66 protein-coding genes (1 of these 66 running past the window's edge) are annotated in these 57,671 nt (G+C 36.7%); 62 read left to right on the top strand and 4 right to left on the bottom strand.

Annotated features, from left to right (window positions below; genetic code table 11):
* From FFR60_RS19695 to FFR60_RS19420, 55 genes are all read left to right on the top strand, one after another.
* Positions 1 to 922 carry the 3' portion of a hypothetical protein gene (locus FFR60_RS19695; RefSeq protein WP_137665482.1) on the top strand. Its footprint begins 176 nt before the window's first position, so the window shows 922 of its 1,098 coding nt (coding positions 177–1,098); its start codon lies beyond the left edge, outside the window; it ends in the stop codon at positions 920 to 922.
* Complete coding sequence (locus tag FFR60_RS19690) at positions 919 to 2,445, top strand: immunoglobulin-like domain-containing protein (protein WP_137665481.1); 1,527 nt, start codon at positions 919 to 921, stop codon at positions 2,443 to 2,445. Before FFR60_RS19695 ends, FFR60_RS19690 begins: the two co-directional genes overlap by 4 nt.
* 89 nt (positions 2,446 to 2,534) lie before the next feature.
* Positions 2,535 to 2,744: a hypothetical protein gene (locus FFR60_RS19685; protein WP_137665480.1), complete on the top strand. Its 210-nt coding sequence runs from the start codon at positions 2,535 to 2,537 to the stop codon at positions 2,742 to 2,744.
* Positions 2,745 to 3,018: 274 nt separating this feature from the next.
* Positions 3,019 to 4,062: a JAB domain-containing protein gene (locus tag FFR60_RS19680; protein ID WP_137665479.1), complete on the top strand. Its 1,044-nt coding sequence runs from the start codon at positions 3,019 to 3,021 to the stop codon at positions 4,060 to 4,062.
* Positions 4,063 to 4,158: 96 nt separating this feature from the next.
* The gene (locus tag FFR60_RS19675; RefSeq protein WP_137665478.1) at positions 4,159 to 4,581 is read left to right on the top strand and encodes a hypothetical protein; all 423 of its coding nucleotides are present in this window, start codon (positions 4,159 to 4,161) and stop codon (positions 4,579 to 4,581) included.
* A 61-nt stretch (positions 4,582 to 4,642) separates the two neighbouring features.
* Positions 4,643 to 5,065: a hypothetical protein gene (locus tag FFR60_RS23015; RefSeq protein WP_249355046.1), complete on the top strand. Its 423-nt coding sequence runs from the start codon at positions 4,643 to 4,645 to the stop codon at positions 5,063 to 5,065.
* A gap of 93 nt (positions 5,066 to 5,158) precedes the next feature.
* On the top strand, positions 5,159 to 5,323 hold the full coding sequence (locus FFR60_RS19665) for a hypothetical protein (RefSeq protein WP_171004985.1): 165 nt from the start codon (positions 5,159 to 5,161) through the stop codon (positions 5,321 to 5,323).
* On the top strand, positions 5,310 to 5,576 hold the full coding sequence (locus tag FFR60_RS19660) for a hypothetical protein (RefSeq protein WP_137665477.1): 267 nt from the start codon (positions 5,310 to 5,312) through the stop codon (positions 5,574 to 5,576). The genes FFR60_RS19665 and FFR60_RS19660 overlap by 14 nt, the downstream gene beginning before the upstream one ends.
* 33 nt (positions 5,577 to 5,609) lie before the next feature.
* On the top strand, positions 5,610 to 5,963 hold the full coding sequence (locus tag FFR60_RS19655) for a hypothetical protein (RefSeq protein ID WP_137665476.1): 354 nt from the start codon (positions 5,610 to 5,612) through the stop codon (positions 5,961 to 5,963).
* Positions 5,964 to 6,048: 85 nt separating this feature from the next.
* Positions 6,049 to 6,540, top strand: coding sequence for a hypothetical protein (locus FFR60_RS19650; RefSeq protein ID WP_137665475.1), 492 nt, complete (start codon positions 6,049 to 6,051; stop codon positions 6,538 to 6,540).
* A 37-nt stretch (positions 6,541 to 6,577) separates the two neighbouring features.
* Complete coding sequence (locus FFR60_RS19645; RefSeq protein WP_137665474.1) at positions 6,578 to 6,973, top strand: hypothetical protein; 396 nt, start codon at positions 6,578 to 6,580, stop codon at positions 6,971 to 6,973.
* Positions 6,974 to 7,004: 31 nt separating this feature from the next.
* On the top strand, positions 7,005 to 7,466 hold the full coding sequence (locus FFR60_RS19640) for a hypothetical protein (protein ID WP_137665473.1): 462 nt from the start codon (positions 7,005 to 7,007) through the stop codon (positions 7,464 to 7,466).
* A gap of 65 nt (positions 7,467 to 7,531) precedes the next feature.
* The gene (locus FFR60_RS19635) at positions 7,532 to 7,720 is read left to right on the top strand and encodes a hypothetical protein (RefSeq protein ID WP_137665472.1); all 189 of its coding nucleotides are present in this window, start codon (positions 7,532 to 7,534) and stop codon (positions 7,718 to 7,720) included.
* A 73-nt stretch (positions 7,721 to 7,793) separates the two neighbouring features.
* Complete coding sequence (locus FFR60_RS19630) at positions 7,794 to 8,759, top strand: hypothetical protein (RefSeq protein WP_137665471.1); 966 nt, start codon at positions 7,794 to 7,796, stop codon at positions 8,757 to 8,759.
* A 49-nt stretch (positions 8,760 to 8,808) separates the two neighbouring features.
* On the top strand, positions 8,809 to 9,003 hold the full coding sequence (locus tag FFR60_RS19625) for a hypothetical protein (protein ID WP_137665470.1): 195 nt from the start codon (positions 8,809 to 8,811) through the stop codon (positions 9,001 to 9,003).
* Positions 9,004 to 9,040: 37 nt separating this feature from the next.
* Positions 9,041 to 9,484, top strand: coding sequence for a hypothetical protein (locus FFR60_RS19620; RefSeq protein WP_137665469.1), 444 nt, complete (start codon positions 9,041 to 9,043; stop codon positions 9,482 to 9,484).
* Positions 9,465 to 12,029 (top strand): type IV secretory system conjugative DNA transfer family protein, encoded by a 2,565-nt coding sequence (locus FFR60_RS19615; protein ID WP_137665468.1) that lies wholly within the window; start codon positions 9,465 to 9,467, stop codon positions 12,027 to 12,029. The genes FFR60_RS19620 and FFR60_RS19615 overlap by 20 nt, the downstream gene beginning before the upstream one ends.
* Positions 12,026 to 14,113 carry a pLS20_p028 family conjugation system transmembrane protein gene (locus tag FFR60_RS19610; RefSeq protein WP_137665467.1) on the top strand — a complete coding sequence of 696 codons (2,088 nt, stop codon included), beginning with the start codon at positions 12,026 to 12,028 and terminating at the stop codon, positions 14,111 to 14,113. Before FFR60_RS19615 ends, FFR60_RS19610 begins: the two co-directional genes overlap by 4 nt.
* A gap of 10 nt (positions 14,114 to 14,123) precedes the next feature.
* Positions 14,124 to 14,444: a DUF5592 family protein gene (locus FFR60_RS19605; protein ID WP_137665466.1), complete on the top strand. Its 321-nt coding sequence runs from the start codon at positions 14,124 to 14,126 to the stop codon at positions 14,442 to 14,444.
* A 19-nt stretch (positions 14,445 to 14,463) separates the two neighbouring features.
* Positions 14,464 to 16,962 carry a putative type IV secretion/conjugal transfer ATPase gene (locus FFR60_RS19600; protein ID WP_137665465.1) on the top strand — a complete coding sequence of 833 codons (2,499 nt, stop codon included), beginning with the start codon at positions 14,464 to 14,466 and terminating at the stop codon, positions 16,960 to 16,962.
* 30 nt (positions 16,963 to 16,992) lie between these two features.
* Positions 16,993 to 17,853 (top strand): hypothetical protein, encoded by an 861-nt coding sequence (locus FFR60_RS19595; RefSeq protein ID WP_137665464.1) that lies wholly within the window; start codon positions 16,993 to 16,995, stop codon positions 17,851 to 17,853.
* Between the two features lie 102 nt (positions 17,854 to 17,955).
* Entirely contained in the window at positions 17,956 to 18,786 is an 831-nt protein-coding gene (locus tag FFR60_RS19590; protein ID WP_137665463.1) for a hypothetical protein, read from the top strand.
* 233 nt (positions 18,787 to 19,019) lie between these two features.
* Complete coding sequence (locus FFR60_RS19585; RefSeq protein ID WP_171004984.1) at positions 19,020 to 19,193, top strand: hypothetical protein; 174 nt, start codon at positions 19,020 to 19,022, stop codon at positions 19,191 to 19,193.
* Between the two features lie 46 nt (positions 19,194 to 19,239).
* Positions 19,240 to 19,470: a hypothetical protein gene (locus tag FFR60_RS19580; RefSeq protein WP_137665462.1), complete on the top strand. Its 231-nt coding sequence runs from the start codon at positions 19,240 to 19,242 to the stop codon at positions 19,468 to 19,470.
* The gene (locus FFR60_RS19575) at positions 19,442 to 19,819 is read left to right on the top strand and encodes a hypothetical protein (protein ID WP_137665461.1); all 378 of its coding nucleotides are present in this window, start codon (positions 19,442 to 19,444) and stop codon (positions 19,817 to 19,819) included. Before FFR60_RS19580 ends, FFR60_RS19575 begins: the two co-directional genes overlap by 29 nt.
* Positions 19,820 to 21,682, top strand: a complete 1,863-nt coding sequence (gene mobP2 / locus FFR60_RS19570) for a MobP2 family relaxase (protein WP_137665460.1) — start codon at positions 19,820 to 19,822, stop codon at positions 21,680 to 21,682.
* Between the two features lie 137 nt (positions 21,683 to 21,819).
* Complete coding sequence (locus FFR60_RS19565) at positions 21,820 to 23,421, top strand: NlpC/P60 family protein (protein WP_137665459.1); 1,602 nt, start codon at positions 21,820 to 21,822, stop codon at positions 23,419 to 23,421.
* A 5-nt stretch (positions 23,422 to 23,426) separates the two neighbouring features.
* Complete coding sequence (locus FFR60_RS19560) at positions 23,427 to 24,038, top strand: hypothetical protein (protein WP_137665458.1); 612 nt, start codon at positions 23,427 to 23,429, stop codon at positions 24,036 to 24,038.
* A 14-nt stretch (positions 24,039 to 24,052) separates the two neighbouring features.
* Positions 24,053 to 24,322 carry a hypothetical protein gene (locus FFR60_RS19555; RefSeq protein WP_137665457.1) on the top strand — a complete coding sequence of 90 codons (270 nt, stop codon included), beginning with the start codon at positions 24,053 to 24,055 and terminating at the stop codon, positions 24,320 to 24,322.
* A 9-nt stretch (positions 24,323 to 24,331) separates the two neighbouring features.
* Positions 24,332 to 24,691 (top strand): thioredoxin domain-containing protein, encoded by a 360-nt coding sequence (locus FFR60_RS19550; protein ID WP_137665456.1) that lies wholly within the window; start codon positions 24,332 to 24,334, stop codon positions 24,689 to 24,691.
* 93 nt (positions 24,692 to 24,784) lie between these two features.
* Positions 24,785 to 25,894: a DUF3991 domain-containing protein gene (locus tag FFR60_RS19545; RefSeq protein ID WP_137665455.1), complete on the top strand. Its 1,110-nt coding sequence runs from the start codon at positions 24,785 to 24,787 to the stop codon at positions 25,892 to 25,894.
* A 93-nt stretch (positions 25,895 to 25,987) separates the two neighbouring features.
* On the top strand, positions 25,988 to 26,578 hold the full coding sequence (locus tag FFR60_RS19540; protein WP_137665454.1) for a type IV toxin-antitoxin system AbiEi family antitoxin domain-containing protein: 591 nt from the start codon (positions 25,988 to 25,990) through the stop codon (positions 26,576 to 26,578).
* Positions 26,578 to 27,465 carry a nucleotidyl transferase AbiEii/AbiGii toxin family protein gene (locus FFR60_RS19535; RefSeq protein ID WP_137665453.1) on the top strand — a complete coding sequence of 296 codons (888 nt, stop codon included), beginning with the start codon at positions 26,578 to 26,580 and terminating at the stop codon, positions 27,463 to 27,465. The genes FFR60_RS19540 and FFR60_RS19535 overlap by 1 nt, the downstream gene beginning before the upstream one ends.
* Before the next feature lie 23 nt (positions 27,466 to 27,488).
* Entirely contained in the window at positions 27,489 to 27,950 is a 462-nt protein-coding gene (gene ssb, locus FFR60_RS19530) for a single-stranded DNA-binding protein (protein ID WP_137665452.1), read from the top strand.
* A 90-nt stretch (positions 27,951 to 28,040) separates the two neighbouring features.
* Positions 28,041 to 30,221 carry a hypothetical protein gene (locus tag FFR60_RS19525; RefSeq protein WP_137665451.1) on the top strand — a complete coding sequence of 727 codons (2,181 nt, stop codon included), beginning with the start codon at positions 28,041 to 28,043 and terminating at the stop codon, positions 30,219 to 30,221.
* An 81-nt stretch (positions 30,222 to 30,302) separates the two neighbouring features.
* The gene (locus FFR60_RS19515; RefSeq protein WP_249355045.1) at positions 30,303 to 38,324 is read left to right on the top strand and encodes a helicase-like domain-containing protein; all 8,022 of its coding nucleotides are present in this window, start codon (positions 30,303 to 30,305) and stop codon (positions 38,322 to 38,324) included.
* A gap of 27 nt (positions 38,325 to 38,351) precedes the next feature.
* On the top strand, positions 38,352 to 38,753 hold the full coding sequence (locus FFR60_RS19510; RefSeq protein WP_137665448.1) for a hypothetical protein: 402 nt from the start codon (positions 38,352 to 38,354) through the stop codon (positions 38,751 to 38,753).
* 32 nt (positions 38,754 to 38,785) lie between these two features.
* Positions 38,786 to 39,115 carry a hypothetical protein gene (locus FFR60_RS19505; RefSeq protein WP_137665447.1) on the top strand — a complete coding sequence of 110 codons (330 nt, stop codon included), beginning with the start codon at positions 38,786 to 38,788 and terminating at the stop codon, positions 39,113 to 39,115.
* Positions 39,116 to 39,146: 31 nt separating this feature from the next.
* Positions 39,147 to 39,512 carry a hypothetical protein gene (locus tag FFR60_RS19500; RefSeq protein ID WP_137665446.1) on the top strand — a complete coding sequence of 122 codons (366 nt, stop codon included), beginning with the start codon at positions 39,147 to 39,149 and terminating at the stop codon, positions 39,510 to 39,512.
* A gap of 71 nt (positions 39,513 to 39,583) precedes the next feature.
* Positions 39,584 to 39,955 (top strand): hypothetical protein, encoded by a 372-nt coding sequence (locus FFR60_RS19495; RefSeq protein WP_137665445.1) that lies wholly within the window; start codon positions 39,584 to 39,586, stop codon positions 39,953 to 39,955.
* 23 nt (positions 39,956 to 39,978) lie between these two features.
* Positions 39,979 to 40,431 (top strand): ArpU family phage packaging/lysis transcriptional regulator, encoded by a 453-nt coding sequence (locus FFR60_RS19490; protein ID WP_137665444.1) that lies wholly within the window; start codon positions 39,979 to 39,981, stop codon positions 40,429 to 40,431.
* Positions 40,432 to 40,537: 106 nt separating this feature from the next.
* Complete coding sequence (locus tag FFR60_RS19485; protein ID WP_137665443.1) at positions 40,538 to 41,878, top strand: DNA cytosine methyltransferase; 1,341 nt, start codon at positions 40,538 to 40,540, stop codon at positions 41,876 to 41,878.
* Between the two features lie 102 nt (positions 41,879 to 41,980).
* Entirely contained in the window at positions 41,981 to 42,268 is a 288-nt protein-coding gene (locus tag FFR60_RS19480) for a hypothetical protein (protein WP_137665442.1), read from the top strand.
* Positions 42,269 to 42,356: 88 nt separating this feature from the next.
* Positions 42,357 to 42,698, top strand: a complete 342-nt coding sequence (locus FFR60_RS19475) for a hypothetical protein (RefSeq protein ID WP_137665441.1) — start codon at positions 42,357 to 42,359, stop codon at positions 42,696 to 42,698.
* Between the two features lie 93 nt (positions 42,699 to 42,791).
* The gene (locus FFR60_RS19470) at positions 42,792 to 43,070 is read left to right on the top strand and encodes a hypothetical protein (protein ID WP_137665440.1); all 279 of its coding nucleotides are present in this window, start codon (positions 42,792 to 42,794) and stop codon (positions 43,068 to 43,070) included.
* 18 nt (positions 43,071 to 43,088) lie between these two features.
* Entirely contained in the window at positions 43,089 to 43,331 is a 243-nt protein-coding gene (locus FFR60_RS19465; RefSeq protein WP_137665439.1) for a hypothetical protein, read from the top strand.
* Between the two features lies 1 nt (position 43,332).
* Entirely contained in the window at positions 43,333 to 45,318 is a 1,986-nt protein-coding gene (locus FFR60_RS23010; RefSeq protein ID WP_137665438.1) for a DNA cytosine methyltransferase, read from the top strand.
* 64 nt (positions 45,319 to 45,382) lie between these two features.
* Positions 45,383 to 46,060: a winged helix-turn-helix domain-containing protein gene (locus tag FFR60_RS19455; RefSeq protein ID WP_137665437.1), complete on the top strand. Its 678-nt coding sequence runs from the start codon at positions 45,383 to 45,385 to the stop codon at positions 46,058 to 46,060.
* 16 nt (positions 46,061 to 46,076) lie between these two features.
* Positions 46,077 to 46,634 carry a hypothetical protein gene (locus FFR60_RS19450; protein WP_137665436.1) on the top strand — a complete coding sequence of 186 codons (558 nt, stop codon included), beginning with the start codon at positions 46,077 to 46,079 and terminating at the stop codon, positions 46,632 to 46,634.
* A gap of 95 nt (positions 46,635 to 46,729) precedes the next feature.
* The gene (locus tag FFR60_RS19445; protein ID WP_137665435.1) at positions 46,730 to 47,194 is read left to right on the top strand and encodes a hypothetical protein; all 465 of its coding nucleotides are present in this window, start codon (positions 46,730 to 46,732) and stop codon (positions 47,192 to 47,194) included.
* Positions 47,195 to 47,349: 155 nt separating this feature from the next.
* A complete protein-coding gene (locus FFR60_RS19440) occupies positions 47,350 to 47,574 on the top strand; it encodes a hypothetical protein (protein ID WP_137665434.1) in 225 nt (74 codons plus the stop codon).
* Positions 47,575 to 47,611: 37 nt separating this feature from the next.
* Positions 47,612 to 47,911, top strand: coding sequence for a hypothetical protein (locus FFR60_RS19435; protein WP_137665433.1), 300 nt, complete (start codon positions 47,612 to 47,614; stop codon positions 47,909 to 47,911).
* A 96-nt stretch (positions 47,912 to 48,007) separates the two neighbouring features.
* Positions 48,008 to 48,241 carry a hypothetical protein gene (locus tag FFR60_RS19430; protein ID WP_137665432.1) on the top strand — a complete coding sequence of 78 codons (234 nt, stop codon included), beginning with the start codon at positions 48,008 to 48,010 and terminating at the stop codon, positions 48,239 to 48,241.
* Positions 48,242 to 48,634: 393 nt separating this feature from the next.
* Positions 48,635 to 48,868: a hypothetical protein gene (locus FFR60_RS19425; RefSeq protein ID WP_137665431.1), complete on the top strand. Its 234-nt coding sequence runs from the start codon at positions 48,635 to 48,637 to the stop codon at positions 48,866 to 48,868.
* A 67-nt stretch (positions 48,869 to 48,935) separates the two neighbouring features.
* Positions 48,936 to 49,334, top strand: coding sequence for a hypothetical protein (locus FFR60_RS19420; protein ID WP_137665430.1), 399 nt, complete (start codon positions 48,936 to 48,938; stop codon positions 49,332 to 49,334).
* A 227-nt stretch (positions 49,335 to 49,561) separates the two neighbouring features.
* Here the strand turns inward: FFR60_RS19420 and FFR60_RS19415 are convergent, their stop codons facing one another.
* From FFR60_RS19415 to FFR60_RS19400, 4 genes are all read right to left on the bottom strand, one after another.
* Entirely contained in the window at positions 49,562 to 50,152 is a 591-nt protein-coding gene (locus tag FFR60_RS19415) for an SOS response-associated peptidase (protein ID WP_137665429.1), read from the bottom strand.
* A 112-nt stretch (positions 50,153 to 50,264) separates the two neighbouring features.
* Positions 50,265 to 50,498, bottom strand: a complete 234-nt coding sequence (locus tag FFR60_RS19410) for a hypothetical protein (protein WP_137665428.1) — start codon at positions 50,496 to 50,498, stop codon at positions 50,265 to 50,267.
* On the bottom strand, positions 50,485 to 51,003 hold the full coding sequence (locus FFR60_RS19405; protein ID WP_137665427.1) for a hypothetical protein: 519 nt from the start codon (positions 51,001 to 51,003) through the stop codon (positions 50,485 to 50,487). The genes FFR60_RS19410 and FFR60_RS19405 overlap by 14 nt, the downstream gene beginning before the upstream one ends.
* Entirely contained in the window at positions 50,987 to 52,363 is a 1,377-nt protein-coding gene (locus FFR60_RS19400) for a Y-family DNA polymerase (RefSeq protein WP_137665426.1), read from the bottom strand. The genes FFR60_RS19405 and FFR60_RS19400 overlap by 17 nt, the downstream gene beginning before the upstream one ends.
* A gap of 148 nt (positions 52,364 to 52,511) precedes the next feature.
* Here FFR60_RS19400 and FFR60_RS19395 point away from each other — a divergent pair, with 148 nt between their 5' ends.
* The 7 genes from FFR60_RS19395 to FFR60_RS19365 all read left to right on the top strand — a co-directional run bounded on the left by FFR60_RS19395 (position 52,512) and on the right by FFR60_RS19365 (position 56,573).
* On the top strand, positions 52,512 to 52,991 hold the full coding sequence (locus tag FFR60_RS19395; RefSeq protein ID WP_137665425.1) for a hypothetical protein: 480 nt from the start codon (positions 52,512 to 52,514) through the stop codon (positions 52,989 to 52,991).
* A 250-nt stretch (positions 52,992 to 53,241) separates the two neighbouring features.
* Positions 53,242 to 53,970, top strand: coding sequence for a hypothetical protein (locus FFR60_RS19390; RefSeq protein WP_137665424.1), 729 nt, complete (start codon positions 53,242 to 53,244; stop codon positions 53,968 to 53,970).
* A gap of 196 nt (positions 53,971 to 54,166) precedes the next feature.
* Positions 54,167 to 55,279 (top strand): recombinase RecA, encoded by a 1,113-nt coding sequence (gene recA / locus FFR60_RS19385; protein WP_137665423.1) that lies wholly within the window; start codon positions 54,167 to 54,169, stop codon positions 55,277 to 55,279.
* Between the two features lie 43 nt (positions 55,280 to 55,322).
* The gene (locus FFR60_RS19380; RefSeq protein ID WP_137665422.1) at positions 55,323 to 55,502 is read left to right on the top strand and encodes a hypothetical protein; all 180 of its coding nucleotides are present in this window, start codon (positions 55,323 to 55,325) and stop codon (positions 55,500 to 55,502) included.
* A 17-nt stretch (positions 55,503 to 55,519) separates the two neighbouring features.
* Positions 55,520 to 55,681 carry a hypothetical protein gene (locus FFR60_RS19375; RefSeq protein WP_171004983.1) on the top strand — a complete coding sequence of 54 codons (162 nt, stop codon included), beginning with the start codon at positions 55,520 to 55,522 and terminating at the stop codon, positions 55,679 to 55,681.
* Between the two features lie 137 nt (positions 55,682 to 55,818).
* Complete coding sequence (locus FFR60_RS19370; protein ID WP_137665421.1) at positions 55,819 to 56,058, top strand: hypothetical protein; 240 nt, start codon at positions 55,819 to 55,821, stop codon at positions 56,056 to 56,058.
* Between the two features lie 182 nt (positions 56,059 to 56,240).
* Positions 56,241 to 56,573 (top strand): superinfection immunity protein, encoded by a 333-nt coding sequence (locus tag FFR60_RS19365; RefSeq protein WP_137665420.1) that lies wholly within the window; start codon positions 56,241 to 56,243, stop codon positions 56,571 to 56,573.
* Positions 56,574 to 57,671 lie beyond the last annotated feature (1,098 nt).

The following is a 57,671-nucleotide window of genomic DNA, read 5'->3' as shown; positions in this document are numbered from 1 at the left end:
AACGGTTCATCAGTATATTTCTTTAAAAATCGAACAGATGGTTGCTGATGGCAAAGTTAAAAAAAGAATGGGAAGAGAGCTGCTAAAGAAACTGGATAAAGAGTTTTTTGTTCCTGATGAAAATACCAATGACGGAAAATTTAAGTCACCGCCTTCTTTCAAAAAGAAACCAAAAACTGAAAAACAGACGAAAATCAAGCCGGTTAAGACTCCAAAAGAAAAAAGGGAAATTCCTTTTAAACTACCTGACTTTCCATTTAGAAAAATTGGATTAGGAGTTTTCATAGTGGTCTTAGTTGGTTCAGTAGTTTTCTTTGGAGTTAATGCTTTTGGGAACTTCAATTCTTCCTCTGCAAATAAAAGAGAGTCTTACGAATCATTAATTAACGGGGAAAAGTACGAAAAGGCTGCTAAAGAGTATCCGAAGAAACTGAAAGAAATAGAACAAGCGATCGTTGAGAGTAAAGATTTTGATGAGCTTGAAAAATTCAATGAAAAATACCCAACAGCTGAAGGTAAGTTTGATTTAGCTTTTCATTTGAAGAATTGGGAAACTGTGATTGAAACTGACCAATCGACTTTGACAAAAGAACGGCAGGTAATGTTGGCTTATGCCTTTATTCAATTAGACAAGTTAGACGAAGCAGACATTTTGAATAAAAAACTTACAAGTAAAAAATTATCTGAGGCGTTGAATCTAGCTTACAAGCAGCGAGCAATTAAGTATGTACAGGCTGGGAAATTTGCGGACGCTCAGAAGATTAATGATCGTATAGATGACACTGATCTATTCGAATTAATTCAAACAGGAAAATCATGTCAGGAAATGATTGATTATTATTCTGAGAAGAAGGACAAAGACAACGAGTCAACATGGCGAAATAGATTGGAAAATCTTGGAAAGGATCTGATTGAGAAATGACAGAAAATGGGCAAAAGAAGCCATTCACTGAAAAGCAGAAAAAAATTGCCGCAGCTGCGGTGATCGGTACTTTAGTATTGGGTGGCGGCGGTTTGGCTTTAACAAATAGAAACAAACCATCATCGATTGATAGTCATAACGGCAGCAAGGTTTCTAGAGTTCCGGAATCCGGAAAAAAAGAAAATAAAAGCGGAGGTAGCAAGAAAAAATATAGTTCTGATACCGCTGACGATGTTTTTTCAACCTACGATATTGATCTGCCAGAAACAAAAAGCAGCAGTGATTATGACAATAGCAATTCACTTTCACCCTCAGAAATAAAGACTATGGCAAACACACTAGGTGGGAGTAATAAGAATAACACTGCACCAGCAATCGTTCCCACTATGGTTGATAGTCCCACTTCAAATGGAAAGAATAGTAATTCTAGTAAAGTTGACAATGATAGTGGATCGCAACTACCAATTGAAACACCAAAAAATCCTATTGTTATAGTTCCTGAAGAACCAATTATCACACCACCGGTTGTCGAACCACCGGCGGTAATCACTACAACGCCGGTAGTTAGTCTTCTACAATCATCAGTAGTAACGCAAGAAGGACAACCGTTTGATCCTAACAATTACTTTACTGTAAAAGATACTGGAGACTCAAATCCTGCCATTACCTATAGCAAGACAGAGCTAACAGTTGGAAGAAATGAAATTTTGATTACGGCCACAAATAAGTATGGTAATAAAGGGACCGCAACATTAGTTGTGTATGTAAATAAAGCTCCTGTACTTACGGCTAATGAATCGACAGTAGAAGTATCAATCCATACAAGTCCTGATCTGAGATCATTCGTTACGGCAAATGATCTAGAAGATGGGGATATTACTGATCAAGTGATTATTTCGGATGCTCCTGATATGCACACTGAAGGCAGCTATACAGTCAGATATAACGTGACAGATTCACAAGGCGGAATTGCTTCAGCAGTAACAGTGAATGTTGTTGTTACGAATGAAGCGCCGGTGATCCATGCGTCTGATAAGGAAATTTCGATTGGAGAAGATTCAATTAATCTACTAGAAGGTATCACAGTAACAGATATGGAAGATGATCGTGACGGGTTCCCTATCAGCATTTCGACAGAAAATATCTTGGATGGTGAAGTCGATCTAACTACTGAAGGCGAATATGTGATCACTGTTGGAAATGTGAAGGACCGAGATGGTAAAGCGGCTGCGGATGTTCAATTCACGGTAAAAGTGACAAATTCAGCACCAGTAGTTTCTGTACCTGATTTAGATTTAAAGGGTGGAGAAACGTTCAACAAAGATACTTATAAAAATACCATAGTAGTCAGTGACAAAGAAGATGACAGGCTCGGGCTTGTTCCTGTACTAGAAGTATCTCAAGAAGATTTGGATGGAGTATCAACAGATCAAGTGGGAGAATTTACGATTTCAATTAAGGCCACTGACAGCATGGGGAAATCCACGGAAATCAAGGGTGTTATAAGAGTAACTGAACCATAAATATTTTTAAAAAGCCGATAATTCTTTCGGCTTTTTTTTTAGGAAAAAAAGTGAGTCACTTTTGCCATTATTAGAAAGGAGAATATTATATGGCTATTGCTGAAGGTAATAAGCGAGTAAATGCAACACTAGATCCAGCGAGACAAGTTCGGTTGGACTTTCTTCTAGGTTTAGATCCGGAGAATGAGCTAAAGATTACTGATTTTTTCTGTCGCTGCATAGATAAGGAATTTGTAAAGGCCGTTGAATCAAGAAGAAAACGTAACCGGCAGCTAGGAGAAAGAAGAAAAATATGCTGAGTCTAATAAAAACTGAAAAGTATACTGTACTTTTAATTGCATTGGGGTTTCTTTTTTTTAGTTTGACATTATCGTTTTTTTCTCCATCTTACTGTTTTGCTTTTTCTCAGTTCCTATTACACCTGAGTAACTTTCTAGCTAAATTTCATGCTTTTCTGTTAAGTCTGCTTAAAATTCTCACATGGCCTCTAAAACTTATCTGTGAAGTTAGATTTTAAAAGCTAATAAATCGTTATCGTTTAACCCAAGACTGAAAGGAGAAACTTTAAGTAATATGAACAGACAAAATAGAATGGTTACTGAATACAAAACAAAATTAATTAGATTAGATGATGTTGAAGTTCCCTTCGAAGCAGTTAATGATCGGCATACAACCTATGGTAGTGAATACTATGCAGAAATAGCAGAACGTCTAATTAATGATATTTCCAAAGAACACACGATAATTCTTTATTTAGCCGCTGAAGGGAATGTGACTGGTGCTGAGATAGTATCGATCGGAACTGAATCGATGGCAATATTCTCAACTCATCAAGTTGTTAGGACGGCAATCATGCTTAATTCACATAGGATCGTTCATATTCATAATCACCCTCAAAATAGCAGTGCAACAAGCTCACTACAGGATAAAATAACTCATAAAAATCTCAAGTTGAAATTACGAAACTATGAGATTGAGTTATTTGACTCCATGGTGATTAATGATCGAGGAAAATGGATAAGTATTTCAGAAGAGAATGCGAAAAATAGCGGAACAGAGGGAACTGCTATGATGGGTAGCCGAGAAACAATTACACCGGTAATTGGAATTGAGAAACAAGGAGAAAGCTTTTTTAAATTAGGAAAAGCTATCTTTTTAGTATTTATCACGAATAAAATTCTATCCAATGATCTTTCAGCATTCTCCGGAACAAAAGATATGCTTGAAATATTGTTGCAATGTCCTAGTCTTCTATTTATTTTCTTCTTATTTCTCTGGAGTGTTTTGGCAGTTTTCTTTATTAGTGCAGATATCATAGTCATAAATTTGGGAAAACTTAAGGAAATAGTGACTGCTAATACTCAAAGTAAAAATGACGCATATAAGAAAAATTTAGTTCAAGAGTTCAGGCGCGAGTGCATGTTGCTATTAGAAAATGAATTGCAAAAGGACAACAATTTAATAAAAATCGAAAAAGTAAGAATGATCGCTCACCTTTTGGAAAGTAATGACTCTATGTTTTATCCGGATTGGTATGAGAATAGAACGATCGTAGCTGTGGAGAGATTTATTGAAAGTTTAAGGCATGAAATAGAGAGGGTCATACTAGAGGAATAGAAACTTGTAACTATTTTTGACTGTCATGATATAGGGGAATAACACGGAAGAAAGATGGAGGAAAAAGATTCCTAGTTGGTAAAGGTGGATTTAAGAATGCGAAAACGAGATTATCGCGAGTTACAAGAGAAAAAGATATTCAGAGATCGTGAAAACAAGGAATATGAGGAAGAAGATTATTCAAAAGATATTTTTGATTCGATAAGACTTGGTTTTAGTGTCGGGACGTTGATTCTATTATTCAAGAATTTTATAGAAACGTTCTCTAAAGATTTTAGTCATCAGGAAAACCTCCTATATAATTTCTTTTTTTTGGGCGTTGTATATTTGATAACTCGCATAGAAGTTATTCATTATGTGGAATTTGGATCATTTAAGAAAATGAAAAAAACGAACAAAGTAGGAGTGAAAAAGTGGAGTATTGTCTTGTTGATAATTTTGATTTTAGGATTTGCTGCAGCAGTAGCATATTTCGGATTGGATTTTATTTTTAAAAGTTGGGAAAGAATATGTAATTAAAATTTTGTCTGCAAATTTATGTAGCTACGGCTACCGCATAGAAAAAGAGAGAAGGGAAAAAATGATTATGAAAATAAAAAATGGATCTATTTTCGAAGAGACTTTTTACTTGGGGTCTACACATATTCAAATTACTAATCCAAAAAGCTATTTCCCTACAGTATTAACAGAGGAGACAAAGCATATATTTCTTGAAAGGAGTAGCCAGAACTTTAATGATCTATTTAATGAGTTGTCGGCAGCTAGTCGCGACTTTTATAAATATGAGAGTTCTTTTGATTTTCAGAAATCAGCTATCCAAAATTATCTTCAAACGACACCGAATAAACAGATTATAGAAGAGACTGGCTTGAGTAATACAACAGTCAGTGAATTGAAAAATAATAAGAAAAGTTTAGAGACTTCGGCGTTCAAAACTATTGAAAAACTATATTTGTGCGCCATTAAAAATCAAAATTCAAGGATTACTGACGTTAGTCTCTAAGAGCCTGAAGCTCGTATTCAAAAGGCGCTAAATACAGCTTTCAAATATTCACAATTTGATGGAGAGCATCATAAAACATGGGCTATTGATCAAATGGATAGAGCCTTAACTGGTAAGGACTATGCTGCTTGGATTGCAAGCTTTGAATTAGATGAAGAAACACAAGAAGCTTATGAGTGGAAAATAGGTATTGCCCCATTGGTCCAAAAGATGGAGCTATTGCGGAGGAAAGGAAGTGTAAGAATTGAAAGATATTAAAGATACGGTTATTGATCGTTTAGGCTGTTCAATTGATATTTTTTTAGAGAGTTCAAACGGATTAGAAAGAGTTTTTTATCCGGATGATGAAAAAAATCAATTTACTTTAGAAGATATTTATATAGCGTTCAAAGATCACCCCATGATGATTTACGTTTTTTGTGACAGAGGTTTAAACGGCGAAATATATCGTTGTGGAAATTACGGAAAAGGAATTTGGCAAAAGTATGCGGTCACGCAAGGTTATGCTTAGTCAACTAACGGACGCAATCAAGGAGGATTAATATTGAAATCAAAGCATGAGGATCTAAAAGAGAGAATAATACATGAACCTGATAATAAAACAGAAGTATTACTCGAAAGTATTGAAAAAAGAGGCATTGATCCCCATTCTTTCAATGCTTTTAATACAGTAACTATGAGCGAAGGATACGGCCCTGTAATGGTAGAAAAAAAGATGGTCGTAGAATTGAATATGGAGGAAGCGGGGATATTAATAGACGTACTTAATCGGTTGAGACAAGACCACCATATTCCGCCGTCAGGATTTAGCGCCAAGGAAATCACGAGGATTAGTGAACTTTACTACCAAATTGATAAGAATAGACGTGAGACTTTTTTTGGTGGTCTACCGTTTTAGTTTGAAAAACGAGTAGTTCTGTATGTAATTGAAGACAACAGCATAGCTCGTTATATGGAGCTATCAAGGAGAAAGGAGAGTCCTTTTGAAAACAGAGTTAACCAAACAAGCTGAACGGTTTTTATGGAACCAATATATTGATGGAAAAATGGGAGTCTTTGGTTGCTTTGAAGTATCTCTTGGTGTTCGTGACGCATGGTCATCAGGGGAGTATGAACGAGTCGACTTCATGACGTATGATACTAAAGGTGATTTTCGCTGTTTTGAAATTAAGGTAAGTAAAGCAGATTTTAAAAGCACCGCTAAAAAGACATTTGTTGGGGATTACAATTATTATGTTATGCCAAACAAACTTTATGACGACTTAGGCGGTAAAGATTATTTTGATCAATATAAGTTTCGTGATATTGGAGTTTTATTATTTAATCAGACTAAACCTTGCATAAAAACAGCAAGAAGGAAAAGAGTCATGTTTGATGTAAGGGCTAATCTGATGGAATCCATGATGAAATCAATGTTTAGAGAACAGAAAAAGCTATATAAAACGACTCCATATTGGGGCGAATTAGTACACTAACGGACGCTATCACAGAGAAAAAGAAAGAAGGGAAAAAATGGGATTTGATATGACTGCTTATAATTTGAGTGAAGTAAATAGAGTGGAAGAAGATTCTGACCGGATTGCAAATTTTCACGCGTTCTACTCTGATCCAAATATTGAGCTACTATCTGAATTGCTCAATATATTACCTGTTATTAAAGTAGCAGGATCAGATTTAAATGTTGAAGATTACGACGGCGTTTGTTCAATAGAATCAGTTAGAAGAGCAAAAGAAAGCTTTAAAATTGAAATGTGTAAGTCTTTCGAAATAAATATTTCTACGGACAAAGATGGAAACAGAACATCAGAAATGTGTGATTTAAATTATCCTTTCCAAAAAATCAATCGGTTTTTAGATGAAATTATAGATAAAGCTGATAGTACGTATATAGGTCTAAATTGGGGATAGTTCTGCAATCGAAAAAGAAAGGATGATAAAGATGGGATTAGATATTTCAGCATATAAAAATTTAACACGAGTTAATGATCCGAAACGAGACGAAGACGGGGAATTAGTAGATTGGGAAAACTTAATTGAAATCACCCAATCTACATTAGATTATACGGAGCAAGACTTTAAGGGTCGCACACAAGGCTTAACTGCTGGTGTTTATTCTTCGGAAGATGAACATGGTTTTAGAGCAGGAGCATACTCATATTACAATCGCTTTAGAGCAAAACTAGAAAAAATGGCGTTAAACTCACAGTTGTTTGAACTAATTATGTTTTCTGATTGCGAAGGTTATATAGGTCCGGTGGTCTCAAAAAAACTAGCTAAGGATTTTCAAGATTTGGAACAGAATGCTAGAGAACAGTTGGACAAGGATGATCTTGAAACATATCTAGATTTTAAAAAGGCATTTGAAATGGCCAGTGAAGGTGGATGTGTGGAGTTCCGCTAACGAAGACAACAACATAGGTACAGCAGTTGGAGCTACCAAGTAGGTTATGAAGGGAGAAGTATTGAATGAAAAAATGTCCAGTTTGCCAATTAGTCTTAAAGGACGATGATCGAGTTTTAGAAAATAAAGGAAACTTATATCACCGTGAGTGCTTAGAACTGGTTCCTACAGCTTATGATGTTTTCACGGTTAATGGTGAGTTATTAGAATCTGGAACCGATCCAGATTTCGAATTTGTCCATGACCATAAGTAGAACAAAAAATTCCATAAGTGGACGAAATAGCAGTCTCCAGGAACTATCTATGACAAAAGATTGGAGGATATTTGTGGCATTTTCAACAAAGTATTATTATGTAAAACCAATAGTTCCACCTATCACAATAGGGTTCAGTATCAGTGGTATCGTACTGAAAAAATTTAATGCGAGAAGTGCTTTACTTCTATCTGAAACATTTCTGTATAGTAGCCAATTCTACTATAAAAATGATTCTGACTTTGCCAGAGATTTGAAGCTCTATACACGTAAACTCGAGGCTGTTGGAGAAGATCTTTTAAGACAATCTTTTCGTGATTTCCGCCAGGGACGCAGCAATTCAATTGAATTTGAGGTGGAATACAAAACAATTGATAGAATACTCGACAAGATAATTTACTGGGTAGTTTCACCTAGAAACTCTCATCTATCAGATGAAGATGTTGCATCAGTCAAAGAATTGAACTTTTGGATAAAAAAATCGTTCAATAAGCGGAAAAGGAAAATCAATTCTCTTTATCCAAAAAAAGAATACTTTGAATTCAATACGTTTTTAAATGCTTGTAATGATTTCTTAAAAACGTTAGGGCAACATTCATTAAATTCCACTGATTCTCTCTATATATTTTTTGATATAGGATCAGATGTCGATTGGTTCTTGTTGAACATTACAGATTGTGGTTATCACCAATCGACTGATTTCAAAAACTTGTTCAGTTCAAATGTTAGAGTAAATAATGATTTGGTGGTTATCGCGGGAGTTTTAAACATTTTAAAGCAACCTAGTGCAATTGAATTGTATTTGACCCAGGAAAAACCATTCTTAGAAAAAGTAAAGCAATACAAAGAGATATTTCAAGAATTATTAATAAGTGGAAATAGAATAATCAATCTTGAAACGAAGAGGATTAAGGTAATAAAGGATGCGGAAGCTATTCTTAAAGAAACTGAAAAAAGTGAAGATCGGGAGGGGAAATTAAGTGAAATTCAATCTATGCACGATGTTGCTGTAGATAAAAAGATCCACAATATTCATTAATTTTAGTTGTTTAGGGCTATTACAGAAGTTAAAGAAAGTGGGAAGTATAGTGAAGACCAAAATAGTAGTTAGTAAATTAGATGAAATTTCAAAAAATAGCAATCTATCAAAAGAGGATCAATCTGTTATCGGGACAGCAGCAGGACTATTGAAAGATTACGAAACGACAGTAAGTAATGTAAACTTTATTCTCGAAACTTATGAAGATCCAGTGGAAGTGGTAGCTGCTCTGAGAAAAGAATAGAATCTGTAAGCCAAAAAATAATTTAGGAGGGGCACATGTGAGATTAACTAGACAACAAATTAAACTAGAGAAGCATAAGCTGCTTGTAAAAGAAGTTTATGGGTTTTGGAAGCTTGATCAGTTTATTACAGATGAAAATATTGAAGCACTCAAAGATTATGATTATCAAGTTTCATCAACGGATTCAATTAAAATTCGGATTGATGCGTTAAGGGAAATGAATATTTCACTACAAGAAAAGCACTTTGACGAACAGTTAGAGGAACTGATTCGAGTTATGGATGACGAGAAGGAATCAAAGGAATTTATTGCAAAGGAATACGCTGCATTGGATGAACTAAAAGGGAAGGCTATTGAAAAAAATCTTGAAACTGAGGAAAAAGTGAATCAAGTTAAGTTGAACGAAGATGGACATTCAAGAATGCCTATACAGGTCCTATCGTTGATTGAAGAGGAAACAAATGAAAAACAAGTTGAATAGCTTCAGCGATCGTAAGGCGGCATATTCAAGGCCTATTCGTGACTCTACACTCTTTAAAAAATCGTGGAGAGATCCTAACAAAAAAGCGTACCAGCTCTTAGAACGTTTTTTGGGGCTTAAACGAGTATTAATTCCATTGCTGCTACTGATTGTTTTCTTAGGATTCGTATTCGGAAATTTTATCATATCATTTCCGGCCATTATGAGTTCGATATTTCCAGAAGGAATCACTAAACCGCCTGATTGGAGCCAACTAATTGCAACTAAATATCTATTCAGACTTCCAGCCAGTAATAATCAATGGGTGGTTTTTTTATTTGTCTTTTTTGGATTCACTCTCTTAGCTAGTATCCGTTTGTACAAAATAAGAAGAGGGTTTATGCCTTTAGAAGAGCAATTGACTGCTGCAACTTCCCGCTGGAGTGACGGGGCTTCTGAGTTGGATTATCAGTACCATACAATGGCAACGGATAATTTGGATGAGTACGATGGTCCTTCAGGGCCGGTAGTAGGAACGTCTCCAAGAACGAAAGAAGATATTGCTAATAATAGGGTTCGTGAGTACATTTCTGATGAAGCAACGAATACTGCTGTTGTTGGTGAAACAAGAGTTGGTAAAGGGATATTCGGAATTGAAAAGGCAATCGACGGGTACAGTAGGCCGAGGGATATTAAGAAAAAGAAATCAATGAATCTACATGACCCATCAGGAGAATTGTATTTAAAATGGAAAAAATTACTAGAAAAACGACTATATAAGGTGTATTTGCTGAATCTGAAAGATACATCTATTTCTGATTCAACTAATCCACTGACTTTAGTAATTCACTATTACAAGAAGTATCTATTTGCCGATAAGGTTATTAATCGTGATCGTGGCCTTGATAGAGCACAAGCAGAATTAGCGAGTTTATGTTACACATATTTTCATGATGAAAATGCTAAAGAGCCGTTCTGGCAAGACGCGGCCAGTGCATTATTTACAGCGTCTTGTTTGGCAATGATTGAGGAATCTATCTTAACAGGAAAAGAGATTCTAGGAAATATCTATACGATTTTAAACACCGTTGCTGAAATGAGTAAAGATAGGATTACCTATCCTGATCATCCAGTGTTGGTAAAACTAGAACCTGATAAAAAAGAACGGCAAAAACTGTTTTCACAGTTTAAGGATAAGTCTGTTTTGGATGTATATTTTGATTCCCTTCCGAGTGATCATCCTGCACATGTAGCGTACCAGGATCTTTTGGCATCAGCTTCTGCGAAAACTACAATTGGTAATGTAATCACTCACTTGCTTACTAAAATGAAGGCATTTAGACGGACAGGGAATGCTAAATTGACTGCATTAAGTACGATTAATTACATGGATTTAGGATTTGGTGAACAACCGGTAGCTGTCTTTGTAGTTGTTTCAGACCAAGACAAGTCCAATCATGCAATAGCGGCCAATTACTTCGATCAGAGCTTCAAAGAACTTCATCAGGCTGGTTTGGCTGAACCTAGCAGAAGGCTTCCTAGAGATGTTGTATTTGTCTATGAAGAGGCCGGAAACATGGTTAATATTCCTGAGTTACCTTCAAAAGTTACTGACGGATTAAAAGTCGGAATCTCTCATTTCTTCGTACTACAGAATTTTGAACAGTTTAACAAGTATGGGGAAAGTCAGGCAGAGACGATTCTATCCAATTGTGGGAATATTATTGCGTTAAGAACAAAATCTAAGAAAACTCGAGAGAGTTTGATGGATGATTTAGGCAATAAAGGTAATCTAACTCTTTCACGGCAAGGTAAGCCTGTCGAAAGTGATAAGACGAATACTGAATCAGTTGAACGAATTCCAATGGTGACAAAAGATGCCTTTGCAAAATTACCATATGGTCAAACTATTGTTATCCGATCAATGAAGACACATGATTTAAACGGGGAGATAATTTATGATCTCTACCCTATTTTTAATCATGACGATACTAGGATGGTTCCGTCATATATGTATTTACCATATGAGGATAGCACTTGGGAGGAAATTGACGAGCTTTATGCTAACGCTGAACACACAAAAATTAATCTGAAAGACCTTCATTATCAATTTGATTTTGGTGAGATTAAGCATAAAGAGGGTAGAAGGCAAGCAATAAGCGAAGGAAAAGAGTTCGTGATTCCTTCGAGTGAATCAGGTAATGATCAAGGCAATCTATTTGATACAGAGCCAGATGCTCCTAGCGTAGATTCAGAAGTGTCCAAGAGCGTACTGCCTGAAGAAAGTAATGAAAAGCTTCAAGAACTCGATGAAATATTTGATTTGTATGTGCCAAAAGAAATGCAGGTTAAACCAATTACTGAGGGATTAAAGATTACCTTCATTAACCGGATTTCTAGGGAAGTTCGAGTTTTCTATGCTGAGAAGCCTAGAATAATAACTGAGTTTGAAGCGCTAAAAAAAGCGGGGACAGTAAAAGATTTGAGAGATTGGTTTTCAAATGTAGGAAGAGAACCACTGTATTCCATAATTATTGAAATAATTGAAAAGGAGGGGTTGATGTGAGTTTAAGAAAGAAGATACCAATCTTCTTTTCAGGAATTCTACTGACATTCGTCATATCTTGGAATACTGCGATAGCAGCTGGTATGAAAGACGGAGAAATTCTGGATATACTCGATAAATACAGCGGGTATTTGACCAAAGGGAACATGGCTTGGGATATTACAAGACCAATTGGGCTATCCATCCTTACTGGTGTTGCTAAGATCCTCGATGGACTAAGTAATACACTAGGCGAGTTGATCAAGCTTCTAAATTTTGTTGACAACTCTGAGTTCCAAGCGCTTTTAGATAAAGTCGAACCAATTAAGTGGGGGTTATTGCTCCTATTCTTGATTGGTTTTTTTGTACTCATAATGTTTAACAAAGTGAATGATGGCTTTCAAGCACCCTTGAATATGGTTTTGCTAATTTGTTTATCGATTATGCTGCCATTTTTCTTTTCAACTATGTCAACCCTGACTCAAGATATCTTCACCGAGCTAACAACGAGTTTTGAGAGTCCAGGATCGTCGATTATTCTTCAAAACACAACTGATCTAAAGGCTGTAGCAGAAGAAGGGTGGAAAATGAAAGATGGCGAAAACCTAAATCATTACAAAAAAATTCGTCAACTTGATATGGAGGAAAAGCTACAAGATCCAGATAAAATTAAAAACGGTGATCCGTTGGCAAAACGAATTGAAACAGACAGTAAAGGAAAAGACAAAGTTGTAAACATTGATAAAGCGAAAGATATGAAAGAATACTTAGTCAAAAAGGTGTTTTCGGAAAACTATTATAGAAATAAAGTTTGGATGGGGAATGCTTTAGCGACACTATTAGTAATGATTGCAGCACTTGCTTTCACTGCGATCAAGTTCGCAATTCTTATTCACAAAATGTATGGGGATTATGTTCTCGTATTTGTTGGCGGTATATCAGATTTTATGAATATGCAACGTGTAAAAGCATTGTTTGCTGAACTGGCCGGTACGTTTGCTTTGATTGTTTATATTCCAATCTTAACTCAGTGCTACCTAATCGCTGTATCAATTATCAATGCACAAAATTTTAGTTTTGTTACGTATATCATTGCCATGATTGGGGCTGCTATTGCACTGATCGATGGACCTAATGGATTTCAAAGAGTAACGGGAATTGATGCAGGATTGAAAAGTTCAGCTGGTTTAATTGCGACTACTCTCGGCGGATCTAAACTTGCAAATAAAGCGGTGGATATGACGACTAACGCTGCGAGATCTGCCGGAAACTTACTGACAGATGCAGCTGCTTTTGGATTAGGTGCGTTTGCTGGTGGTGCTTCTGATGATAAATCTAAAGGAATTAATGATGATGATTCTAAAGATACAGACAACGAAGAAGAGAAGCCGACAGGAATCAATGAAGGTAATCCAGAAGATAATGATAATGAAGCAACAGATAACGGGCCAAATCCGGATGATGACTCTAATGAAGAAACGGAGCCGGAAAATACTGGAGATTCTGAATCAACTGATCAATCACTTGATGGTGACGATGTAGGTAATGAAAATGATGGACCTGGTGCAATAAATGATCAAGACGGAGATCCATTCTATGATAGTTTGGATAATCAAGAGCCACCTTCTGAAAACGATGTTGAATCAGGGATTAACGATCCGGTTGATAATCCATTGGCTAATGGAAATGAAGAGGACGGCCAGCATATTAAACAATCACCTACAGGGATAAACGATCAAGTTGCTTTAGCTGGTGATTCAGGTGACAAATCACAAAATGAACTAAGCAATGATGATATAGAACCAACAGGCTTGAATGATGGTGAAGTTAAATCAGATCCAACAATTGCAAATGAGGATTCTGCTCCACCGGAACCAAACGTAGGACCAACACAAGTTGACCATGAGTTAAATGAGTTAAACAAGAGTAATCCTCTCAGAAAAGAGCTTAAACATAAGGTCTTTGGATACGATCAAAATGATCCAAGAAGGTGGAGTAAGGAGACTACCATTGAAAGGAAGAAGAGTGCCTTTGAAGCCGGAAATGAGTATAGAAAATATAGACAACGGAAAAAAGAATTAAAGGAACGAAAGAGAAAGGAATAGGTGATCAATCATGTTCACACGGCCAGACAGAATCTCAGATGATATTCGCTTTGGCGGGCTGTATACCTTCGGAGATTTATTTGTGTTGATTGCTGTAGTTGTATATGGCGTAGGTGTGCTTGGCGATATGGTATATCCACCGTTCAGATTGGCATACAGAGTTTACATTATCCTATTTACATTGTTCTGGATGCTTCCTTCACCACTAAAACCAAATCAAAAAAATATCATTACCTTGTTTGATATCGTCAAAAAAGATCGTACTAATTATGTGCCGGATGGGATTTATGAATCACAGGAAAGTGCGTTAGAAGAAGAATATGACTTGTAGATAAAGGAGAAGGTATCTATTGATTGTAGATGAAGCTATTCAGCAAAGTGTCGGCACGAAGAAAGAAAAGAAACCCAAAATAAAATACTCAATCTCGAACAGTGTTTTGAGCTTTATGAATCACACCGCGTTTATTGATGATTCATGTATAAAGACTCGTGATGGGTTCACAGATTATCTTCAGCTGGAAAACTATGCAGTAAGAAAGGAAACAGAAGAAAACCAACGACAAGCCCTTCAAGGGCTTGTCAATTTGTTTCGTGGAGTATCCTCAGATATAAAACTTATCTTTATGGGATACGCCGCTGACACGAGTAAACAGATTGAAAATATTCGAGTTAGATCAAAGAGGACTGACTTAAATGAGTACGCTGCTACACAGAAGGATCACAAAATTTGGGAACTAAAAAAAGCTCATAAATCTTTGTTAGAGGATATAGTATATATCCAGATTTTCGGGAAAGATATTGCAGCATTGGAAAGAGCACGTACAGAATTGATGAACGGTACGAATAAGTTTATCAATGTCACTGAGTTGCCGGTGAGAATTAAGAAAGGAATCATGTACCAGCTGTACAACTTAGGAGAACAACCACCTGAGTTTGATGATTCTCTTTCAGATGAAGAACTATTAAATAGAGCTGGTGAGGACAGGAAGTTTATGAGTGAGATCCAGCCTGAAGGCGGGATTTCTTCTAGTGACAATTGGTTCTCTAAAACAGGTCATGGCTATGTTGGCGTGTACCATTTGCACAGATTTTCGAAGAAGGAACGTTTTTATTGGGGTGAAGAAGTCTTTAGACAACCTGGTGTAATTACTACTGTTGATATATCTCATATGGAAATTGCTAAAACTAAAAGCTTAATCACAAAGGCAATCGGAGAAAATGATAGCAATGCTAAGAAAGGTGCCAATAGAGAAATTAAGATGGGTGCGACCATCGAAAAACATTTACTTGAAGACCTTTTAGAAGATATGCTAACGAACAATGAAAGTGTAAAAGAGGTAACTATTCGGTACTTTATTGCAGGAAAAGATAAAGAGACAGTCAATAAGATAGCAGAGAAGATCAATGATACTTTGGAGTTTAAAGGGTATAAAGCATCTTTCTATTTGGGCGAAGAGGATACTGAACTTCGCTCTATTTATTTGTCCCAAACAAAGCAAAAAGAAAAGAAAAAGCGAAAAGGGAAAGAACTAACTACAACAGATTTAGGAGCCAGCTATCCTTTAAATCACTCTCAGCTTATTGATCCTAAAGGATTGTATTTAGGATACACACCTACCAACGGCTTAGTCATTCTTGATATGACTCATAAAGATTCGCAGCGAATGTCATATAATTTTTCGATCATTGGTTTACCTGGTTCCGGTAAATCTTCGTTAGCGAAAAAGATAGGGAGTCATAATCACATTCTTGGAAACTATACTTACTATTTCATGGCCAATGGAGAAAATGATCTATTCATGCACAAGTATGGGGGATTGACTATAGACGCTTCTGGTAAAGATGGAACAGCGAACCCATTTCAAATTTTTGCGACAGTGGTTGATGAAGCAACAGGTACGATCGATGAAAGAGAAAGCTATAACGTTTCTATTAACAAGTTAAAAACTATTTACTCAACGATGGATGGTTCTAAAGATTCTGAGCTGCTTAAAGCGCTAGGAAAGCATTTTGATATTTTCTATAAAGAATGGTTCAAGAATAATAAAATGTCTTTCTCAAAAGCTACTCAGTATCCGGCAGAAAAGTATCCAATATTAGAAGATTTTTCAAAATACATTAGCAAATTATTGTATGACGAAAACGGATTGGTTCGAACTACTTTATCAAGTTTTGAAGCTAAACGACTAGATAAAATTGATTCGACAAACGCAACTATGATGCAAGATGATGCAATATTTAATCGTCATACTTCAATCGATGTAAGTTCTTACCGGTCAGTTTCATTCAATTTATTCAGCTTACTGAATAAAGGGAAAGAAATTTTTAATGCGCAGCTGTATAACCTTTTGTTTATGGTTTGGAACTTGAGTATGGTTCGCGGCATGCGAGAAAAGAATCAGTTTGACACAGGGGCGAAAACAATTGATGAAGTCATCCGGTCGTTCATCATATTTGATGAATTCCACAATATTACGCGTCAAGAGAACGACGAAGCAATTGATTTATTGGACCGTTACGAGCGTGAAGCTCGTAAGGCGTTTGGTGGATTAGGATTGATTACACATGACATTTCCGATCTATTCAACGAAGCTGCTTCAAACACATTTAAAGAGAAAGTATACAAGCTTTTAAAACTATGTACGTACACTTTCATCATGCAGCAAGACCCAGGCTCTATTGATGATTTGAGGAAAGCTTATAAGGAAACACTTAAAGATAGTGAACTTCGTCAGATACCGAGTTTGAAAATCGGACAAGCCATTCTATCCATAAAAGGAAAAGGGAATCTTCAAGTGAAAATTGACTTATCGAAAGAAGAGAAAAAGATTTTTACAGGTGGTCACTAAGAAATCAAAAATCATTGGGAGGCAATGTAATTGGACACATTATTAAAAATAGAATTAGTAATTTTGCTGCTCTTGATTATTATTTCCGTCGTACAGACTTTAGTAAATAAAGAGAGTAGAACCAATCTTATTAAAGACGTCAAGGCAGCTATAGAGACGTTGAAGGAAGGGGTATTAAAACCACTAAAATTGAACTCAAAAAGAAAAGAGTTTTGGATTTTACAGGGCTACACATTAACGAGATTCCTACATTTTTTAAATAAATCTATTTTACTTGTATTTCTATTTCCGATAATCATTTTCACAGTAGACTCTTCAAAAAGCACCTATGTATTTTTCGCTACTATGGTCACGATCGGGTTAGTTATTGATTTTTATAGACTATGCAAGAGGGCAATCAAAAGTAATTGGAGAGGTGCCGTTAAATCGGGAGTTAGTCTGATTACTTTACTTTGTGTAAAGATTTCATATGAAAAAATCTATGACCTTTTTAAATCGGCTGAACGATTACAATTAAGTGCAATTCCGAAAATTTATAATGCGAGTACGATCATTCTTTTTGGAATAGTTGCTTATGTTATTGCTGTGTTGTATTTCAGAAACAGAGTGATAGAAGAGGTGGAAAAGGATTTTGTAATCGATACAGAACAGCCTATTAGGATTGATTTCATGGATAAGCCAAAGTATGAGTTCAATAGATTTAAGAACTTAATTGTTGTTGATTCAATCAACATAAATTACGAAAAATTGGATGCTCCATTCCCTAGTGAAGTCGTGACAGTCAAGGCTTCATTGAGGTATGGATTATTTCGATTAACCTTCGTTAAAAATAAACCTAGGGTGATTCAAGGAAAAGGCTATGCAGGTGGATTGAATAGCATAAAACGATAAGTTGAATCTACTTCTGAGACTAAGAAGGAGAGGTGAAAAAAGATTAAATTCTTTAAACGAATTAAAGAGATATTTATTAATCATGCAGCTACTTCGTATCAATTGCTATTTCTATTAACTGTTGTGTTGGCGCTATTTTTTGCTGTTCCTTCTATTCTATTTGGAACTGAAAAGGACAATGCAGATACAGGAATCGGTGTTGAAAACAAAATTGATTTAGGATCATTGAAAGTCACTTTACTTAAACGTGGGTATAACGAACAACAACAGTATGCAGAGATATTTTTTAAAACTGATGGAACGTTGCCCGATGGTGGGGAGTTAAAAATGATAGCAAGTGAAGTAAAAACTGAACAATTAGTTGAGCACAAACTCATTCGATTATCTGACAATTATTACCTGATTCAAATTCCGAAATTACCTCCAAAATGGCTGACAGTAGTAATGGATATTGGTGTAGTTTCTCCCAAGAGTCCAACATTGGAAGTCAAGTCGATTGATGATTTGTTTGAGTCATTTGGTAAGAAGAATAAGGACTCTGATGAAAAAACAGTGCAAGGAGTTCTCTTTATGAATCGCAAGAAAGTGCCTACAGATATGAACGCAAAACCTGCGAATAAACAAAAATATTTCAGAGAATGCTTAAAACTTCAAATAGATGAATCCAAGAAATTAATAAAGGAAAATCTGGATTTGATTAGTAAGAGCGAGAAATTGATAAAGGGAATTGAAGCTGACATTAAAGAATTGGAAAAAGAAAAAGTATATCAGACTGAGAGTGAGATTCTTAAAACTGACAGTGAGATTGATCGAAAACAATCTAGCATTGAGAACTACAAGAGCAAAATTTTGAGTGCTGAAGAAAACAATGTTGAGCTAAAAGAGAAGATTACTAAGATTGAGAAACAAATATCTGATGGAGTGAAAGAATAAGGCGAATTGAATGCTACGTGTATCTCACCATTTCGGGTAAGCGGACTCACCAGAATGGTTATTCCCTCACCAATTCGGTGATAGACTCCCCAAAACGGTTAAACGATCTGTTTTTGGGTGCCCTGGAAAAAGCCCGACACTGTCGGGTCGGGGGCGGTTTGTGCCCCCCTTTTTGCCTTATGCTCTTGCACTACGTCATTGCAAATGACAATTCCTAACAAAAGGAGAATCTAATGGACATTAAATCTTTTTTCGCAATGATCGTCATCTTCATTTTAAGTGCCTGTGTTTTGATGATGATTTTATCATTGTCAGCAAATAAAGGTGCAGGCTTTAAGAAATATTTTGACATGTTGCGATCAGAAAGGAGTGAGCGCCGTGCCTCTCGTAAAAATAAAAAACGTTGATGAAGATGAATTAGCTCGCTTCGATCAATTTTGCAAAAGGAAAAGCTTGGATAGAACTAAAATGCTGAAAAAGTTCATAAAAAACTTTGGTGAGTTCGAAACAGTAATTGATAGTGAATTACGCATGAAGGCGATCATAGATGAAGTATTAGAACATTTAGATTTGAACACGCAAGCCTATCTATTAAACGCCAAACTAGGCATGATGCCGAGCCTTTATGAACTTGAGGAAGAAAGGACTGATAGTGATGAGTTCATTCACGATACGGCCGAATAATCAGACCGAACAAATCCTCGATGAGTTACTTGAGGAATACGGCGGCTCAAAAGTGTCGGTCGTCGATCTTTTAGCCGAAAAATATCTGCAAACAAAACAAGAAAATGCGCGACTGAGTGACGAGCTGGATGAAAGTAAAAAAATGCAAAAGGGAATGCTTAGGGAGATGGAAGAGAAGTTGGACGTTCTTTATGAACTGGAAAACACAAATCAAGTATGGCAAGTTTACAGTGAGTTTCATTCAACAAGTGAAACGAAGAGTCCAATTGTTAAAGCTGCAGAAAGTTACGTCGATCTCAAACGGAAAGAAAGAATTTTTCATCAGCTAGAGAAAAGAGTTGTCGACTAAATGAGTAGTCCTGGAATCATCATGACTGGTAAGTTTGCTAAACCAGGATCAGGCGCTTTTCAATCTTATATTGAATACATGGACAGAGAAGAAGCAATACGTAATGAAGCATATGATAGTTACTCTGCTTTCACATCGAATGATGGAACGTCTGCTATGTATGAAGGTGATAGTGAAGAAACATTGGATGGGTATATCAAGTATATGGCCAATCCGGTTAAGACTTCAAATTTGTTTTCATTGGAGACGAATAGTTTAGATCATGAGGACATTATGGAGTTAAAGGATCAGTTTATAACGGCTGCTGAAAATGGTAGTCCAATGTGGCAGGATGTTTTCTCATTTAGAAATGATTGGCTGGTTGATCATGGATTTTTAGACTCAGAAACTAACCAACTTGATGAACCGAAAATTCAAATGGCAACCCGGTTAGCAATGACAGCAATGTTAAAAAAAGAAGATATGACCCACTCAGCAATTTGGACAGCTTCAATTCATTACAACACTGATAATATTCATGTTCACATTGCAACAGTTGAACCAGATCCAACAAGAGAAATGCACACCTTTTTTGATAAACAATCTAATAAGGAAGTAACAGAAAGAAAAGGTTACCGATCAAGAGGGTCTATCCGATCAATGAAGTCGGCTTTCGCGAACCAGCTGCTAGGACTAGAGCAGGAACGGATACAAATTGATGAACTAAAGAAGAAAATGATCGAGGGGATGCGGTCAGAAGCCGGCAAAGGAACTATCTTACGGTATGGAGAATTGTTGAATACTATTTCCGAGAAGTTACCGCCACAGAAAGGCTATCAAAAATATGGATATGCAGAAAAATTCGGATTCAAAAAGCCGCTAGATCAAATGATCGAAATATTCCTTAAAGAGAATTACTCAGACCTCTTAGATGAGATCAAGGAACGGCAAAATAGAATTTCTTATGAGGAAGAATCTGCTTTCGGAGAAGGTAGAAATAGTTCTGAGAATAAGATGAAAACATTGTATACCCGATTAGGAAATTCAATACTGAGTCACATTAAAGAACTAGATATCCAACCAAAGAAAACTCAACATGCGAATTTTAATCAAGAAGAATTCGAGCAGCTTCAAGAAGAGTTTCGCGGAAAGAATAAATCTAGTGATCGTACAGCAAATGAACTGGCCAAGAAAAGAAAAGGTGATTCAATTCATAAGTATGAGGTTGCCGACTTTGAAGATGCTCTGAAATTGATTACGGACCATCCAAAAAGTAATCGCGGTCGTCCGAGTGACGAGGATATTAAAAATTATTATCAATCACTGCGTGAAAAGAAGTGGAAGCAAGTCAATCATAATGATGAAGAGTTAAAGCCGTCCATAGAATCAGTTAAAGCTGGAAAAGATGAGGACCGAGAGTCAGAAGAATTTGATCAAGCTTTCCGAAAAGTAGCTTCACATGGGAATAAGGAACTTAAAAACCGGCCGCCGACACAACAGGAGATAGCAAATTACTATGAATCATTGAGCAGTAAAGCAAATATAGCTCCACCACCGGAAGCTGATAGTTATGAGTTTCTTTTCATGGATCAAAGTGAATATGTTCAGAATGCTTTTAATGATGTGAAAAAATCATCAAAAGAGGAATTCAACAAAAACCATAAGCAGCAGTTCAATAGAACTAAAAAAAAGAAAGTGCCTAAAATGAGTGCTAAGGAAATTGAAAAAAAACAACAAGCTTGGCGTGATGAAGTTGAGCGTAGAAAACAGTTTTCGAAATTAAAACGGATCTTAAATGATTCGACGGAGCAATGGAAAAATGAACAGAAGTATCAACGTATGATTAATGAAATAGAATATTTAACTGAGTTACCTGGTCATTAGTTCAAAGAGAGTAGAAGCATCTGAAGAGATGCTTCTATTTTTTTCTGGAGGTGGATGGAATCAAAAAATTATTAAAAATATTAGTACCTATATTCGCTTCGATTATTTCTGTTCTTTCATTAGTCCTAATACTAATAATGGTAATCATTTCAATTATCACATCAACTGTTTCGGATGATGATTGCGAATATGGATTACCTAGTGGCAATATCACGGAACCAGTTGACACAGGAGCGGTACCAAGTTCAGTAGATGAGTTTGTTAAGCAACACAAAGATGCTTACATTTTAGCGTGGAAGGCTGGCGGCTTTTTACCATCCGCGAGTATTTCTCAAACAATGGTCGAAAATGGGTTCAATTTTACAAATCCAAGTGGTACTTCATTTTGGCAAGCTCATAACATGGGTGGTGTAAAAACATCAAAAAAGACAGACTTTCCTGTCACGATCGCCACGTTTGGTGAAGACTCAGTAGATATTACAGGTACCAAGCCTGGGACGAATGTTGGTGACAATACGGGCGGCCAATACACTTGGTTTAAAAGTTACAGTGCTGGTATCGTTGGTAAATCTGAGTTTATGGCTCACCAGACTTTATATACCGGTGCTATTAATAATACTGATGGCGCAGCTGCATTGACAGCAATATTTAACGGAGGATGGGCGACTGATCCAAGCTATCTGATGAAGCTCCAAAGTACTTACAGTACATTAGGGAAAAAATATCAATGGTTGGATCAAGAAGCGATAGCGCAGCATGGAACGTCGCCTTATAACAAAAACGATTTGCCTTCCGCTGGCGCTGGTAAAATCCCCGATAAGAACAATTCTAGCGATGAATTAGACTCGAATAAGCGAGGCAAAATAATTGAGTTAGCTCGATCAAGAATTGGAATTCCTTATGTTTGGGGTGGTAGGAATTGGGAAACTGGAATGGACTGCTCTGGTTTGACTTTACTCGTTTATAAACGTGTAGGAATTGAACTGCCGGCTACATCTGAAACGCAATCTAATGTAGTGAAGCAAATAAGTAAAGGAGAAGCGCAACGAGGGGATCTCGTTTTTTGGGGCGGTAGAGGAAGCTCACATCATGTTGCTATTTACGCAGGCAACAACAAAGTGATAGAAGAACCACAGCCGGGTCAAAATTGCCAAGAGATTGATCTATATGGTGATCATTGGTTTGGGAAAATTGAAGGCTTGGGTGAGGATTCTGATGATAGTTCTGGCGATTCTACGTGTGAAGTAGTACCGAATGCGGATACGTCTGATCAAGTTGTTGGTCAGAATTCAGCACCGACTTTGGAAGTTCCAGCTGAGTATAAAGGCAAACTGACTCTTCCTGCTCCAGACAACAATAACTACGCCGGTAACAATTATCCGTTTGGTCAATGTACCCACGGCGCATACAATCGGATGGCTCAAATTGGGAAACCTATTGAATGGTTTTCTGGCGATGGCGGAAATGGTGGATCATGGGGATCGTCAGCCAAAGCTCGTGGATATACAGTAATTAAAGGAAAACCAGAGGTTGGTTGGGCTGCAAGTTTTTACGGCGGATTGGCCGGATCAACACCACCATACGGCCATATTGCTGTTGTAGAATATGTCAATCCTGACGGAAGTATTTTGATTTCCGAAACTAATGTTGTGAACATTGGGAGCGGAACGCGCAGCTGGCGAGTAATAAACAAGGAAACAGTGTCACAAGTTGACTTTATTCAAGGAAAGGGGAGCTAAAATCAGTGAAAACTGAAAAGAAAAGTAAAACAGTCACTTACTTATTGACTACGATCGCTATTCTGTTAGCGTTAATTTTCTTTATCAACAGAAATTTCGGTCAGGGAAAACACATTGAGTCCTTACAAAAAGAGAACTTACAACTAAAAAACAGTGTGGTGCAAGCAAACGAGCAATATGATCAATTAACTGAACAGTATGAAACTTTGAATAAGGAAAAAAATGGATCAGCTAATAAAGATTTGCTAACAACAACGAGTGAATTATTCAAAGTCGTTTACAACTACAATAGTGAAAAGAAATCAGATAGTGTAGCAGCCAGAAAAGAGAAGTCAAAACAGTTTGCAAAGACTGAAGCACTAGACGTACTTTTCTCAAAAGATGCGGATGATCTAACACCATCTGTTTCAACTGTATCAAAGTTAGAGGGAGATCCTGAAGTCTATCGCATGTCTTCAGATGAAAAAGAACTAACTGCCTTAGTTCTAATAAATTATTCATTCTCTATTGCAGGTAGTGACAAAGTTGAAGGTAAGTTCATGTACAAGCTTGTCTTTGATCCAGTCCAAAAACAAGTGACCGAGATAAAGAATATCGGTGAAATTTCAATCCTATAAGGAGAGATGTAGAAATGATTTTAACCTTAGAGCAAGTCTTGAACGAATTAAAGTGGCTTAGTGAATCAGAGGAAAATATGCCGGCAATCGAAAAGCGATATGGAAGTTTGGATAATTCACGAAAAGCGAGAAGGAGGATGACAGATTTCATTGATAGTCACGGGTATTGTTACTCTTGCTATGAGAAGAAGAGAGGCGCTATAGATTTTGATGAAAATAATTTGGGATTGTGCCATTCGTGCTACATGGATTGGGAAAACGAGTATTTGTCGGATGGGAGGTGAACATGCTGCATGAGGAAAAATGGCATGCTGATTCTTATATTACTACTACTGCTGGTATCAGCATATATCGGAACCAATAGGGCGATGGACAATCAAAAAAATGATCGTAGTATAGTCACTCTTGATTCAAAGGAAGAGAGAAAAATTGTATTTTATCGGGATGATTGTCCAGATTGTGAAAAAATCTATTCCCAACTTTATTGGCACAATGTTCGCCGCAGAGACACGATATTTGTCAATTTGAATCAACAGCAGAATCGTCACTATATCCGAACATACCAGGTAAAAAGTGTTCCTACGATCGTCCACAAGAACTCACGATATGAAGGAACCAATCGCAACAGGGTCAAAGAAATACTAAATGAATAATTGATAGGAATTGCGATAGTTTAATGTCAATTGCTTGTACTAGGCACTCAGGATCATTTCTGAGTGTCTTTTTCTTTCAGAAGGAGGGTAAGAATGAGTAAGAAGTTCTATTCCAAAGAACAGACCGAAACCGCAAGGAATACCAACATATTGGAATATTTGATTTCAAAAGGAGAAACGTTTAAAAAGCAAGGATACTATTATCGGCACACGGAACACTCTAGTTGGGTATATGATGACAAAAAGAAAGTGATTCATTTTAATAAATCTACTAAGACTCCAACAACTAACAGCTGTGTTTCGGCAGCTATGGAAGTCTATGGTTATAACTTTCGAGAAGCTGTTGGTGATATTCTTGGCAGCGAAGCGGAAGTATTAACAGAAAAAGATTTTATCATCGAACCACATCAACCACTCAATTATAAGAAAGATATCAAGCATGCTAAATCATTCTTTCATGCCTATAATTATTTGGTCAATGAACGAGAAATTGATCCGGAAGTGGTCAACGCATTTAAAAAGAATCAATTGATTGGTGAAGATGTAAGAGAGAACATCATCTTCCGATACGTCAATCGAGAGACAAACAATGTGAATGATATTGTTGGTGTTGAATTGAGAGGTACAAAATTTATTGAGGAAGAGAAACGTTTGATCCCTGATCGAGCGTATTATCTATTCCAACATCCAGGTAATGATGAGAAAAGTATGTTTTATGCAGCACTTACTAATGTTGCACCAACTGGTGAAATGAAAGTATTTGAAGCAGGGATAGAAGTGATGAGTTACTTATCTCTTAATAAAGATAAATACTTAAAATCAATTCAAAAGAATAATACTGATTTTTGCTCGATGGGCGGACTGAAACATGTTGCTGTAGAAGAACATTTTAAAAAGGTCGTTGATAATAATCGCGAGATGGCCAAAGATCAAGAGAAAGCTGTTGTTCCTAAGATTACGCTATGTGTAAACAATGATGAAGCTGGCATTGAGTTTGTCGATCGATTCAAGGACTATATGAAAGAAAAAGGTTATTCGGATAACTTCATCAAAAGCAACATTACGACGGAGTTACCGGAATCAGAAATTTCTAAATCAGATAAGTTTGATTACAATGATTTGCTGAAGGAAAAGAATCGGATCAAACTCCTAGTTTCTCAAGAAATGCAAAAGCGGCAAGAAGAAACTGTAATTGAAAACTAGATCATTCAAAAAAGATTGAAAAGCCCTACAGTATAGTTTATACTGTCTTTAAAGAATAAAACCGTATAAATTATACATTAGGAGGTGACATTGATGAATGACAAAGTCTTAGCTTTATTTAGTAGCTATAACGGAACGATCAGTCAAAAACATGCACGAGAGATGGGGATTAATCCAACCACATTAAGACGATTGGTCGAAAAGAATGAGATTGAAAACCTGTATCCAGGAATTTATGTTTTAAAAGATACCATGCCGGATTATTTTTTCGCTGTACAGCAGAAATTTTCGAGGGGAATCTTTTCTCATGAAACTGCCTTGTTCTTGCATGGATTAACTGATTTGAATATCGGTGAGATGGATATGTCATTTCCTGATGGGTACAACCGAAAAGGTTTAGCACAAGATTATCCGGTTATTCCTCATACCGTTAAGAAGGAATATTATGAACTTGGCGTAGAGCGAGTTTTCACTCCATCAATGAATCGAGTAAATGTTTATAACATGGAAAGGACCATTTGTGATATTTGGATGAAACGATACAACGCTGACGTGGCCATTAGAAATGCTGCATTGAAAAATTATTTATTAAAAGAAGATAAAGATCTTAGATTGCTCCGAAAGTACATGAGAATTTTGCCTGTGAGAGAGGATCTTTACACTGCATTGGAGGTACTTTTGTAATGACACCAACCCAATTAAAAGCTTGGATTAATAATAAATCCAAAGAATCAAATATCCCTTCTGATCTGCTGATGCGGTCGTATATGATGGGAAAATTAGTTGAAAAAATATCTGAGTCTGATTACAAGGATAATTTCGTCGTCAAAGGGGGCTTTTTGCTAGGCTCTGTTTTTGGTATTGAAAACCGTACAACGATGGATCTTGATACTACAGTTCGAAAAATGAAAGTAACTGAAGGGAATTTGGATCAGACATTTAATGAAATCTTGGATGGGGTAACTGAAGAGGGAATTGAATTTTCTCTAAAAGATTTAAAGGAGATTCGTGATGCTGATTTCTATCCAGGGTTCCGTGCGAACTTACAAGCAAAGTTAGGAAAGATGAATGTTGATCTAAAGGTAGATGTTACGACAGGTGACGTAATCTATCCGGAAGCAATAGAGTATGATCACAAGTTAATGTTTGAGGATAAATCTGTAGAAATTATGGCGTATCCTTTAGAACAAGTTTTGGCAGAGAAGCTTCATGCAACAATCTATCTTGAAGAGACGAATACTAGGGCCCGTGATTTCTACGACATATACATGCTAAATGCAACTGATCAAGTTGATGTGGGCGTATTGGCAGAAACAATGGACAAAACATTTAAAGCGCGAGGTATGATGGACCCTTTATCCGACTATATTGAAGAGACAGTCCCTATTTTAGAGACGAGTGATCGGTTGAGATCCATTTGGAATAATTACAGCAAATCTAAACGTAATCCTTATGCTGAGAGTTTAGAATTTGATGATGTAATAGGAATGACAAGCGATTTGCTAAACAAAGTAAAAGATTATGAGAATGGTATGGAAGCCGAAGAGGAATTTCAATTCGGAGATGATTGAGGTAGGAAGGAAGGTGGAAATTTGTGATAAATAATGTGGTATTAATTGGTCGATTAACAAAAGACCCTGATATGCGCTATACGCCGAACGGAACCGCGGTTGCTACATTTACACTAGCAGTAAATCGGAACTTCACAAATCAGGCAGGGAATAGGGAAGCAGACTTTATCAATTGTGTGATTTGGCGGAAATCAGCGGAGTCTTTAGCCAATTATGCGCGTAAGGGAACTCTTTTAGGAGTGACTGGCCGTATCCAAACAAGAAACTATGAAAATCAGCAAGGTCAACGAGTTTATGTAACAGAGGTAGTCGCTGAAAACTATCAATTATTGGAATCACGAGAAGTAAGTGAGCGGCGACAGAATGGTTCTCAGGGAGATCCTTCAAGTAATTATCAAAGAAACAATATACCGAATGAAGAGCCGCCGGAGAACAAATTCGATCCTGGTAAAATCGATATTTCAGATGATGACTTGCCGTTTTAAAAACTGAATAGAGAGGGAATAACCTTTTCTGTTATGGAAGGTATTCCCTCTTGCCTTCCATAACAAATAAATTATTGGGAGGCAATATAAATGAAATATGCAGAAACGATTGAACGCTTGGAGGAACAGTTCAAGCAAGAAAACGAGAGAAAAATGGCTATAAGTGAACAAATGGAAGAGCATAGAAATAAAGGCTTCTTCTACCGAGTAACGCACTGGAGAGAGTACCGTGGATTAAGAAGATCGTTTAATGAAGTTGATAAATTGGGAGATGCTCTTAGTTTGGATTTGGATCATTATCGTGAGTTAAAGTATGAGAATCAGGTTAACACAGCTAACGATTTTGGAAACCAAGTTTTCGAAGAAATAAAACAGTATGCAGCAGAACAAGGGCTGTACCTAGCTAAAGATGTCGAATTAAGTGTAAGTTCAGAAGATGCAGTTGAAGAGAATCCCAAAATGACGGATTACAACTGGATAATCAAGCATGGTGACACTCACACAGATGTATTAACAGTTAGTTCAGTTGAGGAATTAAGGGAAAAAATAGAGTCTTATGGGGATATGATTCCTTTTTCTCCAGAGGAACAAGAACAAATAGTTCGTGAAATTGAATCAAAAGTTGGACTTTTTGAAGATGAGCGTGTGTCTTTGCAAAATAGCGATCAAGGAGTGCAAGTAGTAATTAGTGATAATGATCAGTTTGGAAATGGCAGCAATTTATTGGACAAAAAAATATCATATGAAGAATTGTCTGAACGTATTCAAATTGATGGTAAAGAAAATACAGATCCGTATAAGAAAATATCGTTGAATTTGGATTTGGAGTTGGAAGTACAGACTAGGAAAAATATTGATGCCGCCGAACAGCATTTTGCAGAAAAGGGTCTTTATCCTTCAAATAGGATTGGAGTGATGCCACCTGGACCAATGGGCAGTGGGATTACTCTGTTCGTAGAAGCGGATGCGTATGTAGCCGAAGATGATTCTTTTACAAAAATTCCTACAAAGGACCAAATAGTTGGATTTGTTGAAGAAAATCATCTTCTAACAAGAATCAGTCCAGAGGAACAAAAAGCTTTACTTGAGGAATTAAATAAGATCACATACGAATCTGATGAAAATGTTCATTCATATAGCACTTTTGTAGGAGATTTAGAAGAGCACGAGGGCGTTCCATACTTTCGTGTCTTTGATGATACAGACAAGGTTTTTGATTATTTAACGTATGATGCTGAAACAGATAATTGGGTTGGGGATAAGAATGATTTCAAAATTAAAAATCCTGTACCATCAATTAAAGAGAAGTATCAAGATTCACCATTAGAAAAAGCACAATCTGTTCATGAAAAACAACTTCATGAGGAACAACAGGATGATCCCACAACAGAATTTTCTAAGGTACTGAGTAACATGACTATGCAAGAACTTGAACTCATGAATCTGATTGATAGTGAAAAAAATGAAAGCATTGATAATCACTTTGCTGATTTTGGCAATTCTCAATATGAAGCAGAAAAGGCTTTAAATAAGTATGTTACACAATTGGGGAATGATGAACTTTATACGAAGGTAAAAACTCTCTACGAGAATCATGTTCATGGGTATATTGATACACCACCAAAAGAAAAAGTTGATTTGAAGGCTGCAGGATCTATGATTTCAGAAAGCTTAAATGAAAAGAAAGAACAATTTTTTGGAACAAGTAAAAATCAGACAGTGTTAGAGGGTGATCCAGAATTGTTGGGGTACCGATGGGGCTTAACATATGATAAAGGCAATCATGTCAGTAAGCCAACACTACAAGATTTTGCAAGAGAAATTGATTATTATCAAATGGGGAAACATCCTGAGGGGAAACCGATGGAAGTGAATTTTCATCTTTGGACCTTCACTGAACAAGTAGATGAATTTGGTCAGTCGAAGAAAATTAGTCCAGAAGGAGTTGTCAATATTGTAAACGAAGTAATGCTCAATGAGCAAAGCCAAGAACAAGTTGAAGGATTACCTGAAGGCTGGAGATGGAGAACCTACTCAGACGGCAGTGGATCTATGTTAACTCCTGAAGGAGATCATTATTTTTCCTTTAAGCAAGATAATGATGGCGTGGTCTACAGTAATCCAACGACAGGAGAAAAAGAATTTATGGCAGATATTGATGATTTCAAAGGGAATTCAAAAAAATGGATTGAGGAAAGTTTGATAAGACCTTCAAAGAGTGAAGAATCAAATTATGTACCATTGGACACTGAAGCAGAATTAGAAATATAAAGAATTTAATAGAAAAGGGTACGTCTTTTCTGCGGGGGCGTACCGCCCCTGCGGAAATATATGATTGAAGGGGGAATTAGTTTGGCCATAGTTGATTTAAACCAAATATACAACGATGGAATAAATAAGTTGACCAATGATATTACCAGATGGAAGGATTTCTTGACATTTTCTAGTCAGCTTCATAAGTACAGTTTTTTGGAAAAGGTGCAAATCTTTGAGCAGTATCCAACGGCAACATATTTGGCAAGCTTTGATCAATGGAAACTGATTGATCGCGCTGTTACAAGAAATCAAAGAGGTATTGCTATCACCAAGCTTCACGAGGATGGGGTCAAAAGAGAATTCTTATTCGATCTATCTCAGACTTATGGAAAAGACTTTGTTGAACCAAATTTTGATTTATCCAAACGCGAAAAGCATGAAGTTATCTCTATGTTCTATCATGATACTTTCGGAGAAGAGGAAGAACTAGTACCTTTTGCTTTCGAGGAAATTATTTCTAAAGGTGTTACTAGTTTTATTCAAAGAGATCCAAGCGGAATCGTTAAAGAAAACCAAATATTTATTGAGAACAGCATTCTTTTCTCTCTAAGTAGTAGGGTGAAATGGCTGAGTGAATACTCAACATTCTTAGATGATTTAGATTATTCGTTCAGTGCTGCAGAAATTGACTTGATTGGTAAAGTAACTAGTGAAGTAACAAAGCACGCGTTAATTAGGGTAACTAAACTGAAAGAGATTGTACAGAATCAAGAAATTAAGGAGGAAAAGAAAAATGAACGAGGAAACTATGAGACAAGAGGGAATAGTAATTCCAGAAGTGAAAATAAGCATCAATCCGGAACACGAAGATCCGTTGATGAGCTACGGGAAAACGGCGATGGATTATCTACAAGAACACAATCAGATGCTCGTTCAAACAATGATGGGCGACGGAACTCTGATGACTTATCTACACAAAAAAGAGGATTGGGCAATGAATCAGGAAATAACGATTTATCGGGAAATGAAAAAGAACAATCCACTTCCGGAAACAACAAACGTACAGCTGGTAGAAAAACACAATCAAATGCTACTATCTCAGGCAAAAGAGATAGTAACCGACCAGTTGATCAAGAGTCTACCAACAAATCCGATGGATCTACAGAGCGATCCTTTCAACAACTAGATGGGAATTTACCATACAATAATAATTTTTCATTTAGGTGGTATGGTTCAGAAAAGCCGTTGCTCAATTTAACAAATGATTTCAAAAGAATAAGCAAGGACTATCCTGAAGTCTTGGGTCATAGTGACGTCTATGAAATTGTTGAAGTTCCATCTATGAGAAAACAGATTGCTATTAAATCTGGAAGGATCGAAACACCAAATATCGAAACTCTGTATCAAAAATTTAAACTTCTTTCAGAAGGAAAATCAGATCGTGTTTTCGAGAAGGAGTTGTACGAAGCAACAAAAAAAGTTCCAATAAGCACTCGCGGTCGAACGATGCATGACGAAGATGTACAATGGTACCAAAGTTATTTGAAATATCTAAACGGTACTACTTTTTTTGATGGAGACTATGATCTCATTATGACTCCATCAACTGCAAACCCATATCTATCTGTTGGAGTGGCCATCATTACAGAAGATCACACGGCGATTCTTCAGATGAAAAACGAATTCCATAAAAATGAGTATTCTCTGTGGTTCAATGAAAAGCAAGATTCAACTGATGATAATCAAGGCCTAATAAATATTAGCCATTGGATGATTACGGAACAGCAAGAACAAGAATCACTTTTTGAATTTGATGAGCTAAGGCGCATAACAGTAAGAAATGTTGACGAGTTCAAAAAGATGGTAGAGACTTTGGACGGCGAAGTTACAGAGTTTTCATTGTATCTTGAATACGAACTTTTGAGAAGAAGTAAGGATCAGATGGCTCATAAACCTGGTGTGCTACTAAATGATTATGAACTAAAAATTATGAATGAACATCTTAAAAACTTAAACCCATTTGATAATGAGGGACAACGTAATGATATCTCGCTAGAAGGAGATCCTTATGTTGTTCCTCTTTTTTCTGGAGAGTGGAAAGACTTTGAAGAGGGGGAGGGGCCGGTTGAAGACGACGGCGCTATGTATTTAGATACTGATCAAGGTGTAAAACCTGGTCAGATCGAAGTTCGAGACGTGGGCGTTGGCCGGAAGATGTATCGCTATGTGAATATCAGCGGAAATTCTATTGGAGAAAGCATTACTCCAGACGAAGAAACTGCTGAGATACAAGTACCACCTGTAGAAAATCCTGATGATGAAACTCGGATCGATCATTCATGGAATATTTTAGAAGATGATGAATATCTTAGAGTGATTAATGGCCAGTATTACCTTTATGTCGATAATGGGTCATACTGCATTGAAGTTGAATCAAATCAAGCAGCAGCTGCTTATTCATTGTACAGGGATACGGAGCCAAGAAAAGTCGATAAGTATGAAGAATATGGAGAATGGCAGAAGTTAGATGAAAGTACCGCCAGGTTGAAGCATACGAATGATCCTTCTTATCAACAAAGGTTCATAGGCGTATTTGATCATACAATCAATCAATTATTAGTAGAAACTGCGGCTATCAAAATCAAGGGGAATCAGCTCTTTTGGCGGCCAGAAAACAATCAACCAGACAGATATAAAGTTAAGGAAAATCAACTTGTCCACTCTCAAGGTAGTGCGGAAGTTATCCCTCGGAAAAAATTAGGGTTTGATAAATTTTATATTTATTACGCTGGTCAATCTTCATTAGAAGTATTTATCAAAAATGGGATTCATGTGATGTCTATTAACAACACTGAAGAGGATGAGAGAGCTAAATTTCTAAATGGTGATCCAGCAGCCAATCTGAAAGATGCGGAACTTTATTTACTTGATGATAAAGTTCAGTTGTATGGCAAATTAGATGGCGACTGGTCATATTCAGAAGTAATCAAGATCATTGAAAAAAATGTAGAAGAGATCATTGAGCGAAAGGTGTCATATAAGAGTTTGTTTGGTCTTCCGATAGTTGACCGGCCAGAATCAGAAAAAAAGCTCGATGGCGATAGTGAAATTTTTGGTGTAGAACAATCCTTATTTGATTTTGATGAAGCTGATTCAGTTTCCAAGACTCCAGATATAAAGAATCCTAGCCAAGAAAGAATAAGTAATCCAGAATTGGTTGTCAAAAAGGACAAGGATACAAAAAGTGGAGAGAACTACTTTCCCGAAAGTTTTACTTCTTATGAACCAGGTAAGCGACAAAAAGCAAAAGATAATCTAGCAGCACTGAAATTGTTGAACGAACTAAGTATATCTAAAAGAACGATAACCGATTTAGATCAAGAGATACTTGCTAAGTATTCAGGTTGGGGCGGTATTCCAGAAATCTTTGAAGAAAAAAACCCTTCATGGAGCAAGGAGCACGCTGAGTTAAAAACACTACTGTCGGAAAAAGAATTCAGTCAGATCCGCTCAACCGTTCTGACGGCTTTTTATACAGATCCAAAAATGATTGAAACGATGTATAAGGCGGTACTGAGGATAGGGGATTTTTCTAAAGGGAATATTTTAGATCCAGCAATGGGTACAGGAAACTTTTACCAGGCATTACCGAAAAAATTGCAAGCGGCCAATTTGAAAGGTATTGAAATTGATCCAAGGTCTTTTCAAATTGCAAAGGCTTTATATCCTGATGCTGAACTTCATTGCAAAGGATTTGAAGAGGTAAATTTGAATGAAAAAATGGACCTAATCATTGGTAATTTTCCATTCAACAATATTAAAGTCCTTGACAAAAAATATGATAAATACTCGTTTGTAGTACACGACTACTTCATGGCGAAATCTATTGATTCACTCGAACTAAATGGCGTTCTAATGTTTATCACTTCTACCGGCACTATGGATAAAAAAGATAGTAGGGCTCGAGAGTATCTAGCTAAAAGAGCGAGGTTAGTTGGCGGAGTGAGACTTCCTAAGACAGCATTTAAGCAATCAGCTGGAACTGAGGTTATTTCTGATATTCTTATTTTTCAGAAAAAAACTTATGTCGAAATGGTTGATGATGAGCCTGATCCAAGTTGGCTAAATTCTGTAGAACATCCAGATCACGAAGGTTTGATAATTAATCAGTATTTTTTAGATCATCCTGACCATATCTTGGGATCGATTCAAACTAAAAATTTCCATGGAACCACGATCGACGTTTTTCCAAATGAATCAAGTGAGCTTACCGATCAACTACAAGACGTGTTCGATAAGATTCTATCAACTACAGCTGTTAAAGAGATCAAGGTCAAGCCTAAAGCGAAAGTTGAAAAATCTATTGAGGAAATCGAGATCGATGTTCCGGAAGATGTAGATAAATACTCCTTTTTCATGATTGATGATCGTGTTTTTTACCATACTATTGATGGGAAATATGAAGAGTTTAAAGCGAAATCTATTAAAGAGAAGGTAAAATACATGCTGCCGGTTAAAGCAGCTGTTCATGATTTGTTGGAATTGCAAAAGTATCCATACGCTGAAAACGAACTAGAAGCTCATTTAAAGACTCTGAATAATGCCTATGACACATTTGTACGCAAGTGTGGTCATTTCAATGATACGAGCAATATGAGGGCATTGAGAGAAGATTTGAAATTTCCATTACTCTTATCTTTAGAGAAAGAAACAGATGAAGGATATCAGAAGCAACCGATATTCTATCAAGCAACAGTTAGACCTATTGATACAGTGGTTGAAGCTTCCAATGCTAAAGATGCTCTAAGGTATTCAATGACTCGGAAAAGAAGGGTCGATTTTTCTTATATCAACGAGATATATCCTGGTCATACAGAAAAAGAAGTTATTGAAGAACTAGATGGGGTTATATTCATTAATCCGAAATATACCCATGATCTGAGTAAAGGACCTTATGACTATCTGGATGCGTGGGAAATTAGTGAAGAATACTTAACCGGTAATGTAAAAAGTAAGCTTGAGTATGCCAGAATAGCAAGAAAGCGTGCAGAACATGCCGACTTGATTGAGTATTTAGATAAAAATATCGCTGCACTTGAGGAAGCACAACCAGAGCCGTTGTTAGCAGGAGATATCAAATTTCAGCTTGGAAGCCCATGGGTTCCTGTTGAAGTGTATAACGAATTTATGTATACCTTGTTTGAAACGCCAGCCTATAATCGCGCTAGTAATCGTACGAATGACTATGCAACCAAGATTGACTTTCTACCACACAATGCAACTTGGAAGATAGCTAGAAAAGCACAAAGTAGCGGCGGTGTATTATCTAATCAAAAGTACGGTACCGATAGAATAAATGGCTATCAAATTTTAGAAGCTACACTTAATCTTCAACAGGTAACGGTCAAAGATCCGGTAGAAGATGAAGAAGGAAAAACGAGATATGTAATCAATCCTGAAGAAACGATGATTGCCAAAGGAAAACAGGCAGATATTGAGAATGAATTCCAAAAATGGTTATTTAGTAAACCCGAACGAACTAAAAAGTTGGTTGACATATACAATGATCAATTCAATGTAGTCGTTCCACGAACCTATCGTGGCGATGATTTTTTCTTTGATGGAATGAATATTGATATGGAATTGCGCCAACACCAAAAAGATGTTGTAGCTCGAATCGTTTTTGATGGTAGAGCACTGATGGCCCATGAAGTTGGGGCAGGGAAAACCGCTGCAATGGCGGCGGCCGGCATGTATCTAAAAAGAAACAACCTGATACACAAAGCGCTGTACGTGGTTCCGAATCATTTGACTGAAGCCTGGGGGAAGGAAATTCTAACGTTTTATCCCTCGGCAAACATTCTTATTACCACCAAAAAGGATTTTGAAAAGAAAAATCGCCAGGAGTTTGTATCAAAGATTGCAACAGGAGACTACGATGCCATTGTTATTGGCCAAAGCCAATTTGAGAGAATACCATTGAGCAAGGAGCGACAGCAGCAAGTAATCGAGGTTCAAATAGATGAAGTAACGAGGATCGTCCATGATTTGAAAGAGGCAAATTCTGAAAACTGGACAATCAAACAGATGGAACGCTTTCAGGCTAATTTAGAAGGGACACTGAAGCGGCTAGACAAAGAGGAAAAACGCGATGAAGTGATTACCTTTGAAGATCTAGGAGTGGACTTTCTCTTTGTGGATGAGGCGCATATCTATAAAAACCTATTTACCTATACAAAAATGCAAAATGTCGCTGGTGTAGGCACTTCTAGAAGTCAACGAGCTAGTGACATGCTCGGAAAAGTTCGGTATATCCAAGAAGAACATAATGGCAAAAATGTTGTATTTGCTACAGGGACACCGATTAGTAACTCAATGAGTGAAATGTATGTGATGCAGTATTTCTTACAGCCTGAAACATTGAAAGAAAGAAGGCTAACATCATTTGATGCATGGGCGGCTACTTTTGGTCAAGTCACTTCTTCTTTGGAAATTACACCTGAAGGAGCGGGTTACAGGATACGCAATCGTTTCTCTAAATTCCATAACCTTCCTGAATTAATGAAGATGTTCTATGAAGTTGCAGATATACAAACTGCTGATATGTTAGAGCTGCCAGTGCCAGCACTTGAAAATGGTAAAGTCGAAACAGTGATCACTAAGAGAACTTCTTTCCAAAAAGAAAAGATGAATGAATTCGTAACTAGGTCGGAGGCAATCAGAAATGGGCTTGTTGATCCACGAAATGATAATATGCTCAAACTAACGAATGAAGCCAAATTGATGGCTATTGATAGTAGATTACTCGACGAAAGTTTACCAAGAGATCCGGAATCAAAACTATCCGTTTGTGCTGAAAAAACATTCAATATTTGGGAAAAAACAAAGGATAACCGATCTACTCAAATCATTTTTAGTGATAGTGGAACTCCCAAGTCGAAAAAATTTAATGTATATGATGAAATCAAAGATCAACTGACAGAAAAAGGAATCCCGGCTGAAGAGATTGCGTTTATACACGACGCAAAAACGGATGCACAACGAGACACGATGTTTGAGCGAGTAAGAAATGGTGATATACGTATTATTTTAGGTAGTACTTCTAAGCTAGGAACAGGAACAAATATTCAGAATAAACTAATTCATGCACACCATATCGATTGTCCATGGAAACCATCTGACCTAACTCAAAGAGAGGGTCGTATACTCCGACAAGGAAATGAGAATCCGATTGTTGGGATAACAAGGTATGTCACCAAAGGAACTTTTGATTCATATCTGTGGCAGATTCAAGAACAGAAGTTGACGTACATTTCTCAAGTTATGAATGGCAACAATATTAATAGATCCATGGATGATTTGGATGATACTGTTCTGACGGCTGCTGAAGTAAAAGCTGTTGCAACAGACAATCCTCTTTTAGCTAAAAAAATGTCTGTCGATAATGACGTATCACGCTTAAAGATCATTAAGAGTCAATTCGAAAATTCTCGTGACAGAATGGATCGAAATGTTAGAGAAATATATCCCGAAAAAATAGCTCACTATGAAGCAAATCTGAAGAATTATCAGGAAGATTTATCGATAGTAATCGCGAATAAAACTGATGATTTTAAAGTGGAAATCCGGGGAAAGGAATACCATGATCGTACTCAAGCATTCGAAGAGATGAATGATTTGATGATTCTTGAGGATGATGGTAAAAGTAGCAAAATTATAAGTATTGGCTCTTACAGAGGTTTAGAGGTACAAATTCAATGTTCTCCCTATGCAGATGCTCATTTAGTTTTGAAAGGTCAGAAAGAGTATCGCACAACATTTAATCCTAATGCAGGATCAGGGAATATCATTCGTCTGCAGAACCTTCCTAACCATATTAGTTCATTAGAGAAAGAAGCTAGGGAGATCATTGAGGATACAAACACCCAACTTGAAATTGCTAAGAGAGAGGTTGAACAAACTTTTCCAAAGCAAGAGGAATTGGACCAGCTGTTGAAAGAGCAACAAGAATTGAATAGCGAGATCGAGTTGGAAACTATGAAAAAAGAATCTGGTGCAGATTCAAAAAAAGAAACTGAAGCATCTGATGAAGTAAATGAGGAAGAAATGGGAATGTAATCATATTCTAGAAAGGAAATGATTGTAATGACTCAGAAGAAAACCGACGGCTACTACTACTTTAAAGATAAGGATGGTTCGTCAGGATTTTATCAAATTGATGGAGAAAGAGAGCTTGATGGATCTGTTAAGTTTCATCTAGTAGATAAACAAGGAGAGGTGGGGCCAAATCTTAGCTATGAAATCAGTGCAGCAAGGCCTGAAAACACTTTTGGCAATGAGGTGGCGATCAAAATTAGCGAGCAGGAAAAAACAGAATTCTTGCTAAATAATCGTTTGATTGAAAATAAATCTGAAATGACATTTGAATCCGATGGTGAAAAATACGCAATACACCAATTGACTAATGTTGGGAAGCTTCATGCTTCATTCTTTAAAGATATGGACCAAGTAGAAGAAATAGAAGAGGACTATGAAATGGGTATGTGATCATACCCATTTTTATTTTGGAGGGAATTTTATTGGAGAAGAAAATACACCAAGAGTTTTCTGGTGAGATAAATGGACAACAATTTCAACGTGAAGAGGTCTATCAATCAGTGAGCAGAATGTTAGATGTGCTGGAAACAAATTACGGAGTGGATAGTAATGATCCAGAATTGACTGAAATTCTACATGATATGCAAAGTGATGCGTTACAAAATAATCGTGATGGGAATGATCTTATCTGGCAGAATGAACAATCAATTGAATCTTTGGAAGAAATAAAACTATGTCAGATGACTGATTTAATTGAGAAGTTAGAAGAACAAGGAATTCAATTTGATCAAGATATGGAGATTAACTATTAATCAGCTATTAAATGTTTAGGAGGACGGAATCATGAGTAACTATATAGGTTATGAAATGTGGGGTAGTCTACTGCACGGCCGAGAGAATAGTGGCTATAGGCAGATTATTGAATTTGAAGGGAATACTGAGAACTTAGCAGCATTTATCGCTTCGAGAGAATTTCGTTCAGAGTATGTGGTCACAGATACTTTTGATAATCCTGTACTCACAACTAATGGAAAAATGATTCAGAATTGTGTAGATAAAGAATTTTTAGTGAATGATCTTTTGCCTAAACTAATACCGATGCAACGAGGTGATCGAACTATTCCAGAAGTAAATACTGTTCGGGAGGTGTTTCTTGGGGACGTTGCAGCAGAAAGAGAGACAGAAGAAGAGAACGAACTAGAATTTTGATCATAGTTTGGTATTGAGGGAATCACAATAACTTTAGAGGTTGAAAAAAAATATTAGGAGTGACAATAGATATGTGTGGGAAATATATAGGATTTGAATTGCCAAGTTACGGCACACCTTATGAAAGAGGAAATAGCGGTTATAAAAGGGCTATTGAAATAGAAGGTGAAACTGAGAATTTAGCGGCGTTTATCGCGTCAAGAGAAGATAATTCAAGATTCATCATTACGGATGAGTTTGACAAGCCATTCATTGAAACTCGAGGGACCTTCATATTTAGTTGTAGAGATAAAGAATTTTTACAGAGTGAACTTTTACCAGAATTAATTCCACTTCAACGTGGAGACCGCGTTATTCCAATGGTTAATATTAATCGTGAACTGTCAATGGAAGAGTTTAGAGCAGAGAGGGAAGCGGAAGAGGAAAATGAATTAGAAATGTAACTAAGTTTTGCTAGGAGTGAACTATGGAACTTTTTGATGTAGATAAATATCAATTGCCCGATGTGTCTGAAATTGATTGGAACAAAACTATTGAGAATATTGGAATCTTTCTCAGAAAATATAAGGTTTCGAGAGAGAGGATAGGGGTGCCTGATTTCCCTAAAATGACAGATCGATTTACTTTAGCCAATGATGAGTTTCTTGATTTGAAAGAAAAAAAACTATCTGTATTCTATCGCGAATATGTTGAATTACATCAGCTGTTCATAATCGGTTTTTCAGCGATCGTTCACCCGTTTAGACCAGAAACATCTATTAGGCGTAAGCAGGTATTCATGCTGAGATACGTCTACGGGTTCTCAATTGCGATCGTTTCTGAACGGATACATTACCAGAAAAACATTATTTTAGAGGATTCAAAGACTGCTGTTATCCAGTTCGCTGACGCCTTATCACTGCTTGCTCTGAAAAGATAAACTATTATGGAACTCTCTTAGGACACTGAGCCAACAGAATGCTCTGTATTCTGATATGTATCAATTGAAATATCTTTATTGTGTGCACACATAAGAAAAGGTTCAAATGGAACATACAGAAAAATATCAGAGCTTAACATTTATTGATTTGTTTTCGGGTATCGGCGGATTTCGTTTGGGAATGGAGAAGGCCGGTCACCGGTGTGTAGGTTTTTGTGAGATAGATAAGTATGCACGGACCAGTTATAAATCAATTTTTGATACTACAGGTGAGGTGGAATTACATGATATTACGACAGTCACAGATGAGTCTATTCGAGCTATCGGAAGTGTCGATGTTGTCGTTGGCGGATTTCCGTGTCAGGCTTTCTCAGTTGCTGGGAAAAGAAGAGGTTTCGATGATACTAGAGGAACTTTATTTTTTGAAATTGCACGCTTCGCATCTATTCTCAGACCAAGCCTTTTATTCCTTGAAAATGTCACCGGATTGCTCAACCACGAGTCAGGGGCTACGTTTGAGACAATCTTGCGAACGTTGGATGAACTCGGGTATGACGTTGAATGGGAATGTATTAACTCAAAGGCTTATATTCCTCAAAACAGAGAGCGGCTATTCATTGTCGGACATTCTAGAGAATCAAGTACCCGAAAAATATTTCCTATCAGCAGATCTGACACAAAGGCTGATAAAAGAACAAAAATAGAGAAAGTCGGGAACATTAGGAAAATGGGGAAATCTCAGAGTGGTGATGTTGTCTCCCCGAAAGGAATAGCACCTACTATGTGTTCAACGACTACTCAAAAGGACCCGTTAAAGATAATTGTTCCGACATTGACTCCGGGCCGGTTAAACAAAAGACAGAATGGCCGACGTTTTAAGAAACCCGATGATGAGATGTTTACTCTTACTGCACAGGATACACATGGAATTATGATCCATAGCCGCCTACCTGGTGAATTTGATCAAGCTACAAGAGTTTACGATGAGGAAGGAATATCACCTTGTCTTACAACAATGAGTGGTGGAGATCAAACCCCAAAAATAGCCATTAAGGAGGCAACTAGTTCGGGATACAAATATGCTGAACCTGGTGACAGTGTTAACACGGCTTTTCCGGATTCCGACTATAGAAGAGGTCGCGTCGGAAAAGGAACAGCTAACACCATTTTAACCAGCAGCCAACAAGGAGTGCTGACTGAACAACTACAAATCAGAAGACTAACTCCTTTAGAATGTTGGCGACTACAAACTTTTCCGGATATCGCATTTTACGCGGCCAAGTTCGGAAGTATGGAAATTGCAAAAGAGATCATTAATCAAGCATTAAATCATTATGAATGTTCGTTTGAACAAAAAATGTCTGATTCTCAACTCTATAAACAGGCTGGAAACTCAGTTACTGTCGAGGTTATTTATCAAATTGCTAAGAACTTTTCTAAACACTAAAAAACCAATAGCAACAGTTAACAGCAAAAGATTGCGGTTAACTGTTGCTATTTGCGGTTAACAGGCGTATAATTAAATTATCAAGTAAAGGAGGTACTACATATGAGTGGAGTTTTAGTAGTTGTGGATTTTGGAGAAGATGCAGAGGATTTGAATGACTCTTATTTAGCAGATTCACCTAAACAGGCGGTAGATAGATGTTTAAGAGAGTGCAAGAGGATTATGGATGAACTATTAGCAGCTGGTTTTAGATGTAAGCTTCATGTAAGAGAAGATCAGATGATTGTTGAAAACGTAGATGATCATTCAAAGATTAATTTCTTCTTTCAGCCGCTCTTTGGACAAAAAAAAGAGCCTGTTCTTTTTGGGGAAGAACAAGCAGTGTTGTAACCGGAAGTTTGGGAACTTGGCTACTACTTCAGTATATCAGACTGAGTAGTAGCAATCTACCTAGTGATATTTGAATGGAGGATTACTTTTGAAAAGAAAAGAATTAGAAAAACTATTGAGAATGACACAATTTGAAACGGTCATTATTATGACAAATTCAGCTATAACTACATTTTCACTAACACTTAAGATTAGATTCGTATTTTCTCATCCGACACTACTTATCGAAAATGTGCTTAAGAGTGAAGGGATTGAAACAAACGAGGGAGTCTTTGAGTTTATCAAAAAAGAATGCCAGAAATCGATTATTGATACAGAATTTCTAGCTTTGAATCCTATCACAGTTATTTCTGTGCTAGAGACAACCAACAATGGACTAAAGCTTGGAAACTTAGGAATGAATACTAATTTAAACGAAATCTTTAGCTAATAAGACTTTAGGAATCAGGAGGGTACTCCTGATCCTGGGTTGTTTTTCTAAAGAGTGTAGTTTTCTAAACTTACTAAATGGAGGAATACATCAATGGAATCAACAAAACTATTGTTATTAGATCAGTTAGGGAAAAAGAGAAGCATCAGAGGAATTGAGACTTTTCTCAAAAGCCAAGGGTTCACAATCGTTCAGCAATCCGGCGAAGATTATAAGGTGTGGTATAACCGCCGTGATCTTATTACTGTCAAAGTTGTCGAACCAAGGCCAGAGGAATCGCTTGAGCTATACATGGAAGATGAGTACGACTTACTTGTTGGCCGCTATTCATGGGGAGACAAAATCACATATGAAGTATTACCAAATCTGTAGTAGAAAAGAGGATAACTTATGAAATCACAACAATTTATTAAGAACATTGGTATTTCAGTATACTATTTGACACTTATTTATATTCTTTCACTAGTTGGACGTATGCTTCAGCCATTTTATCCAGTTCGCGCTGTGATCTGCACAGCACTTACAATTTGCACAACTTTTTTCTTCATAAACTTTGCCATGAAAGTGATTCTAAAAATGGATTTTAATGAATGGATGAAGAAAGGCAAAGATAGTAAGGAATGTGATCACTAAGATGGTTAAAAGAAAAACAGTAAGTGAAATCATAGTAGATAACTTTGCCGGCGGAGGTGGGGCAAGTACGGGAATCGAACTTGCGATCGGTCGTTCTGTAGATATAGCGATCAATCATGATCAAGATGCAATTGCGATGCATGAAGCAAATCACCCGAACACTAAACACTACTGTGAGGATGTTTTTGATGTTGATCCTAGGAAAGCAGCCGCCGGTAGACCAGTCGCTCTTGTTTGGCTATCACCTGACTGTAAACACTTCAGTAAAGCCAAAGGTAAAACTCCAGTAAATAAAAAAATTCGAGGCCTTGCGTGGGTAGGTGTTCGTTGGGCTGCTACAGTGAAACCTCGTGTGATGATTCTGGAGAATGTAGAAGAGTTTAAAACTTGGGGACCATTAATTATGACTGAAAATGGACTTATGCCAGATCCGAAACGTAAGGGGCATACATTTAAATCATTTATCAGAGCGTTAAAACGACAAGGCTATCATGTTGAGTTTAGAGAACTAAGAGCTTGTGATTACGGCGCACCAACGACACGAAAAAGATTTTTCATGGTTGCTAGATGTGACGGACGCCCAATAGTATGGCCGGAGCCGACACATGGACCTAGAAACAGTGAGGAAGTTAAATCAGGGAAATTGAAACCCTATCATTCTGCCGCTGAGTGTATAGATTGGAGTCTTCCTGGTAATTCAATTTTTGGAAGAAAAAAACCGTTGAGTCCAAATACTCTGCGGCGCATTGCTAGAGGATTAAAAAAATTCGTTATTGATAATCCCGAACCTTTTATTGTTACTGTTAATCACGCTGGAGATCAGTTTAGAGGGCAAAGTATTAAGGAGCCGTTGCACACTGTAACGAGCAAAAATGGATATGGAGTGGTTTCTCCATACATTACACGGATAGGGCAAACTGGATTTGGTGGCGATCGCTTATCGTATCCACTTACAGGACCATTGACAACAATTACTACAAAAGCAGAGCACTGCCTTATTTCTCCAACGCTGATTCAAATGGGGTACGGAGATCCGGAAGGTAAAAGAGTTTTAAACTTAGATAATCCTCTCGGAACTATCACAGCTGGAGGAAATAAGTTTGGACTAGCAACAGCTTGGGTTAAGAAGGATTACAACACTTCAATTGGTGATGATCTAAGTGATCCGCTATCAACAATTACTAGCCAGAGTAACCACCATTCATTGATGACAGCACACCTAGCAGTGAACAATACAGGGCATCCTGGAACAGATATCGAACAACCACTCTCTACTATTACCACAGGGGGGCACCACATGCTAATTTCGTCCTTTCTTAGCAAGTATTACGGTGGAAATTATAAGGGCGCTGGGGTCGATTTAAGAGATCCTACGGATACAGTTACTTCAGTTGATCATCATTCAATTGTATCTGCTTTTATCAGTAAAACTTACGGCGGACAAACAAGGTCAGTTGCCAGTGATGCTCAAGATCCACTCCATACAGTAACAATGCGCGGTGGTCATTCTGTTGTCGAAGTTGAAATGGAGAAAGAAGCGCAAAGGGACCTTGAGATTCAATTATTCTTTGAAGAGTATTACGATAAGCCAGTTTTTGGAGATAGAGAAACAGCATTTTTAACCAAATACTACGGATCGGATATTGGACAAAAAATTGATGATCCATTGCATACAATTCCGACTAAAGATCGATTCGGATTGATCAGAATTGAAGGTCAAGATTATAAGATTACGGATATTACTTTACGGATGCTGCAACCAAATGAATTAGCAAAGGCTCAGGGAGTTCCCGACACCTATGTGCTGGACAAAGATAAAGATGGGAAAAAGATAAGCAAAGCAAAACAGGTCGCTAGAATTGGGAATATGGTGGTTCCTCATTGTGCTGAAGCGTTAGTCAGGGCGAATTTACCTGAATTATGTAGCGATTCTCCATATGAAGAACAAGTAGAACTATTAAATGCTGATTTTGGCTGGAGTGGCTAAGAAGAAATCTCCCTCATTTTTGAGGGAGTAATCTCTGGCCGGATTAAAGAGGAGAGAAACTATATTGAAGATAATTATATTAACAAAAAACGTTTTAGCTGAAGTGAAACTTCAAAGCAAATTTCAGGAATTGAATCATGAAGTTTATTGTAGCAAAGTATTTTTAGATAAAGTTCTCATGGAGAAAGCAGCGGGAGAACTAAAAATATTTGATGTAGCAATCTTGAGTGAGAGTATCCCGAATAAAGAGGTGTTCGAAATTGGTCCAATTTTAAGACAATTGGGCATTAAAGTGTTAAGAAAAACAGCTAATTCTGTTAGTGAGCAAGAGACAGACTCAATTCAAGAAAAAGTAGTTGATGGCTGGATCAGCAACATTTCAACGAAGGATACTTTGCGAGAAGATCTGTGTCAAATAAAAAAAACTTTGTTGTTACCAGGTACGATAAAAGGTTCAGATTTTGTGGAAGAGAATTATGACTTTCAAGAATTTAGACAATATCTTTCAACCATGGAAAGAGAGGTATTCGATAGGCTATTTTCTTCTCGTGGAGAGTGTGTTTTAAGAAAACACTTATATGCATGTTTATGGCAGCACGAGCCAACTACATCAAATGTCGTTCATCTTTCTGCACTAATTAGAAAACTCAGAATCAAAATACGAAAATTCAATCAATTGGATGTTCAGATTGTTACCGTTCATGGAGCTGGCTATAAACTCGAATGTGGAGTAGCAATTTAGTAGAAAAGAGGACCAGATGGCAAAAACAAATTTAACAAAATTATGCGAAAGCGCTTTGTGGAGAGAAAATGATAAGCAGGGAATTTTTGGATGTTTTGAGGTTGCAATTGGTTACGAGGGAAAAGAAATTGTAGATTTTATTACTTATAAAACAACTGGTGAGCTCAGATGTTATGAGATAAAAGTTACTAAAGCAGATTTCAAGAGCAGGGCTAAACTTTCCTTTTATGGTGATTACAATTATTACGTAATGCCAGTTCATTTGTATGAAGAATTAAAGTTGGAATATCAGATTAAGGCTGAGAAAAACCATTTTTTTAAAGATGAACCCAAAAAGGCCTTTGAGATTCAGATAAAGAATATGGGGGTCGGGATATTACTAGTTACGCCACAGGGAAGTATCAGGAAAGGAATTGGACCAAAGCGAAAGAGTGTGAATTTATCAATGAGATCAAAACTGATAGAAAGCATGGTCAGATCGTTGAATAGAGAAGTTGGGAAGTTTTATAAAATATCCCCCTATTGGGGTGATGATGTGTTACTACAAGAACAACTAGAACTAATAAATGATTAATGTGGAATGAAATACCGGAAAGGATGATTGATCAAATTGCAAAGAACTCTGAACTATCCAGAAAGCAAAGGGAATTAAGTCGAAAAGGAGATACTATGGAACAAATAATTGAAGGGTGGGTCGTAAAAAGTGACGATCCTTTTAATGATTTAGATGAAATATATTTAGTAGATCGTAAGGATGGTGAAATTAGGGACGAAGATGAAGGCCGGCAATTACATATGTTAATTCCAGAGGCTTTGAAGAAACTCGGATTTGATTATTCAATTGCAGAGGATCATGAAGAAATAGATTTGGCCGACACGTATATTGCGGATAATATAAAAATTCAGATATATGCGAGTGAGAACTACAATTCACTCGACGAGATGAAGAAAAAAACTATTTTTGCTTCGTTGGGATTGCTAGAATTCTCAGACAGCTGGTTTGGATACTCGGAATTCACAATCGATGCCATTAACACAGTAACGTTCAAACTAGGTGGCCATGACTTACTACAACTATTAGAACAACATGAAGGGCGATACGTCTACCTAATTGTTGATCAAATGAATATATAGATTATTAGATTTATCAAAGAGTATCAATGACAGTATGGGTGAATTGTTAGATTTCTCGAAGTGAAGTTACAATGCTTGTTATTGAAAAGCTATTAGATGTTTTAAAAGTGTCGTATAATCAGTAATGAATAAAAAGAAACGAGGGAAATCATATTATGGCAGAAGAAAATAAATCACTCTTAGCTGATCAATCAGAAATCGAATGGCTACTTTTCAAAGCACCTGTTAAGAACACAGATATTGCTAAAGCAGCTGGTATGTCAGATTCAGCCGTTGGAGCACTACGAAGAAAAGATAGTAATATTCAAGAGATGCGCTTCAAGTTCGCAGCAGCACTAACAAATTATGCATTAGAGCTAAAGAAACAAATGGAATTATAGAGGATTGTAACGTGTGTTTACAGAAAGGAGAATTAATATGTTGGATATGATTAGACTACTACTTGGTATCAGTATGACAGGTTTTGGATCATTACTAGGAGGTCTTTCTCAACAGTTGTTTTACTCTACAGGTATTGCCGGAAATATTTTTGCCGCAATTTGTCTGTTTATTGTCGTTTTGGTTGTTTCGTTGGTTTTAAGAAACTTTGGATTAGTAGTTATTGGTGTACCGTTAATCATTCTAGCCTATATTTTCCTTAAAAACGTTATTCCAGTGGTAATTCTAGTTTGGGCACTCTACATGATTATTCAAACCAGGAGAGGGAAAGTATTCTAGTTTATCTTTGGATATTTAGTTATTAAAGATAATAATATCGCAAACGCGATAACTTGGTTTAATTTAGATTATGTCCACTAGCGGAAAGGAGAAGCCATGCAAAACACACTTTATGAAGAATTTTACATTTACCTACCAGGAGTCGAATTGAAGTTTGAAGGAGAAGATGCTCCGGTTGTAAAGCAAGCCTATTATGACGCAAAAAGAAGGAAACTTGAGGAAATCGAGTTAGATAACTTAACTTTTCAAAAGGCGCGTCTTGAGCGAAAACTAAGCATTAAAATGGACAAAATTTTGTATACTGAGAGTTACTTTAGAAATGTTCTGTAAGTGGACGCAATAAGGTAGTTTGGTTTGGAGCTAGCAAGAAACTATTATGTAAAATAAAAAAAGATACCGAAGTATCTTAAGACTGTTTTTTTCAATAGAATCACTCCTTCTAAAGTTTACCGTTCCCTTTCCTATAGGCTAGATTCAGTTGCAGTACAAAGTTGATAAAGAAAAGTAAACTAGCGATTTTAGGGAGATACCCAGTCCTAAAAAATAGAAGTAGTGAAAAAATAAAATTTAGTAGCGCAGAGTAAAGGAAAACGTTATTCATATTTTTCATTTGGTATACTCCCCCTTCTTTATGGACGAGATTATACGCTTATTACTAAAATATTGGAAGAAAACAGCATAGCTCCTGTAAATGGGGCGATAGCGTAGGAAAGGAAAATCAGAATGGATATTGATTATGAAGCTTGTTGGCAATTACCTGTTTCTTCAAAAACCGACCATGCATTTTATATTCCAAATAATGCCAAATTTCATTTTTTCGTAGATTCCTTTAGTTTATGCGGTAAATACGAGCAAACCAAATTAGTATTTAATAATTTCTTGAGTAATGATAAAGAAGACGAAAAGTATGATCACTTATGTAAAGCGTGTCTAAAAAAGAAGCAGAAGTTGGAATGAAATAGGTCTGCTAGCGGACGGAATAGCTTCTGTTTGGAGCTATCAAATTACTTTTAGAAGGTGAATTATGGCTTATAACATCGAATTAATTATTCAGTGGAAAGACCAAGAAACAGGCGAAACAATTGGAATTGTTCACGAGAACGAGTCAAAAAACAGTTTCACCACCTATGAAACAGGCCAAAATTTCGAAGTGTATTCGGTTCGCAATAATCGCGGATGGAATCTCATGCCAACTAAGGTGTTACTGCATACAGCCAACTCTAAAGAAGAGCAAATGTTTGTAGTAGAAGCTATCAGAAATAGGTGTATGGAACTTGTTTCTTTGAAAAAGCAGTTAAGAGTAGTTAAGAGATTGGAAGATACTGAGTTAATAATCGAGAGACTAAAACAGAAATCCAAAAAAATTGAGTATCTAAACATTAATCAAATTGTCCAAGAGTTCAAAGATCAAAGCAAACGATAGTAACAGATCCGTTAGCGAAGACTATCAGGTTAAAATAGATAGATTTTTACTTAGATCAAATGATACTCATCTTTTCCAGCTGCAGCCGGCGCCCAGGTCCTTTTCTGAGTATCAGTCTATTCGATACTCAGAATTCCGATCGATCGTGAAGATCCTGGAGATCAATTGAGTATCATTAAACAGAAAGAAGCAGCATACAATTTTATGTATGCTGCTTTTCTTTGGTCCTATGAGACTAGTTCACTATCAAGAGCTGACATTTCAGCTTTGATGTATTCTCTAGCAAAATCTATATCTGCAATCCAGTTGCCAATATCTTTCTTTTCTATGATCAACGGCATGCGATCATGAATTTTCGATACGGAACTGTTTGGATCTGTAGTCATTATGATTGATTCCGTTTCGATCCCTTCAGATGAATGATGGATACGATAGAATCCGGCCACGTACATTACTTTTCCTTTAGTAAAGAAATATTTGTTTTTGTCCTGGTCCCATTCGTAGAAACCACTCATGGGGAAAACGCACCTATTATCTTGAAATGGCTTAGCAAAGGTCCTTTTCTGTTCAACACTTTCAGATCGAGCGTTGATCATTAATTGGCCTTTTCTGAACCCTGTAAAGCCCCAGCGTGTGACAGCAGCGACAGGTTTATTATCCTTATTCCCACCGATTGTTATTACATGATTTGTTGGATAGACTTCACCTGAAGCTATTTTTTCAGCGAGCTTTTCTTCTCGCCTAGCTTGTTCTTGGATCTTCTTATAAAGTGCGCTCAGTTCTTCTGAATCAAGATCAAAAAAGTATCTACCGCACATTTCGCGAACCTCCTTCAATTTGGTGTCCTACAAAGCGATTTTAAGGTCATTTTAACTTGTTGTGTGGGTAATTACACGAAAGACGCTCTCAGAAACCGCAGTATCAGTCAGCTTAAGAGTATTGATGAATGAAATAATCAAATTTTCCTTGCTTTTCGTCTTTTTCACTATCCGCTACGAGTTTTAAATAGAAGATTAGTCTATCTCTACCCACTTCATATTCTGTTTGCTCGCCGCAGCCGGTGACTAAATTAAAGAACGTGTCCTGATCAATATATTTAAACTCGTACAGCTGGATTACATTGAGTTCACGCAGCGCATATAAGCTTATCTTATTCAGATTCATAGTGCTCACCTTCTTCATAAAACGGTTGGTAAAACTCTCTGTCTTTTTCTAGTTGGATTTCGGGATCTGTTTTCTTTTCAGTATTAGATAATGTCTTCTTTGGTTGTTCAAACATATCAATTTCAAACCATTTAGATTTATCGATAATTTCTACATTTCGAACGTCCTGCCAATCAATTTTCTGGTTTTCAAAGACGAAATAATCCTGATATGCTTCACCGCTAAAGTATCCAAATTGTTCGTCAATTAAGCGGCCAAACTCGTCAACAATATTTAGCTGAAGAGCAATCTCTTTATGCTTTAAAAAAGACTCGGATAAACAAATATCTATCTCTTCCCTACTCATTAGGGGCTTTGCTGCATTGCTTTTCAAGGCATATTCTTCATTAGCTCTTACGCCTTTCATGAGATCGTCCATTGCGTATGCAGTTCCCCACTTTAGCCCGAATGGGCGATCGTGGAAATCGTTATAGTCTTGAAATTCTTTTTTAGTTCGCTTTACCATGCGGCTCACTCTCGATTCCACTCATGCCCCCGGCATGCCCTCCGACTAATGAACTACGAGAGATAGCTCTTGAGCCAGGCATTAGACTTGTACCGTGTACGATTGATTTGAAGCCGTATTTCTTCCGAATAGTATCAACAACATAGTCTATTTTCCGATTGTCTATTTGTTCTTGTGGATCTTCGAATAGATTCAGTTGCAAAGCATTCGTGAAAGTAAGTTTAGAGCAATTAACACCAATATTCCTTATATCCTGTCGTCTATAATGACGATCAAAAATAAGCAGCAGCGTTTCAGCTATTTCTTTGCTTGAATTGGTCAGAGGGAGCCGCATTTGCTGATGAAACCCGTGCTTTTCTGGATTTTGATAGTCTATGTATCCCATGGAGAAACCGATCCAAAGACTGACACATTCAGTCTTAGCACCCGATCTACGAAGCCTTGTAGCAACTTGATCGGCCATTTCTTTGATCACTGTTTCTATTTCGTCCCGTCTGGTGTAATCCTTGTTTAATACTTGGGAATTCCCTATCGACTTTGATTTAGACGCATATTTTTGACCTAAGAAACTCCGATCGATTCCCCATGCTTTCGCGTAAAGTTCGGTACCGACAACGCCTAGCTGGGTTTTTAGGCGCCAATAATCAGCATGTGCTAGATCATAGCCTGTCCTTATTCCCATTCTGTTTAGTCGTTTATTGGTCCGTTTTGCTATACCGCAAAGCTGAGTTAGATCCTGCACGTTCCAAAGTTTGTTCGGCACGTCTTCATAGCGAATCTCAGCACGCATATTTCTATTGTGCTTAGAATACAAATCTAATGCTGCTTTTGCTAACCAGGGATTGTCGCCGATCCCAACGGTCGTATAGATACCTGTTTGTTGCCAAACATCAATTTGAATTAATCGGGCCAACTGGTCCGCTGTTTCGCAGCCGTAAAGTTTGAGTGAATCTGTAACATCTAAAAAGCTTTCGTCTACACTAAATACTGCATGATTTTTTTCGTCAGCATACTTTCTGTATATGTTGTTAATCTCCATATTTTTCTGCATATAAAGGCGCATTCGTGGAGCGGCAATCACTAAATCCGCCGGATACGGGAACGGTAAATCACGAGCACGAGAAACGTTACTAATTTCAAATGCTTTTTTGGCCGCTGGTGAAGAAGCAAGTATTAGCCCACTCCCCCTCTCGGCCGGATCGTCTGATGGATAGCTCATGACCACCAACTTTGTAGATAAAGGATTTAGTCCGCGCTCCACACATTCTACGGAACTGTAGAAACTTTTGCAATCGATGCATAATATATCTCGTGAAGGTTCACGCTCGTAAATGAACTTTGGATTATCGTTCCAATCCATCTTTCTCACCTCCATTAAACTAAAAAACGAACGCCTGTTCGCTTTTTAGTTTAAATCGAGATTGTTTTTTTGTCAACGAATGTTTGCTGTGTAATTTTCCATAGTATAAAATTGGTGTAATACAAGCAAAAAATATGGGGTGTTTTTATTGAATATAAATTGGTGTGTTCCTATTTCATCGGTGATAACAAAAGAACTTAGTGGAATTTCAAGAGAAGGTTTAGAATATAGATTTAGAGAGGTTACATCTTCAAATATTAGCTTAATTAGTATGTTGACTTTGATTTTTGTATTAGCGGGTTTTGATATGACCTTACAAAATATTGATCTATCTACACGTGCAGATCAATTGAATATTCAACATTCAGTTATAAGGGATACTGAAGGCTACCAAAAATCTACTGACAAAGAAAAAAACGAATATCTGAACGGTATAACGAACTATTACGAAAAGGTACTTGGTAGTGATGTAAAGAACACGCCCTCTTTACTTGAACGTGTGTCAAATTATAATTCAACATTGGCCAGTTTTGTGGTAGTTCTTTATTTGTACTTGTTTTTCTTAAAGAAAGCTCGCTTAAAAGCCATATACAATGAGATTGAAAATTACATCGATAAAGACTCATGATAATAAAAGAGTACTTTTACACAAGGTGAATACGAGTGTATATAGTTAGTACCAAATGACTAGGAGAGATCACTTAGTTTGTATTTTACGGATGATTTCCAATCATCTGCTCGTTACCACTACTCTTATTTAACTATATACAAAAAAGCAACAGATTTTTTAAAATAGTATTCTGAACTAAAAAACTATTTTTCAGAACAATCAATCCATGGTTGTTTATATCTTCAGATAAATTGAAAGTGGTGATACATTGGGGAAACACACAAAAAAAAGATTCAATAATCTTCCTAGAAAGTTCGATAAAACTAAAGGAAACAAGATAATTTTGAAACTAAATGAATTTTGCAAATCTCAAAAAGGTTCGCTTCTTTTATTGGTCTTTCTATTAGAAATAATTGTAATCATGAATTTATTAATACTTTACTTTTTTCACTTCAACTTCGGAGAGAAACATTTGGATCTCATAAACATACTAAGTGAGATTGACATAGTGACTTGTCTTACCTGCGTATTTGTTTTGGATTTTACTGTTTTATTTGTAGCTGGACGATTTATTGAGGTTTATGAATTTTCTTATAACGTCGTACTTGCTCTTATAAACTTCATACTTGTTGGAGTGACGGTTTCTTTACTAGTTAGTCAACTTTATAATGTAGAAAAAATTTCCGTTGAAGATAAGTATGGAGAAAAATATAATTTGCTAGTTGGAAAAATCCCTCATTATGAAGTGATTCCAAATCCTTTAGAAGATAAAAGAGACATTATTCTAGAACAAAAGGACACTTATGATGTTTTAGAAAATTTGGATGATGGTTCAAAGGAGGATAAAACACTCCCTAGTGAGCAAAAGAAGTTTGTAAAATCCACCAGTATTGGTAACAAAAAGATTCTTTACCAAATAATTTCCCTTATTTCCTTCACGGCTCCCAGACTATTAATGCCTATTTTAGTGAAGCAAAGAAAAGAAACGTTGGACTGATTGTTACTTATGGATAACTAATTAATGGTCAGTTCAGGTAACTGTTTTTTTCTCAAATAATATATATTCCTACCTAGCAAGAAATTAGAACACTACTTGTTTGAGCTTTAAAAAAGTTAAAACTAAGGTATACTATTTATGAACGTACGTTCTTTTTTGCGAATGCTACGATTTACGAAGGAGAGACTATCTATTTATGGCTGAAAAGAAAGCAAAGTATGGTGCACCAGAACAACTAACAGATGATAAGAAGAGAAAAGCTGCTTTAGCAGATGCTCTTAAAACGATTGAAAAGAATTATGGCAAAGGATCAGTGATGAAGCTCGGGGAAAAGACTGATATGAATGTGGAAGTTATCCCAACTGGATCTATCCTCTTAGATGATGCATTAGGTGTGAGTGGCTACCCAAAAGGGAGAATAATAGAAATCTATGGCCCTGAAAGTTCGGGTAAAACAACAGTTGCATTACATGCTGCGGCTGAAGCACAGAAACTTGGAGAAACAGTTGCGTTCATCGATGCTGAGCATGCCTTAGATCCTGAGTACGCAAAGAATCTCGGTGTAAACATTGATGAATTACTGCTATCACAACCTGACACTGGTGAACAAGGGTTAGAAATTGCAGACGCCCTTGTTTCTAGTGGCGCCGTTGGTTTGATTGTTGTCGATTCTGTAGCAGCACTGGTTCCTCGTGCTGAGATCGATGGAGAAATGGGCCAAGCTCATGTTGGGCTACAAGCGCGGCTAATGTCACAAGCATTACGAAAATTATCAGGATCAGTCAATAAGACAAAAACGGTTATTATCTTCATTAACCAAATTCGAGAAAAAGTTGGCGTAATGTTTGGTAGTCCGGAGACAACACCTGGTGGCCGTGCATTGAAGTTTTACTCTACAATTCGCTTGGATGTCCGGAGAGCTGAACAAATCAAGAATCCCAAAGATTCGAGCGTCATTGGTAATGTGACCAAAATCAAAGTTGTTAAAAATAAAGTTGCACCACCATTCAAATTGGCACAAGTTGAGTTGATGTATGGTCAAGGAATTTCAAGAACATCCGAGGTAATCGATCTAGGTGTGGAGACAGATGTGATTAAAAAGTCTGGTGCATGGTATGACTATAACCAAGATTTGAAAGCACAAGGAAAAGAAGCAATGAAAAAAATGTTATCAGATAATCCAGATAAAATGAAAGAAATAGAAGATAAAATTAAACGGAAGCAAGCTGGTGAAGATATTTCAGATGAAGAGATCCTTGAAGAATCTTTTGGCACTGCTCGATTACCTATTGAAGATGAATCAGAGTAGTCAGCACTATGATCAAATAGAATAAATATTGGGAAGTGATCACATGAATAAAGCACAACAAGCTGCTGTGAAACTGATGGAGAATCAGCTAGAATCTGTAGGTTTCACAGCAATTCAAGCTTTAACAATGGGATTGAACTATTACAAAGGCGGATATTTCGATACGCTCAATGATAAGGAATTTGAGAAAGTTGTAAAAGTCTTTGTTGGAAAACATATGTAACTAAGGGAGTGATAATTTTGACGAAAGAAGAATATTTGAAGCAAGTGAATGCTCTTTTAGAGAAGGAAAATGTGAAGCCACACTTAAAGCTTCAGATAGTAGACACTGTGATTGAGTTATTGGAATATTACAGCGTTGAATTCGTTCGAGAGTTACTCCCTTCTCTATTTAAAATCTAAGAGAATGGTAGATTTTTTCAGGTTTATTTCTGTACTAACAATATTATTAAAGCAGTACTGAAGGGGGGGGCAAAGGGTATATGCATTTAACTGATGATGAATCAAAGCTATGAACCAATCCGAGTGGAGCATGTCGATTGAATATAGATCTTCACTACATACTCTATAAAAAGGATAATTGGGAGGATGTAAAGGAATTTTGTGAGCCTTTTTCCATAGAAAAATCTAGAAAGAATGTAAATGAAGGGCGTGCAGTTATTGATCTCCCAACAGGAAATGAGACCTTTGAATACGGAATAGTCCTTATCCGACTCGGAGATAAACGGATTTTGATTGTTACTCCAAGTGAATTTACCAATCTATTTTCACTAAAATAAATATTCCTAAATGACATCTAATATTTAATCATTTGTTAATTCACTGTATAATGGCACTGAACGAATATATTTACTCATCGTCTTTGTGTTCTCTTCACTGTGACTGATCAGGATACGAAGGTCATTAGTCGTAATGATAAAAATATGAAGTAATAGTTTACAAGTATAAGGAGTGTTATGGAATGATAGAAAGTTTAGGTGTTTTTTTGGTTCTACTCGGGTTGGGGATTTATATGATTCCTACAATAATTGCCTTGATTACAAAGAAAAATATTGTAATAGTAGCAATACTAAATATATTTCTAGGGTGGACATTAATAGGATTTGTAATAGCTTTAGTTTTTGCTTTTTCAGGAAAAACTACCAAAGAAAAGGATTTAGATAGTCGCCTGAAAGAAGCCCAGCTGGCACAACTTGAGGGAAGGCCGATACCTAAAGCACCACTAAAGGAAAATCCAATGGATGAACTTGCAAGAAAAACTCATGCGAACTACGCAGTCAAACCTAAAAAGTAAGACTACTAATTACAAGATAAAAAAGGCGATAGATAATATAACACAATCTGAATGTGTTGGGTTCAGATAAAGCAGCGGCATACAATAATAGGTATGCTGCTGTTTTTCTTATGCTGGATTTACAATCAAGCTAGTTTAAGAGATCTAATCTCACTTGAGATTTGCGAACAAAAAAAATTTGGTTGGTATCTATAATAATCCCCAAGTAGTAGATGAAAAGAATGTAACACAATCGGATTGTGTTGCTTTCAAAAAAAAGCTCTATGGAAAGCTCGTTTTTCCTCTGGCCCTGTCACTTTTATTTTTAGTTGGCGACAGTTTTCCTATTTAAATGGCGTGGATACAACGCATTCACAATAACTCCTTTAGAGGTACTGTGACTGTTCTGTCCTTCGCCTCATTTTTCATTAAACGGAGAAATAATATTAAATTTATTCAAAGAACAGAAAATAAGTGGAGAGATTCTCTTCTTTAAGAGAGAAAGAAGCATTTAATAAAACCTATTCTGAAAAAGAGAGGGTTTGATCACGTGCTATTTCTCCTCTAGCGCGTCAATGTATTAGATTCCTGCCATATTTCCTTGATGGTAAAACTTCGAATAGACACTGGAAACGATTAACTTTCGTTTGATAACTCTTGATAAAAGGATTTCTTTTTGAGGTCCTTTTTTTGTTTTTATCGGATTTCCTAAAAATGTACTTTTAAAGTACATTTTTAGGAAACCACTTAAAGCATACGCATGCTAAACTCCATTCTCTGAGAACTCTTGTTTGGGAAGAGAGGGATTCTTAGAGAACCGCTAGCCATAGGAGAAATGATTGGATGAATAAAAAAAAGCATCTCCTCGAAGTGAGGGGATGTTTTTCATAACTTATAAATTCAAATAATTATTAATTGTAACCAGTAAATCTCTTGGTTTAAACAAAACCAAGGGAACAGCTTGTTGTTGCAACCTATAAATAACGGTGTATATACATTTATTAATTATATTGTAATCGAACGATACAGGAAAATCAACTTTATTTTAATAATAACTGTCGCATTTATTCTGAATCTCGTTTGTTACAAGCAATTAATAGACACTCGAATGTTCCAAAT

The organism is Enterococcus hulanensis (genome assembly GCF_005405485.1).
Taxonomy (GTDB): Bacteria; Bacillota; Bacilli; order Lactobacillales; family Enterococcaceae; genus Enterococcus_A; species Enterococcus_A hulanensis.
This window is presented reverse-complemented; position numbering and strand designations above follow the sequence as displayed.

Bases quoted from the DNA above. Each gene is read 5' to 3' on its own strand.
- FFR60_RS19435 (WP_137665433.1), top strand. From the start codon at position 47,612: ATGTTGGATATGATTAGACTACTACTTGGTATCAGTATGACAGGTTTT.
- FFR60_RS19535 (WP_137665453.1), top strand. From the start codon at position 26,578: ATGACACCAACCCAATTAAAAGCTTGGATTAATAATAAATCCAAAGAA.
- FFR60_RS19690 (WP_137665481.1), top strand. From the start codon at position 919: ATGACAGAAAATGGGCAAAAGAAGCCATTCACTGAAAAGCAGAAAAAA.
- FFR60_RS19555 (WP_137665457.1), top strand. From the start codon at position 24,053: ATGATTTTAACCTTAGAGCAAGTCTTGAACGAATTAAAGTGGCTTAGT.
- FFR60_RS19365 (WP_137665420.1), top strand. From the start codon at position 56,241: ATGATAGAAAGTTTAGGTGTTTTTTTGGTTCTACTCGGGTTGGGGATT.
- FFR60_RS19550 (WP_137665456.1), top strand. From the start codon at position 24,332: ATGAGGAAAAATGGCATGCTGATTCTTATATTACTACTACTGCTGGTA.
- FFR60_RS19615 (WP_137665468.1), top strand. From the start codon at position 9,465: ATGAAAAACAAGTTGAATAGCTTCAGCGATCGTAAGGCGGCATATTCA.
- FFR60_RS19510 (WP_137665448.1), top strand. From the start codon at position 38,352: ATGACTCAGAAGAAAACCGACGGCTACTACTACTTTAAAGATAAGGAT.
- FFR60_RS19445 (WP_137665435.1), top strand. From the start codon at position 46,730: ATGGAACAAATAATTGAAGGGTGGGTCGTAAAAAGTGACGATCCTTTT.
- FFR60_RS19430 (WP_137665432.1), top strand. From the start codon at position 48,008: ATGCAAAACACACTTTATGAAGAATTTTACATTTACCTACCAGGAGTC.
- FFR60_RS19525 (WP_137665451.1), top strand. From the start codon at position 28,041: ATGAAATATGCAGAAACGATTGAACGCTTGGAGGAACAGTTCAAGCAA.
- FFR60_RS19565 (WP_137665459.1), top strand. From the start codon at position 21,820: ATGGTAATCATTTCAATTATCACATCAACTGTTTCGGATGATGATTGC.
- FFR60_RS19485 (WP_137665443.1), top strand. From the start codon at position 40,538: ATGGAACATACAGAAAAATATCAGAGCTTAACATTTATTGATTTGTTT.
- FFR60_RS19665 (WP_171004985.1), top strand. From the start codon at position 5,159: ATGGATAGAGCCTTAACTGGTAAGGACTATGCTGCTTGGATTGCAAGC.
- FFR60_RS19470 (WP_137665440.1), top strand. From the start codon at position 42,792: ATGGAATCAACAAAACTATTGTTATTAGATCAGTTAGGGAAAAAGAGA.
- FFR60_RS19440 (WP_137665434.1), top strand. From the start codon at position 47,350: ATGGCAGAAGAAAATAAATCACTCTTAGCTGATCAATCAGAAATCGAA.
- FFR60_RS19540 (WP_137665454.1), top strand. From the start codon at position 25,988: ATGAATGACAAAGTCTTAGCTTTATTTAGTAGCTATAACGGAACGATC.
- FFR60_RS19500 (WP_137665446.1), top strand. From the start codon at position 39,147: ATGAGTAACTATATAGGTTATGAAATGTGGGGTAGTCTACTGCACGGC.
- FFR60_RS23010 (WP_137665438.1), top strand. From the start codon at position 43,333: ATGGTTAAAAGAAAAACAGTAAGTGAAATCATAGTAGATAACTTTGCC.
- FFR60_RS19405 (WP_137665427.1), bottom strand. From the start codon at position 51,003: ATGGTAAAGCGAACTAAAAAAGAATTTCAAGACTATAACGATTTCCAC.
- FFR60_RS19490 (WP_137665444.1), top strand. From the start codon at position 39,979: ATGGAACTTTTTGATGTAGATAAATATCAATTGCCCGATGTGTCTGAA.
- FFR60_RS19480 (WP_137665442.1), top strand. From the start codon at position 41,981: ATGAGTGGAGTTTTAGTAGTTGTGGATTTTGGAGAAGATGCAGAGGAT.
- FFR60_RS19635 (WP_137665472.1), top strand. From the start codon at position 7,532: ATGAAAAAATGTCCAGTTTGCCAATTAGTCTTAAAGGACGATGATCGA.
- FFR60_RS19380 (WP_137665422.1), top strand. From the start codon at position 55,323: ATGAATAAAGCACAACAAGCTGCTGTGAAACTGATGGAGAATCAGCTA.
- recA (WP_137665423.1), top strand. From the start codon at position 54,167: ATGGCTGAAAAGAAAGCAAAGTATGGTGCACCAGAACAACTAACAGAT.
- FFR60_RS19425 (WP_137665431.1), top strand. From the start codon at position 48,635: ATGGATATTGATTATGAAGCTTGTTGGCAATTACCTGTTTCTTCAAAA.
- FFR60_RS19605 (WP_137665466.1), top strand. From the start codon at position 14,124: ATGTTCACACGGCCAGACAGAATCTCAGATGATATTCGCTTTGGCGGG.
- FFR60_RS19495 (WP_137665445.1), top strand. From the start codon at position 39,584: ATGTGTGGGAAATATATAGGATTTGAATTGCCAAGTTACGGCACACCT.
- FFR60_RS19400 (WP_137665426.1), bottom strand. From the start codon at position 52,363: ATGGATTGGAACGATAATCCAAAGTTCATTTACGAGCGTGAACCTTCA.
- FFR60_RS19410 (WP_137665428.1), bottom strand. From the start codon at position 50,498: ATGAATCTGAATAAGATAAGCTTATATGCGCTGCGTGAACTCAATGTA.
- FFR60_RS19575 (WP_137665461.1), top strand. From the start codon at position 19,442: ATGAGTTCATTCACGATACGGCCGAATAATCAGACCGAACAAATCCTC.
- FFR60_RS19450 (WP_137665436.1), top strand. From the start codon at position 46,077: ATGGCAAAAACAAATTTAACAAAATTATGCGAAAGCGCTTTGTGGAGA.
- FFR60_RS23015 (WP_249355046.1), top strand. From the start codon at position 4,643: ATGATTATGAAAATAAAAAATGGATCTATTTTCGAAGAGACTTTTTAC.
- FFR60_RS19585 (WP_171004984.1), top strand. From the start codon at position 19,020: ATGGACATTAAATCTTTTTTCGCAATGATCGTCATCTTCATTTTAAGT.
- FFR60_RS19465 (WP_137665439.1), top strand. From the start codon at position 43,089: ATGAAATCACAACAATTTATTAAGAACATTGGTATTTCAGTATACTAT.
- FFR60_RS19640 (WP_137665473.1), top strand. From the start codon at position 7,005: ATGGGATTAGATATTTCAGCATATAAAAATTTAACACGAGTTAATGAT.
- FFR60_RS19645 (WP_137665474.1), top strand. From the start codon at position 6,578: ATGGGATTTGATATGACTGCTTATAATTTGAGTGAAGTAAATAGAGTG.
- FFR60_RS19675 (WP_137665478.1), top strand. From the start codon at position 4,159: ATGCGAAAACGAGATTATCGCGAGTTACAAGAGAAAAAGATATTCAGA.
- FFR60_RS19545 (WP_137665455.1), top strand. From the start codon at position 24,785: ATGAGTAAGAAGTTCTATTCCAAAGAACAGACCGAAACCGCAAGGAAT.
- FFR60_RS19420 (WP_137665430.1), top strand. From the start codon at position 48,936: ATGGCTTATAACATCGAATTAATTATTCAGTGGAAAGACCAAGAAACA.
- FFR60_RS19685 (WP_137665480.1), top strand. From the start codon at position 2,535: ATGGCTATTGCTGAAGGTAATAAGCGAGTAAATGCAACACTAGATCCA.
- FFR60_RS19415 (WP_137665429.1), bottom strand. From the start codon at position 50,152: ATGTGCGGTAGATACTTTTTTGATCTTGATTCAGAAGAACTGAGCGCA.
- FFR60_RS19680 (WP_137665479.1), top strand. From the start codon at position 3,019: ATGAACAGACAAAATAGAATGGTTACTGAATACAAAACAAAATTAATT.
- mobP2 (WP_137665460.1), top strand. From the start codon at position 19,820: ATGAGTAGTCCTGGAATCATCATGACTGGTAAGTTTGCTAAACCAGGA.